39 protein-coding genes and 1 pseudogene (1 of these 40 running past the window's edge) are annotated in these 57,671 nt (G+C 35.9%); 13 read left to right on the top strand and 27 right to left on the bottom strand.

Going from position 1 to position 57,671, the window contains the following annotated elements:
- The 14 genes from MWU65_RS12685 to MWU65_RS12620 all read right to left on the bottom strand — a co-directional run.
- Positions 1-1,392: the 5' portion of a sulfatase gene (locus MWU65_RS12685; RefSeq protein WP_247078440.1), read on the bottom strand. The gene continues 27 nt to the left of window position 1, outside the view; 1,392 of the gene's 1,419 nt are visible here — the first part of the coding sequence; it begins with the start codon at positions 1,390-1,392; the stop codon falls past the left edge of the window.
- A gap of 12 nt (positions 1,393-1,404) precedes the next feature.
- Positions 1,405-2,715 carry a DUF3472 domain-containing protein gene (locus MWU65_RS12680; protein WP_247078439.1) on the bottom strand — a complete coding sequence of 437 codons (1,311 nt, stop codon included), beginning with the start codon at positions 2,713-2,715 and terminating at the stop codon, positions 1,405-1,407.
- A gap of 281 nt (positions 2,716-2,996) precedes the next feature.
- A complete protein-coding gene (locus MWU65_RS12675) occupies positions 2,997-4,313 on the bottom strand; it encodes a hypothetical protein (protein ID WP_247078438.1) in 1,317 nt (438 codons plus the stop codon).
- Positions 4,314-5,009: 696 nt separating this feature from the next.
- Entirely contained in the window at positions 5,010-6,095 is a 1,086-nt protein-coding gene (locus MWU65_RS12670; protein WP_247078437.1) for a DUF5007 domain-containing protein, read from the bottom strand.
- Positions 6,096-6,147: 52 nt separating this feature from the next.
- Complete coding sequence (locus MWU65_RS12665) at positions 6,148-6,807, bottom strand: fasciclin domain-containing protein (RefSeq protein WP_247078436.1); 660 nt, start codon at positions 6,805-6,807, stop codon at positions 6,148-6,150.
- Between the two features lie 34 nt (positions 6,808-6,841).
- The gene (locus tag MWU65_RS12660) at positions 6,842-8,383 is read right to left on the bottom strand and encodes a RagB/SusD family nutrient uptake outer membrane protein (RefSeq protein ID WP_247078435.1); all 1,542 of its coding nucleotides are present in this window, start codon (positions 8,381-8,383) and stop codon (positions 6,842-6,844) included.
- A gap of 27 nt (positions 8,384-8,410) precedes the next feature.
- On the bottom strand, positions 8,411-11,593 hold the full coding sequence (locus MWU65_RS12655) for a SusC/RagA family TonB-linked outer membrane protein (RefSeq protein WP_247078434.1): 3,183 nt from the start codon (positions 11,591-11,593) through the stop codon (positions 8,411-8,413).
- A 40-nt stretch (positions 11,594-11,633) separates the two neighbouring features.
- Complete coding sequence (locus MWU65_RS12650; RefSeq protein WP_247078433.1) at positions 11,634-12,998, bottom strand: Gfo/Idh/MocA family oxidoreductase; 1,365 nt, start codon at positions 12,996-12,998, stop codon at positions 11,634-11,636.
- A 557-nt stretch (positions 12,999-13,555) separates the two neighbouring features.
- Entirely contained in the window at positions 13,556-14,257 is a 702-nt protein-coding gene (locus tag MWU65_RS12645) for a hypothetical protein (protein WP_247078432.1), read from the bottom strand.
- Positions 14,254-18,282 (bottom strand): discoidin domain-containing protein, encoded by a 4,029-nt coding sequence (locus tag MWU65_RS12640; RefSeq protein ID WP_247078430.1) that lies wholly within the window; start codon positions 18,280-18,282, stop codon positions 14,254-14,256. Before MWU65_RS12640 ends, MWU65_RS12645 begins: the two co-directional genes overlap by 4 nt.
- 82 nt (positions 18,283-18,364) lie before the next feature.
- Complete coding sequence (locus tag MWU65_RS12635; RefSeq protein ID WP_247078428.1) at positions 18,365-20,221, bottom strand: DUF4998 domain-containing protein; 1,857 nt, start codon at positions 20,219-20,221, stop codon at positions 18,365-18,367.
- 21 nt (positions 20,222-20,242) lie between these two features.
- The gene (locus tag MWU65_RS12630) at positions 20,243-21,439 is read right to left on the bottom strand and encodes a DUF5000 domain-containing lipoprotein (RefSeq protein WP_247078426.1); all 1,197 of its coding nucleotides are present in this window, start codon (positions 21,437-21,439) and stop codon (positions 20,243-20,245) included.
- 28 nt (positions 21,440-21,467) lie between these two features.
- Positions 21,468-23,354, bottom strand: a complete 1,887-nt coding sequence (locus tag MWU65_RS12625; RefSeq protein WP_247078424.1) for a RagB/SusD family nutrient uptake outer membrane protein — start codon at positions 23,352-23,354, stop codon at positions 21,468-21,470.
- Between the two features lie 11 nt (positions 23,355-23,365).
- The gene (locus MWU65_RS12620) at positions 23,366-26,572 is read right to left on the bottom strand and encodes a TonB-dependent receptor (RefSeq protein ID WP_247078422.1); all 3,207 of its coding nucleotides are present in this window, start codon (positions 26,570-26,572) and stop codon (positions 23,366-23,368) included.
- A 631-nt stretch (positions 26,573-27,203) separates the two neighbouring features.
- On the opposite strand from MWU65_RS12620, the gene MWU65_RS12615 reads away from it, so the two are divergent.
- The gene (locus tag MWU65_RS12615) at positions 27,204-31,292 is read left to right on the top strand and encodes an ATP-binding protein (protein ID WP_247078420.1); all 4,089 of its coding nucleotides are present in this window, start codon (positions 27,204-27,206) and stop codon (positions 31,290-31,292) included.
- Positions 31,293-31,392: 100 nt separating this feature from the next.
- Here the strand turns inward: MWU65_RS12615 and MWU65_RS12610 are convergent, their stop codons facing one another.
- Together MWU65_RS12610 and MWU65_RS12605 are read right to left on the bottom strand one after the other, a co-directional pair.
- Positions 31,393-32,808 (bottom strand): alkaline phosphatase D family protein, encoded by a 1,416-nt coding sequence (locus tag MWU65_RS12610; RefSeq protein ID WP_247078419.1) that lies wholly within the window; start codon positions 32,806-32,808, stop codon positions 31,393-31,395.
- A 17-nt stretch (positions 32,809-32,825) separates the two neighbouring features.
- Entirely contained in the window at positions 32,826-33,638 is an 813-nt protein-coding gene (locus MWU65_RS12605; RefSeq protein WP_247078417.1) for an alpha/beta hydrolase family protein, read from the bottom strand.
- Between the two features lie 220 nt (positions 33,639-33,858).
- On the opposite strand from MWU65_RS12605, the gene MWU65_RS12600 reads away from it, so the two are divergent.
- From MWU65_RS12600 to lpxD, 6 genes are all read left to right on the top strand, one after another.
- The gene (locus MWU65_RS12600) at positions 33,859-34,458 is read left to right on the top strand and encodes a DUF1080 domain-containing protein (RefSeq protein WP_247078415.1); all 600 of its coding nucleotides are present in this window, start codon (positions 33,859-33,861) and stop codon (positions 34,456-34,458) included.
- A gap of 1 nt (position 34,459) precedes the next feature.
- Complete coding sequence (locus tag MWU65_RS12595; RefSeq protein ID WP_247078413.1) at positions 34,460-35,554, top strand: PmoA family protein; 1,095 nt, start codon at positions 34,460-34,462, stop codon at positions 35,552-35,554.
- A gap of 34 nt (positions 35,555-35,588) precedes the next feature.
- Complete coding sequence (locus MWU65_RS12590; protein WP_247078411.1) at positions 35,589-36,965, top strand: Gfo/Idh/MocA family oxidoreductase; 1,377 nt, start codon at positions 35,589-35,591, stop codon at positions 36,963-36,965.
- Between the two features lie 11 nt (positions 36,966-36,976).
- Positions 36,977-37,828 carry an amidohydrolase family protein gene (locus tag MWU65_RS12585; protein WP_247078409.1) on the top strand — a complete coding sequence of 284 codons (852 nt, stop codon included), beginning with the start codon at positions 36,977-36,979 and terminating at the stop codon, positions 37,826-37,828.
- A gap of 66 nt (positions 37,829-37,894) precedes the next feature.
- A complete protein-coding gene (locus tag MWU65_RS12580; protein ID WP_247078407.1) occupies positions 37,895-38,350 on the top strand; it encodes a tRNA (cytidine(34)-2'-O)-methyltransferase in 456 nt (151 codons plus the stop codon).
- Between the two features lie 109 nt (positions 38,351-38,459).
- A complete protein-coding gene (gene lpxD / locus MWU65_RS12575; protein ID WP_247078406.1) occupies positions 38,460-39,452 on the top strand; it encodes a UDP-3-O-(3-hydroxymyristoyl)glucosamine N-acyltransferase in 993 nt (330 codons plus the stop codon).
- Positions 39,453-39,562: 110 nt separating this feature from the next.
- Here lpxD and MWU65_RS12570 read toward each other — a convergent pair whose 3' ends face one another.
- Positions 39,563-40,459, bottom strand: coding sequence for a DMT family transporter (locus MWU65_RS12570; RefSeq protein WP_247078405.1), 897 nt, complete (start codon positions 40,457-40,459; stop codon positions 39,563-39,565).
- A gap of 198 nt (positions 40,460-40,657) precedes the next feature.
- Here MWU65_RS12570 and MWU65_RS12565 point away from each other — a divergent pair, with 198 nt between their 5' ends.
- Positions 40,658-41,791 carry a Gfo/Idh/MocA family oxidoreductase gene (locus MWU65_RS12565; RefSeq protein ID WP_247078404.1) on the top strand — a complete coding sequence of 378 codons (1,134 nt, stop codon included), beginning with the start codon at positions 40,658-40,660 and terminating at the stop codon, positions 41,789-41,791.
- A 208-nt stretch (positions 41,792-41,999) separates the two neighbouring features.
- Entirely contained in the window at positions 42,000-42,632 is a 633-nt protein-coding gene (locus MWU65_RS12560; protein WP_247078403.1) for a hypothetical protein, read from the top strand.
- A 1-nt stretch (position 42,633) separates the two neighbouring features.
- Here MWU65_RS12560 and MWU65_RS12555 read toward each other — a convergent pair whose 3' ends face one another.
- Entirely contained in the window at positions 42,634-44,319 is a 1,686-nt protein-coding gene (locus MWU65_RS12555) for an AAA family ATPase (protein ID WP_247078402.1), read from the bottom strand.
- A gap of 258 nt (positions 44,320-44,577) precedes the next feature.
- On the opposite strand from MWU65_RS12555, the gene MWU65_RS12550 reads away from it, so the two are divergent.
- A complete protein-coding gene (locus tag MWU65_RS12550) occupies positions 44,578-46,317 on the top strand; it encodes an ABC transporter ATP-binding protein (protein WP_247078401.1) in 1,740 nt (579 codons plus the stop codon).
- Positions 46,318-46,393: 76 nt separating this feature from the next.
- Here the strand turns inward: MWU65_RS12550 and MWU65_RS12545 are convergent, their stop codons facing one another.
- The 7 genes from MWU65_RS12545 to trmB all read right to left on the bottom strand — a co-directional run bounded on the left by MWU65_RS12545 (position 46,394) and on the right by trmB (position 51,056).
- Entirely contained in the window at positions 46,394-46,723 is a 330-nt protein-coding gene (locus MWU65_RS12545) for a 2Fe-2S iron-sulfur cluster-binding protein (protein ID WP_247078400.1), read from the bottom strand.
- Positions 46,723-47,781 carry an NAD(P)/FAD-dependent oxidoreductase gene (locus tag MWU65_RS12540; RefSeq protein ID WP_247078398.1) on the bottom strand — a complete coding sequence of 353 codons (1,059 nt, stop codon included), beginning with the start codon at positions 47,779-47,781 and terminating at the stop codon, positions 46,723-46,725. The genes MWU65_RS12545 and MWU65_RS12540 overlap by 1 nt, the downstream gene beginning before the upstream one ends.
- Before the next feature lie 73 nt (positions 47,782-47,854).
- The gene (locus tag MWU65_RS12535) at positions 47,855-48,094 is read right to left on the bottom strand and encodes a NifU family protein (RefSeq protein ID WP_247078396.1); all 240 of its coding nucleotides are present in this window, start codon (positions 48,092-48,094) and stop codon (positions 47,855-47,857) included.
- Between the two features lie 3 nt (positions 48,095-48,097).
- Positions 48,098-49,240 (bottom strand): Mrp/NBP35 family ATP-binding protein, encoded by a 1,143-nt coding sequence (locus MWU65_RS12530; protein WP_247078394.1) that lies wholly within the window; start codon positions 49,238-49,240, stop codon positions 48,098-48,100.
- A gap of 159 nt (positions 49,241-49,399) precedes the next feature.
- Entirely contained in the window at positions 49,400-49,747 is a 348-nt protein-coding gene (locus tag MWU65_RS12525) for an MGMT family protein (protein ID WP_247078392.1), read from the bottom strand.
- 1 nt (position 49,748) lies between these two features.
- A complete protein-coding gene (locus tag MWU65_RS12520; RefSeq protein WP_247078390.1) occupies positions 49,749-50,381 on the bottom strand; it encodes a LysE family transporter in 633 nt (210 codons plus the stop codon).
- A 3-nt stretch (positions 50,382-50,384) separates the two neighbouring features.
- Positions 50,385-51,056 (bottom strand): tRNA (guanosine(46)-N7)-methyltransferase TrmB, encoded by a 672-nt coding sequence (gene trmB, locus MWU65_RS12515; RefSeq protein ID WP_247078389.1) that lies wholly within the window; start codon positions 51,054-51,056, stop codon positions 50,385-50,387.
- Between the two features lie 70 nt (positions 51,057-51,126).
- Here trmB and MWU65_RS12510 point away from each other — a divergent pair, with 70 nt between their 5' ends.
- Entirely contained in the window at positions 51,127-52,230 is a 1,104-nt protein-coding gene (locus MWU65_RS12510) for a glycosyltransferase (protein ID WP_247078388.1), read from the top strand.
- Here MWU65_RS12510 and MWU65_RS12505 read toward each other — a convergent pair.
- Positions 52,155-53,210: an ATP-binding protein gene (locus MWU65_RS12505; RefSeq protein WP_247078387.1), complete on the bottom strand. Its 1,056-nt coding sequence runs from the start codon at positions 53,208-53,210 to the stop codon at positions 52,155-52,157. The two genes, MWU65_RS12510 and MWU65_RS12505, sit on opposite strands and share 76 nt — an antisense overlap.
- The gene (locus MWU65_RS12500) at positions 53,210-53,899 is read right to left on the bottom strand and encodes a response regulator transcription factor (RefSeq protein ID WP_247078386.1); all 690 of its coding nucleotides are present in this window, start codon (positions 53,897-53,899) and stop codon (positions 53,210-53,212) included. The genes MWU65_RS12505 and MWU65_RS12500 overlap by 1 nt, the downstream gene beginning before the upstream one ends.
- A gap of 179 nt (positions 53,900-54,078) precedes the next feature.
- Between MWU65_RS12500 and MWU65_RS12495 the strand changes: the two genes are divergently transcribed.
- Both MWU65_RS12495 and MWU65_RS12490 read left to right on the top strand, forming a co-directional pair.
- Entirely contained in the window at positions 54,079-56,907 is a 2,829-nt protein-coding gene (locus tag MWU65_RS12495; protein ID WP_247078385.1) for a TonB-dependent receptor, read from the top strand.
- Between the two features lie 96 nt (positions 56,908-57,003).
- Positions 57,004-57,671: pseudogene (locus MWU65_RS12490) on the top strand (hypothetical protein); the annotation flags it as partial.

Here is a 57,671-nt window from a genome sequence, read left to right as displayed (position 1 = left end):
CAAAGTTGTAGGAACTGGGGCATTGGTAATTTTTCGCCAATTATTTAGCATTTTAAATAGTATTTCTGCTTGCTCTGGATTGGTAGTTGCCAAATTATTTTCTTCCCCGATATCCGAATCTAAATCGTACAACTCCAATACATCCTCCTCAAAGTAATGATGCAATTTCCATTTGCCATACCGAACAACAGAGCCTGGTCTTGTTCTAAATTTAGCATCTCTATTTTCATTATCCTTGGCATTATACGCCTGAAGATAAATAGGAAAATGCCAATAAAGCGGTCTATCTAAACTTGTTATCTCACTTTTTAAAATTGGCACTAAGTTTTCACCATCTAAGATTTCCTCTTTTGGCAACTTTATATTTGCCACTTTTAAAATTGTTGGAAACAAATCTATATTTGAGATGGATTCATTTGATGTAGTTTGCTCCTTAATTTCACCTTTCCACACAAAAAAGAAGGGCACTCTAATACCGCCTTCATAATAACTTCCTTTACCTGCACGCAAGGGTTTTTGCTTTGTAATTCCATACAGACCTCCATTATCTGAGGTGAAAACAATAAAAGTATTTTCTAGTTTCCCCGCCTCTTTTAATGCGAGCATTAACCGACCTACATTAGCGTCCATATTCTCTACCATAGAGGCATATTCCGCATTGTTCTGACCAATTTTAGACGATTTACCCTCATATTTTCCAACCAACTCTTTTACCGGCTGTATTGGGGTGTGAACCGCATAAGGGGAGTAATTTAAGAAAAATGGTGCTTTGGTATTGGTGACAAATTCAATCGCTTTATCCATTACCAAATCTGTAAGTCTTTTGCCATCTTCAGCTTCTAAATCCACGTTTTTATAAGGTGGATAATAACTACGTGGGTGACCTGCATGACTACCGCCTATATTAACATCAAAACCCTTTTTAAGGGGATTATCGGTTAAGTGCCATTTTCCAGCATGACAGGTTTTATATCCATTTTTTTGAAGAAGTTGTGGTATAACCGTAAACTCGTCTGCTAAGGTAATTGTATTTTTAATCGGAATTAATTTTCTGTCTTTTGATTTTCCTCTATCTGAATTTAAGACGGTATAAATGCCGTGTCGTTGTGCCCATTTCCCGGTCATTAAAACAGCCCTACTTGGTGCACAATTGGCAGCCCCTGCATAGCCGTTAGTAAAAACCATTCCTTTTTGCGAAAGTGCATCCAAATTTGGCGTCTCATAATAATCACTTCCTTGAAAACCGAGATCTTTCCAACCCAAATCGTCAATATTAATAAGAATAATATTGGGAGAACTATCACTGCTTTTATTTACTTGTGACGCTTTTTCTTTACAAGAATGAAAAACAAGACAGATTAAAAACAAGGAGCAAACTATATTAATTTTCATAAATTGATTTAATTATTTTTTAGGCAGTTTAGAGAACTCTATTTGTGGTGCAATTCCATTTGCTTTCCGCTCAAAAGTAGCATCTATAGTGGTGGTTTCACTAAAAAAACCACAGTTTTCCATAAAAAAATTATTTCCTTCTACGCCACCTGCATAATCTAAACGAGATCCTTTTCTAGCTGTAGCATCTGCCGTAAATTTCGCCTTTGTAAGTTCATGCCAAACACCTTTGGTATCATGCACCCATTGGTTAGAATAAAGACCTTTTCGAGACTTAAAACCTGTTGAAGTCACAAAATTTTCCAAAAACGAATGTTGTCTTTTTAGGTAGGTACTTGTATGCGGTCTTCTAAAACTGGCAATCAGTTTCCATTCATTTTCTTCTGGCGCAAAAAAGTAAGCGGTATAATCCGTAGAGTTATTAACGGATGGCTCTCCCTTTAATAAAAACTTATAGGTATTGCCTGCCTTCCAGTTAAACACTTTATAACTTTGTCCTCCAGACCCTTCATTGCCAAATTCCCCCGTGGTGACTCCAGCTCCTTTTCCTAATAATATAATCTTGTAATCCTCAGGAATATCATTGGGGTTTTGTGTTTCATACGGACTCCATACAGAAAAAAGCACTCTGCGTTCGGTCTCCGAATTTACTTGCATTCCAAAATACCCTTCGCCAAAACCATTTGCCATATAATACGATCCAATAACATCTTCCTTTTCTGGAACTGTAATCTCATTATAAAACCATTGTATATCAATATCCTTAGGAGCTTGGTAACTTAAATGCACCGAAGGCCCTCTTCTTCCCCAGTAAAAGTCCTCTTTTACAAATGTCACCTCTTTATGGGTTGCAGGGCCACCGATTAAAACCTCCTTAATAGTAGCAATAGTAGCATCAGATTTTTCAATACCTTGAATTTCTATGAAATGATAGCCCGCAGTTTTCAATTTAAAAGTACCAACCTGTATTTTCTGTAAATCAGCACCTGTTAGTTTTACTTCTTTACTTGTATTCCCAACTGTTACTTTTATTTTAGATTTTCCTTCTGGCACGCTGGCCATTAGCCCTACATGTATTTCCCCAGCAGCATTGGTTTTAAAATAAGTCCGAATTACACTCTCTGTATTGGTCCAAGATTGAATTCCTTCTTTAGAGATAACTTTTCTATTTTCTTCTAAATTATTTACAATCCAGCTATTTCCACCGGGGGGCACCGCAATGCTAAGTTCTAATTCTTTTCCATTTTTATCAGTATTGGAGCCCGACTTACAAGCCGATATTAAAAGGATACTAAGGATGTAAATTATGTTTTGTATACGCATTGTTTAAAATTTTATGTTGATATTATCTACTTACATTGACGACTATTATTTTATTAAACCGTTGTGCCTGTAGCGGATGAGTTTCACTGAAAAAACTGTTCTCGAGACAATTTTCTATGATTTCGACTGCGCTTAATCAAATAGAAAATCACTCGAACTGACATTTAGATTCATAACTTAATAACCATATCAAAAACCTGTTCTCCAAACGTTATGTCATTCTTCAACTACACTAGAATTAACAATTGGATAAATTTATTAAAAATGAATAAGGAATCCGCTTATTTAAAAGGCATTTTTGCAATTACTGTTTCACCTTTTCCTTCTTGGTTTGCAATACTTTGGATGGTCCATAAATCCATTAAATTATCGCCATCTACTGTACTACCACTATAATCGCCCCATGCAACGCCGTTAGTTGCTCCAGTACCTTCACCTAAACTAATTACAGCTCTTGTTGTCCCTGGCTTGTCTTTCGCATAGCGAAACGTCATTCTTGGGCTAATAAACATATCCTTATTGGTTTCTTGAAATCCAATGATGACATCGTTTCTCTTATTAACACCTATTGTGGTTTGTATAAAATTAGAGTTTTCTTTCTTAATTAACCCCGTTTGTACAATTTTCCCATCCAATTTAATTTGATGCCATTGAACGGCCGAATTACCTTTGTAATCAACAGCTTGTGAAAACCAAATGCAACCACTTTGCAAAATTAAGTTTTTAGGGTTTCTATCCCCAGAAGAAGTAACCTGATCCGTTCCTTTTTGTGGTGATTTAGGTGGATAATTCATATATTCCAACCCGTGTTTTTTAGTGCTAACCACCTCACAAACTGGAGCTCCATTTTCATCTTCGGTTACCCTAGTAATTACAAAATTATCTTTTTCTATTTTAAAGAAATACAAATCATCTATAGCATCTTGTGTAAAAACTGGATGTCCTAAAGTACCTTCAAAATGATATACTGTAGCCGTTTTACCTGCCTTAGCCTGACTCATTTTTAACACAAATGTTCTATCATCTCCTCCTGGAAAGGAATACCCAATCCATTTTTTGCTATAGCCAATGCCGCCACCATCTCTTCCGCCTGGTGCTGGCACAGGGTAAATGTTCCATGCTCCTCTAGGATCGTTGGTTTCAGAAATTGCAATATTTACCGGTTTCTTTTTTTTATCATCCCAGGGATTCCACAAATCGAACCCAAAAACTTTATTGTGTACATCATAAAACAACTTAGGATCTATGCCTTTATTAAAGCAGTTTTGAGAAACACCATCTATATAATTGCCTTCTTTATCATAGATAGTTAACCCAAGGTTTGTTCCATGAAAAACATAACCACCTCCTACGGCTATTTGTGGATCTACCTGTCTGTTACCATCCATTGAACCATCAAACTGCAAATAGCCATTGACCATTCGTGGATTACCACCTTGCACTCTTTGCTTGCAAGCCTCTTCTCTAAATTGTTCCTTTTTTATAGGAATAATTACTTCAGTTCTTGACGGTTTAACATAAGAACTTGTTTCTTCTTTTTTCTGTGCATTACCAAAACTTACAACTAAAGCAAGTACTAGTGTTAAAAAGTATTTCATGAACTGTTGTTTATTGTTGTTTAAAAAAAAAGTTATACATCCGATATCGAAATCCCAAAAGCATTTTGGTTTATGGTTCTCGATACAATTTTCTCTGATTTTCACTCCGCTCAATCATTTCGAAAATCACTCGAACTGACATTAAGTTTCTTTTTTATATTATAATTTCGTTGTCAATTTGAATGAATTCTTTTGTAGCCATAGCGAATAAAGCATTTGTATAGAGAAACTATTAAAATGCATTCCAAAAAAATTGTTTTCTCGATACAATTTTCTCTGATTTTCACTCCGCTTAATCGTTTCGAAAATCACTCGAACTGACATTAAGTTTCTTTTTTAAATTATAATTTCGTTGTCACTTTGAATGAATTCTTTTGTAGCCATAGCGAATAAAGCATTTGTATAGAGAAACTTTTAAATTGCATTCCAAAAAAATTGTTTTCTCGATACAATTTTCTCTGATTTTCACTCCGCTCAATCGTTTCGAAAAATAACTGGAACTGACATTAAGTTTCTTTATAGATTTCTAATTTAAATTTTATTGGCACCCTGAGTGATAATCACTTGATTTGATACTGATCTCGCAATGATAATTGCCGTACACTTCAGAGTATCATTAAAAAAAAGTTTCCTAACACTACTAAAAAAGTAACATTAGGAAACATAAAAAACTAACTCAAAATTATTAATGTTTTACTATTTAACGTTGGTATAAGGAATTTTCATTTTAAGCTCCCAAGTACCTGTATCATTAATTTTTATTCCCCAACGGATATAAGCACTATTATTAATGTTGCCTGTATCTGGATCTGTATATGCAGACCAATCTTTAGGACCATGCTCAGCTTCCCAAGCTGCAGTATCTACTGTAAAGGCATCTGCAGTACTTAAATAATACATTAAATACGAATTATTACCTGAAGCATATGTTCTACCAAATTGTGGAAACGGCGGTGCTGGCAACGAAAATGTTGATGACGTAGCATCTGTTACGGTCTCTACAGAATTGTCATGGTAATTTTGCAAATAATTGGCACCAGAAGGGTAAAAAACAACTTTTGCAGGGTTCAATGGCACATCATGACTATCTGTAATGATCATTTTTGCTTTAAACCCTAAAGCTGGCTCATCACTAATTTTAGTTACCGTTATATACGGATGTGTACCATCTAAAACACTGGGCACCTCATCATCAAAACCATTGCTGATAACTGAGGTATATAAAATATCATTACCACCAGAATTTTTAGTCAAGTTTAATCTAGCTCTCATTTCTGTAGGAAATTCTACAGGAGCAAAAGGCTCTAATTTTGCAACAACGAAATCATCTAAATCACGCTCTCCTTTTACATTAGAAGCTTTTATATTAATATGAAAAATATCATTATCTACATACTTAGATGCTTGTGTAAAAGCGATCTCTCCACTAGATTCACTAAGAATCATGGTAGGCTGCTGTGATAATTCTAACTTTTGCTCTGCAAGGGCTAGGGTTGTATCCGTATCTCCATTAAAAGCTTCTTTCCAAATTAGAATTTCATGCTCGTCTGTTAATTCAGTAGTTACGTTTCCTGAAGGATCTGTAACACTTTTTAACTCCCAATGCATTGGGTAAGTTGATCCCTCTACTGTTGGTGCCGTAGATAACTGAAATACACCTCTAGGCACAAAAATAGTGTCTTGTAGTGCGTGAATGTTATCGCTAATATAACCAACCTCTGGCGGGGTACAAGAAGTAACCGCTATAGCTGCAATTAGCAAAGAATATAGTATCTTTTTCATTTGTTTATTTTTAGTTTATTATCTTAATTTATGTCCTTTTTTGAGAAAAAGATTAGTCCCTAGTATAACCAAACAGTGTGTGACCACTGCCCTGAAGCACATGAATTATACCGTTATTGGATTCAATATTAGAGGTTCTAATTTGAAATTTTCTGTCTTTTTCATCTTCATCTTGGATATTACTATCCCAGGCATCCCAATCTGTACCTACTTTATACGTAAAATACACATATTCTGGATACTCTTCCAATTGACTTGTATATGCCGCAACTGGCTCTAAAGACAAACGTCTATCTTCTCCATTTTTAGCGGTATATATTTGTCCTTCTTGGGTCATGTTTTCTCTTTTGATTTTTCCATCAAAAACATAACCTCCCATATATTTGGTTAGGGTATCCATAGGAATATCATTTAAGCCAAACTCAGCCAAAGGATCTGTTTCTCTCAATTCAGCTAAATTAGACAGGATATAATTCCTTATAGAAAGGTTGTTAGGTGCAAATACAGTATTGCTACCATTAAACAAATCTTCCATACCCGCATTTTCTATTAAAATAGCCAAGGTATCTAATTGATCATGCGACCTAAAAAAGTCTACGGTAGACATATCTACCTTGGCGACACTTAAGCCACCATCTTCCAAGTATGTATTATCACTATCACAAGATGATAAAAAGACAAGGGTTATTAGTATTAACAATGTGTTTTTCATACTATTATATTTTTTAAATGTTTTCATATCTTAATTATAATGCACCTCTCCAGTATTCTGGTTGTACAATAAGAGGGTTAATAGAAATAATATCTGGAGCTATTGGCCAAAAATAACCTTGTTTTTGATTTCTAACTTCATTCGCCCAAGGCACTCCTTCAAAATAATTCATACGAATACGATCAAAGGCTGATTGCCCTTCGGCAACAAACTCTATAGCACGCTCGTCAAAAATGGCTTTCATTACATTTTCTTCATCTAAAGTACCTGCGTAATCTAAAGAACCTGCCTTGCTTCTAATTTCATTAACATCGTCTATAGCCAATCCAAACAACCCTTTTCTTGCATTTGCTTCTGCACGTAATAAATACATATCTGCCAAACGGAAAATTAAGATATTCGATTCTGAGAACTGCGCATAGGCATCTTCTGAATTCGAATCTGGCGACTGGTGAGAGTACTTTAACGGGAATGAATTTTCTGTACTTTCATAGTCGTAAAAGAACAAGTCTTTACGTACATCATTATCTCTAGTGACATCAGAATCCATAAACTGTTTCCCATAAAAATCTGGATCTATAATAGGGCTCTTGTTTGTGTTCTCATTTTTCCAGATTGGATAATTTAAGGTTAAACCAGTATAAGAACCATCTCCTTCATTCATTCTAAAAGATTCTCCCATAGCCTGGCTATTGTTAATTTCAAAAAGACCAGTCTTGGATTGTCCAATACACATCGCATCAAAACCTGCAACACCCTCTGCAACGTAGTCTATAAGTTCCGCATTACTATTGTTAATGACAGAAGTTGTAGCTTCAATAGCTTGCGCTATCATATCCGCATTGTTATTATCCCTACTCGCATACCATAGCGTAATGTGCGCTTTTAATGCCTCTGCACTAGCCTTGTTGGCCGTAATAGCCCAAGCTGGTGCTCCAGGATTTGAATACTGCAATAAACTTATTGCCTTATTAGCCGCTTCTAATGCATGCTCTAAAACCAATAACTCATCAGATTGCGGTACACTTACCACAAAACCATCTTCAGTAATTAACTGGTCAGATGATTCTATAGATTCTGTAATAATAGGAACATCTCCCCACAAACGAGCCATGTAAAAATAAGATAACGCTCTCACAAAAGCAGCTTCACCTATAATTCTGTTTTTCTCTGCCGGTGTATCAAATAAATCTACATCCATACCATCTACGTAGCCTTCAATAGTGTTGGCCCAGTTGGCAGCTCTATAAAACCCTTTCCAGTCTCTAGATCTGTCTCTATATGCCAAAACGTAGTTTCCACTTCCTTCTATATAATCGGAAATCCAGTTACGACTATTCATAAACGTCATCCCAGGCAACTCACCCCAATAAATAAAATTTGCTTGGTAGGTTATTGTTTCTTTAAACAAGGCATAAGAACCTGCCAATGCCTGTTCTGCATTACTTTGATTTACCCAAAACACATTTGGATGGGTTATGCTTACCGGCTCCTGATCTAGTAGATCTGAACAACTTACCGTCCCTAAAAAGACCAGTAATGATGCAGCCATTATTTTTATATTTATAGTTTTCATATAACTTTAATTTTTAATGTTAATTTATTAAAATCTAGCATCAAATCCTAGTGTAATAGTCTTAGATTGTGGGTACCCATTACCATAAGTATACCCTTTAGCATCTACCATAGAAGCATCTGGAACCGCTTTCGATTTTTGCCATTGGTATGGATTTAAAACTGATGCATACACACGTAAACGAGATAAACCAGTCCCTCTTAACTGTTTTTGCTGATCAAATGTATAACCAACAGATGCATTGGTAACTTTCCAGTAATCACCACTTTCTATCCATAAGGTTTGAGCACCTCTAAATCCGTAAAACGGACCACCAATACTACCCGTAGTTGGGTATAAAGCAGGGTAACGCGCACCAGCAGCACCATCTCCTGGTTGCTCCCAGAAACTAAAGTTGCTTAAATCTACCAAACCTCTAGTTGCCCAAGAATCACCTGTTCTATCATACGAATCTAAGTAACTATTGGTTGTTGTATCCATAATATCAGCACCAAATGAGAACTGACTGTAGGCTTGAAAATACCAACCTTTATACTTAAGGTTAATATTAAATGAACCTGTAATATCTGGAACCGGTGAATACTCACGTACCAAATTTAAGTCTGGGTTTTCATTTAATTCATAATCTGAATTTAAATCTTTCCAGATTGGAAATCCTGGACGAATAGCAGCCCATGCACTCTTACCTGTTAATGCTTGCCCTGTATAAGGGTTCACAGGTAATTGAGATAGATCATCTATAATATAATCGTTGATAAATAATTTATATAAGTTTATGGGTCTACCTACAACATAACCATAGTTACTACCAATATAATCTTGATTACCATTAGGTAACTTATCAATATAGTTCTCGTTTTTACTTAAACCAAAACCTAGTTCTAAACGCAAATCGTTTTCTCTAGGAAAAACATGGTAGGTTACAAACGTTTCCCAACCGTAATTAAGAATACCTGCAACATTTGCTTTTGCTGAGTTATATCCTGAATAAGCAGGGAAGTTTACATCAAAAAACAATTTATCTGTAAGCTTATTGTAAGCATCAAACGTAACATTAAATCTTCTATTAAATAAATCCAAATCTACCCCTAAGTTCCATTGTTCAGAATTTTCCCATGACAATTCATCATTACCAATGGCGTTGTAATTTGGTACAATACCCGTAACACCAGCATAAGTAGATACATTCAATTGGTTAGCCCAATAAGCATTACCACCAAATCCTAAATCATAGGCATTGTATCTTAGGTAATTTTCCGTAAACTGCTTTCCGTTAATACCCCAAGAGGCTCTAAACTTACCATAATCTAAAAAGCTAGATAAAGATTCTAAAAATGGCTCTTTAGAAAATTCCCAACCAAAGTTAGCTGATGAAAATTCTGCCCAACGCACATTGGCACCAAATCTAGAAGAACCATCTCTACTATAGGTACCACCTATAATATAACGGTCTTTGTATTTGTAACTGGCACGTCCAAAATAAGAAACCAATGCATTGGCACTGATATCTGTAAAGCCATAAATTTGATCTTGTGTATAACGACTATTAATTACTTTAATAGCATCACTACCAAAACCAGCAGCTGACATATACATAGTTTCATATTGGTTGTAGTCTATTTTATTACCTAATACAGCAGTTACCTCATGGTCATCGCCAAAATTCTTAAAGTAGTTTAAATACAAATCAGATGACAAGTTATTTCTGTTGTACAGTGAATAGCTGGCATAACCGTTACCCGCAGAACGTGTAATTGAAGGCTCGTAAAAATTCTTTTTGTTACTAGAATAGGAATAGGTTAACTGCGAATTAAGCGCAAGACCACCAAACAAATCTAAGGTTGCAAAGTTTGTAAATGTAGTTGCTATCGCTCTATCTGTATTTAACTTTTCTTCCAATTCTCCTTTTAGACCATCAATTCTTGCTGGGCTAATATAAAACAATGAAGAGTTCATATTCGCTGGATTCACTGGCAAAGCAGAGTTTAAATTATACGAATATCCACCCGGGTTTCCTTGTCCTGTTTTATTGTCTGTAAACGTTAAGTTAATTCGTAAATCATTTCTAAATTTAGAACCTACTTTAGAATTAATATTTGTGTTTAAAGTATACCTGTCAAAACCAGTGTTTTGTATAACTCCATCATTTTTAGAGTACCCTAAAGATATTCTATAGTTAGTCTCATCTGAACCACCACGAACACTTAAGTTGTACTGTTGAGAAATACCTGTTTTGTAAAACAAACCTTGGTAATCTACATTGTTATTAAAGGCTGGGTTTAAACTATCAGATAATACCATTGGCGTTTGAGAACCTTGTCTTTCATAAGGGGCCCACCATGTATTTAACATGTTCCATTTTGCGTTTCTTTCTGCAGCACCGGCATACATACCTGTTAATTCTGGCTGCACCATAACACCCAAGCTAGAAGAAAACGTAAATTCTGGCTTATCTAGCGCCTTACCTCCTTTGGTTTTAATGATAATAACACCATTAGCACCACGAGAACCGTAAATTGCCGCAGCAGAAGCATCCTTTAAAATATCGATACTCTCTATATCATTAGGACTTAATGACGCTAAGAAATCTACGTTAGACACGTTGTAACCTGCTAAATCTTCCAAAGATGTTTGTACACCATCTACTACATATAAAGGATTACTAAATGCGGTGTTGGCATCAATATCTCCACCTATAGACGTATTACCACGTATTACCAAACCACCTCTAGCTCCTGCCGCACCACTTAGGGTAGACACTTGCAAACCTGTAGCCTGTGTCGCCAATAAAGCAGAAACACTAACCACTGGCACACCTTCTATGGCTTCACTGCTAATACTAGATACCGCACCAGTTACATCACTTCTTTTAACAGCTTGGTATCCAATAAGTACCACATCATCTAATTGAGTTACATCGGGTTGTAAGGTAACTTTAATTTCTTTTTGAGAACCTACAGTAACCTCTGAAGGCACATACCCTACATAAGTAACTACCAAAACAGAAGTTGAACCCGCCACATTTAAGGTAAAATTACCATCAAAGTCGGTTTGTGTTCCGTTCTTAGTTCCTTTTTCCATCACTGAAGCGCCCAACAAAGGACCTCCATTTTCATCGTAAACTGTTCCTGTAACAATTTCGCTTTGCGCATGCACAAACTGCATGATGCTTAGCATCATAGTTATCAAACAAATAAATTGTTTTTTCATAAATTTAATTTAAGTTAGTTATTAATTGAGTTGTATTTAGTTAATAGGTATTCTTCATCCAGTTGTATGGTTTTCTTTTAATCCAGTTGCCTCTTGTGAAATCCGGAAAATCTTGTGGCTCTCCATTATTCTCTATAGACACCTCAGACAATGGTGTTACAGCACTCCAGGCTGCAGCATCATAAGCATCCATTGGTGGGGCAACATTCTCCTTAGCCGATTCTATAAATGCATTCATAACAAAAAAGTCGATGCCTCCATGACCAGCTTCTGTAGCTCCTTCACCAAACTTTTTCCATAAAGGGTGATCGTATTTCTCAAACCAAGCATCCATATCTTCCCAACCATGTCCTTTGGTTGTACCCTCTACATGAATTCGTTGGGTGTGGTAATCAAAATCCGTTAGGCCTTGTACTCCTTGTACTTTAAATCCTAAGGAATAAGGGTGAGGCGTATTTACATTATGGGTCACAATAATTGTTTCTCCATTAGAGGTCTCTATCGTAGAGGTAATGATATCTCCTTGTTTCCACTTTAATTTTGCATTGGGGTGATTCTCTCCCCCATTGTCTACAATATATTTGTTTAAACCTATTGCTTTGGTTGCATGCGAGGTTAAAGACACAAAACGATTGCCTCTATTTACATCGGCCATAACTGCTACAGGTCCTAAACCATGCGTAGGATACACATCGGCATTACGCAACAAAGAATGTTGTGTTCTCCATGCAGATTCAGAGATGCCTTTGTCTCCAAATTCTACTCCTTTACCATAGGCGGTTTTGCCGTCGTTAAACTTTACTCCTCTTAAATCATGTTGGTAACCACAGGTAAAATGCAACAACTCTCCAAAAACGTTTTGTTTCACCATATTTAATACAGCCAAAACATCTCTACGATAGTTTACATTCTCTAAAATCATTAAATGAGAGCCTGTCTCTTCATGCGTATTCACCAAATCCCAACATTCTTCTAATGTATTAGCAGCTGAAACTTCTAATCCTGTATACTTTCCAGCACGCATAGAATCTACTGCCATTCTTGTGTGCCACAACCATGGTGTAGAAATCACAACTGCATCTACATCGACTAACTCAAGTAGGTTTAAATAATCTTTATCATTCTTTCCAAAAACTTTGGGTTTCTTTTTACCTGCCTTAGCTATTGCTTCTAGCGCTAAGTCAATTCTATTGGAATCTACATCACATATAGCGGTAACAACAACATCATCCCTTCTCAATAGGTTATTTAAGTGGTTTGTACCTCTTAAACCAACACCAATTATACCAACCCGCACCAAATCAGATTTTTTGGAGGTATTCATTCCAAAGGTTACACTAGGTACTACGGCAATCCCCGCACCTGCAATGGCTGTTTTTTTAAGAAAATTTCGTCTTTCGTTCATATTTGTATTTTTCTTATTCAGATCCAAAACGTATTAAATTATTTGGCAACTGAATAGTAGTGACTATTCTGGATTACCAAATTTGAGGAAATAGAGAAATATAGAACGTGGATTTTTTAAGCTATTATAGCTTGCATTTTATTCAAATTTGAAAAAAAGATGATTTTACACCCGTTTATTGACGAGTATATCTCTTAAAGTTTCTTAAAGATTGATAATTATTACCTTAAGTAACCATAAAAAAAAGCATATCCATAGCTTCTTTTGAGAAGATATAAGATAGAAGACTTGTGGTTATTTTTATAAAAAATAAGAAGTAATCTATACCATTCAAAACTAATAGAAAAAGTAAGTTTTCCCGTAACCTAATAGTTAAATTTAAGTTATCTATTTCCCTTGACATTTAGAAGCAATAGCACCACTAAAACAGGTGAAAAATCTAAATTTTCAGCAATAAGATGAGGGTTTTATTGGCAATTTAGTACTTCATTATGCTGTATAACACCAAGGTAGCTTCTGTAAACTACAGAAGCTACCTTGGTGCTTCATTTTTTGCCTTAATTCACTTTAAACTGGAATACGTCTGAATACGAAACATTACCCCGTTTATCTTTGGTTTTTATTTTCCAGTAGTACTTTGTATCCTGATTAATGATTACATTTTCAAGGCTACTGGCAGTTAAATTTTCTTGATAGAGTTCTGGATTAGAAGTTTCTCCGAAATAAATATCGTAACCTTCAATATCGTTATCAACATCATTTCCAGTCCATTCTAAGGTAATTCCAGCAGCTAGGTGCGCTATTTGCGCCCCTGATAAGGGAGAAACACCATCCGCTGGAAAAGGCGCATAAGCCGTAACACCTTCCCCTGCATTGTAAAATTTCCACACTCCACTTTCTACCTTTTCCCCAGATCCATTATTCACGGAAACAACATACCAAGAATAAGCAGCACCTCTATCTAGCGTAATTGAAATCTCTGCCTTAGATGATAAATGACCCGTTGTAATTTTGGTTTGTAAATTCTTTAGCTTTAGCTCGTATCCATCGGCATTATTTGCCGTATTCCACTCAAAAGTAACCTTACTTTTAGCCGAGCTGATTATTGCACCATCCACACATTCTGAATTGTTTAATGGAAACATCAAAGAAGCTACCTCTGGTTTTACTACGGATTTTTCTTCCTCTGGTGCATCACTATTCTTACTACAAGAAAGCATACCAATACACAAACATACTGTCCAAATTAAATTTTTCATTTCTTAATGATTTTAAATGATTTTGTAGATTTTTCAGAAATTAATTTAACCCAATAAACACCTTTATTTACAAAGGAAGCATCCAACTTAACGGTGGCATTATTTACGGGTAATGTGCGAGATAAAACCAACTTACCTTCAACGGAATACATGTTTAACAATACCGATTTAGAAGTGTCATTCCCAATATTGACAAACAAATAATCTACCACGGGATTTGGATACACCAATACCGTATCACTGAGGTTTATCGTCTTCATAAACTGGCCTTGGCAATCTTTTTCTGTAGTTACTACAATGTCATTTGCGCCTTTATCTAAACCTATAGTAATTCTACTATTGTTGGTTTCTATTTCTTTACCGTTTACAAGAACCTTATAACTCTTGCCATTGTACATTTGCAACGATAAGGTTTTGTTTTCAGCATCGTAATACGATTGTACCGCGATATCCTGAGGCTCGCTAATTGAAATATCGTAACAACGTTCAAAACCAGATTGACCATCAACCGTAATACAAACGGTATAGACACCCGATTTTAAATCACCAACCTCCAATACATCACTAAAGGAATAATTCGCTATAAGCTGATAATTAGACGTTAGTTCTACCTTATAATTTAAAGACTCTTGCGCTGTGATATGGATCTCTCCATTATCACTATCCCTACAGGTCTCTGAAAAAGTTTGTATCCCAAAATTATCACTAGGCAAGGTAAAAGCAGCACAGCCGTTGGCATTTACAACACTGTTTAAATCTGAATTAGGACAATCGTCGTCCACATCAAGGACGCCATCGTTATCATCATCATCATCACATAGATCACCAATACCATCCAAATCAAAATCTGCCTGATCTGGATTGTCTATGTCCGGACAATTATCTGACAAACATCCGGTTAGTGTAATCTCGGCAATAGACGTAAAGGCTTGGCCACTAACCTCTGAAAGTGCCACAATACGCATATAACGCGCCTTAACTGGCTCAGAAAATTTAATAATTTGTGGCGCAGCAGAGTTTTCAAAAGTACCCGTAAAATCTACCTCGCCCCAATTGGTTTTATCATAACTAAAATAAATCTCATATTCGTTAATCCTTCCATTAGATCCAGAACTTCTAGGCAGGTACTCAAATTCACTTATGCTGTAAGAATTACCTAAATCTATCTGTATTTCATGCGGGTAAGGATCTGTACCTGTACTCCATCTGGTGTGCCAAATTGTATTTGGATCATCATCAAAAGCCATTACAGCTAAGCCCGGGTAATTCACCTCTTCACTATCGGCATAGAGCAAGCTCCATTCATTTTTTGGAAGTTGGCCAGGGTTACTACAATCTGTAATTGAAGGACAGGTAGTGGTTTCTACCATATTTTCTATGGTTTTAGAGAAGACTTTCCCGTTTTGAGTTACCGTCATTGTAACCGTATAAGAACCTGGGTTTCCTAGGACCACTTTAGGGTTTCTACTAGTGGCATCACTTATATAACTAGGCGCAGGTGTGATGTCCCAATTCCAAGTAGCTCCATCGTGCTTAAGCATGGAATGATCATCAAAATTAAGTGTATCCAGCATGCACTTATTCACTCTTTTATCTACCCAAGGATTTAATACGGGTTCAAAATTTACATCCTGCATAGGGCTTTCCCATACTCCAGCTCCTCCTGCTACCCGTAACTTTGCATCCCTATAAAAAGGGAGAGCCGTATTGATGTCAAAATTTTCAGGAAAGGTATTCGAAAACAATTCCCAATTGGTCATGGAGGCAGTCCTATAATACACATAGGCCGAAACACCATCACCCCTTTTTCCAAAAAGATAAACTAAATCTTCATTATTAGAGGTAGGCTGTATCACCAAACACTTCGTATTTATATCTATACCAGCAGTGATATCTTCCCAAGAATCTCCTCCGTTTACAGACTTGAACACTTTTCCTTTATTAGAAGTCCAAGTTCCGTTGGCATAGGTGGCATACACCACATTTTCATCATAAGGAGATACTACCATACTAATTCTTCCATTAATACTACTCCCTGCATTAGCACTATTACTTAAAGATGGCTTAGCGACCCAAGTTGTACCACCATCTTCACTTTTATATAAGCCACTTCCCCGGACATCTAAATACATAACATCGGGGTTTGTTACACTAACTTCTATTTTCATTACTAAGTCTGAAAAAGTATGGAGAGAGCTAAAGGTTTTCCCCATATCCTCACTCCTCCAAAAATCATTACCCTCACCAAGGTAGATAACACCATGGTAGTTGGGATGATGCACCAAGCTTCCTCTATTTCCTCCGTATTCTAACATGTTAGGGTATTTAGAAAAAACAAATCTACCTTCAGGGGCAGCTTCTGCTGTTTTTGGTAAAATCCACCCGTTTCCGAGGTCATTAAAGGCAACATGTCTCTTTTTACCTTGTAAAACCCATCCCGTTGCAGATTCGGCCCCACCCATTCGCAGCGCCTTATCACCGTACAAATCGGACATGGCGGTATTGCCATTGTGGTATCTACCTCCTACAACAATATCTTCATTCCAACCTTGATCAAAGCCCCACATATCAGAGCCTATTAGACCGTTTATTAAAGGTTGAAAATCTGTTTCAAAAGCATCGGTAGAAAAACTGATACCACCATCCGTAGCAACATAAACCGACCCATTGGGCATCCAAACAATATCTTGAATATCTGGATGAATAGAAAACCTTCCAAAATAACCTCCAATAGCATCAAAAGAGCTGCCACCATTGGTTGTTTTAAACAAAGTGGTGGTACCAACCATAAAGATATCTGCATTAGTAGGAGAGACTTCTAGCACCAGATCATAATACCCTTGACCGTTATTGTACGGAAAGTTGTCCGTATTACAATCAATCACCTTAGTCCATGTCCAAGCACCACTATTTAATACCCCTTTGTACAACAAAGGCGTATTGTCTAGACTCAACATGGTGACATACAGAAGATTTGAATTGGCATTAGACATAGCCAACAACCCTCCTGAAGCCTCTTGCAAATTGGTTGGAAAGCTTGTTATTGAAGAAAACGTAATGCCTGCATTTGTAGAAATTATGACTTCAAAATTATTGGAAGCATTTTTTGTCAATGCATATATTGTATTGGTATTGGCTGGCGACACTTGAAGGTCATAAGCTACATTTGAAGTACGCTGTACCCAAGTAGTTCCCGCATCTAAACTACTGTAGATGCCCTTATTGGTAGAAGCAATAACCGTATTGGTATTCATTGCATCTATACTGATATGATTTACATCTAATTCTAAATTTAGTAAAGGAAACCATGTATCTCCTCCATTTAATGTTTTATGAATTTGCCTGGAAGAGGCAGCAAATACTATATTGGGATTGGTAGGATGAATGGCAATGCTAGTTACCCCAGACCCAAACAAATAATCGGGCGCTAACAAATTCCATGTAAGACCTTTATCTATTGATTTGTTCATATATCCAGTTTCTGTACCTGCATAGATAATATCGGTATTGGACTTAGCTACATCCATTGCATACACATTTACTTGCCAGGGTGCCAAGTTTGGTATTTCTGGAGCGTTGGCTTCGTTTAACCAATAGGTGCTTTTTGGCCCTAAAAAGGTCCAATTAGAATTGGAGGCATCCGTTCCTCTTGATGCACGTCCTGATTGTTTGGTAGCTTTTGTTCTATTTTTTTGTTCTGGTAGTACAATAGTACCATCAGAAAGCACATAATCTGCCACCACACGTCTCCATATTTTGTAATACCGCTCTATTGGGGTTTTACCTGGATCATTGGCCTTATAGGCAGCATATCCTTTTTCTATTTCTTTGTAATTTACAGGGTATTCATATAATTTTTTTGCCCAATCAGAAAACGATTCTTGGTAGGTAGGCTTATAGGTACTGATGATTCCTGGCAACTCATCATAAGGAGTTGTATGTATCTGGGAATGGATTTGCTCCCCACATACAATTAGTAAAAAAAATGGTACTATAAATTTAAGGTGATATAATTTTTTTTTCATGGCTTAGGTTGGGTTTCAAGGGTTTTTGGCTATAAAAAAAGAGGGTTGTCTCCAACCCTCCTTTTAAAACTAATTCAAAAAACTATTCTATTGTTCCAAATACTTTTAATTCACCTAAAAAAGTGTAATTATACGGTCCTTCTATTGCAACATACTTTACATACCTTGCTGTAGTTACAGCATCTGCATAATCTGAATATCCATTATTGGTAGTCATAGCAGCATCCAATGTTGATACCTGTGTAAAGGTAACATTATCACTACTCACCCAAAATTCATGCTTAATAGCGCCTTGTCCATTATTCATTCTTCTAAATATTTCAAAACCAGCAATACCTTTCTCTTCTCCCAAATCTATAGTAAGATGATGTGGATAATCTGGTGACCCAGTTGACCAAGTGGTATGCCAAAACGTTGCTAAATCTCCGTCTATTGCAGCAGTAGCGTATCCATTTACTGGACCTTCTCCACCAGCTTCTTCTGATGAAAAGTCGACTATTGACCAATCTGTATTATCTAATGATTCAATAACATTTAATTCACCTAAAAAAGTAAATGAACTTGGACCAGCTGTTGCAACATACTTTACGTATCTCGCCGTAGTAACCACATCAGCAGGAGCTAAAAATCCATCATTAGAGTCTAAGGCCGCGTCCAATGTAGCAATCTTGGTAAAGGTTACATTATCACTACTCACCCAAAATTCATGCATCGTGGCACCGCTACCGTTTCCATTTCTTCTGAATATTTCAAAACCAGCAATATCTTTTTCTTCACCCATATCAATAGTTAGGTGATGCGGATAAGAAGATCCTGAACCTGTCCATTTTGAATGCCAAAACGTGCTTGTATCTCCATCAATGGCTGCTGTGGCATAACCATTAACAGGACCTTCACCACCGGCCTCTTCAGTTGAAAAGTCAACAATAGTCCAGTTCCCTTTTCCAGCTGCTGCTAAAGGAGTTACGGTATAAGACATTGATTGTGAATTTCCATAGATATCTGAAATCATAATTTCAACCTCTTGTTCTTCCGATTTCATTGGTGTAAATGTAAACGTACCTGCAGACTCAGATGATGTAACAGTAGTTACTACCTCTTGATCTTGTTTATCTACATTTTTAAATTCGAATGTCAACATATCATTTGCTGTATTCTCCCAATTTGCCATTACTCCTCCTGAAATTGGCTCTAACGTCATGCTTGTAAAAATTGACGAAAATACACCAGGAAATTCATAGGTAGACCAATCAGAATCAAACTCATCAATAGCCGCTTCTTCTCCATCTTCACTAGCAGCAACTGGCACATAATAGGTTCTGTAGGTAATAGGAAGCATTGTATTTACTTGTTCTAAAGTACCTTCAGACTCATCTGCCATAACTATTACAACAATCTCTTCTCCACTTAAATTAGTATACTTAATTTCTGTAGATCGTGTTAATTCACTACTTGGCTTTAAAGTCACGCTAACACTTTCATCGCTATTGAACGTAAATGAATTAAATTCTCTAGCTTCTAAATTGCCTCTATAGGTTTCTCCATAGACCGTTCCAAAAACAGTTACTTTTATCGATTTATTACCTTCTTTATCCTTTGAATACACATCAAATTCATACGATTTTTCCTCTAAACCTGTTACAATTAAAGCCAAAGGATCGGTTTCATTTTGCGATTTAGCATACGCAAAGGTTTGACTATTTTCGCCATTATCCCAAAATACGGTTATTTCGTTAATAGTAAATCCTTTGGTTAAATATCCAGCTATTTCAATTCTACCGTCACCTGGTAGGGTTCGTAAAGAATCTACCTTAGACGCATAAATTATTTCACCATCCTTAACATACTCCTCATGAAACTCATACGTATCATTACACGAAAAGAATGCAAAAAGAAGTAATATACTTAATGGTAAAATATATATTTTAATTTTTTTCATAATTATATTTCTTAAATTTTATTATTCTACTATATTTCCCCAAAAAGTCATTTCTGAAAAATCTATATATCCTGCTCCATCCCATGTAGAATACACAGCAAAACGGAAATATCTAATTTCTACAGCTTCATCAAAAGTATATTCATCTCCTGCTTCAAAATGATCTACATCTTCATCGGTATTTGTTCCAATAGGAGAACCTGAAGGCTTAATAGACTCGCATTCTTTTAATAAAATCCAATCGTCTAAATTACCATCTTGACCAGGCAATTCTTTAGCACCATATACATTATAGGTTTTAGGGTTTCCGTGCGTATATGCAAAACCAACTCCAGCGGTTTGTCTTTGCAGTACATTAAACCTACTTAAAGTAACATTTGCTCCTAAATCTACCGTCAAAATACTAGGTCTAGGTTTATCTCCTTGTGTATGTACAATAGACATGATATCATCATCAAACAAGTTCCAATAATCACCTTCCCAAGCATCCCAGTTGTCATCATTGTCTAAAACTACTTTTTCGAACTTTGATTTATCTAAACGTTGTTCAAATAAAGGTGTTAATAATTTATCTGGCGTTGGCGCATAAATGGTATCAGAAAAATTATCGTAACGATCTCTAATTACAGCGGCAAAAAGTCTAGGCACTGATTCATACCCTCTTATAGAAGACCTTGTAGCCGATTGCTCAGTATACACCGTTTCAACAGTTTCCAATCTTCCTGTTACTGGGTTTGTTGTCATTAACTCAATGGTTATGGGCGTATTTAATTCATTTTCCCATGTAAATCTAGCTCCTCCAAAATCTGAAGTAATTGCCATTGTTTCCTGAACCATAAACACCGGTGGTGTTAATGGAGATCCCGAAACTGTAACTGGTTCTGAATTATTTCTAGAGCGATCTACAGAATACAATTTTACTGTTCTTTCCGAAGTATCTGAAAACCCTAAGATTTCAATCTTATTGTTGAAGGCAGATGTTTTTACTTCTGCTTCTACTCCTTTAGAATTTGTATATATCGCTTTTACATACAGCAAGTCACTGTCTGATGGTAAATCATAATCAATACTAAGTCCGCCATTTATCGGTGTAATGGATACATTCTCAATAATTGAAGGAATAGAACTATCTGTAGCAAGAGGTCCATGTTGATATTCCTCGCAAGCGAATAACACCAATACTACTGGTACTATTATTAATTTAATTAAATGTTTCATATCTTTTTTTTTAAAGTTAGTAGATAAATTACCATCCTGGATTTTGGATTAAACTTGGGTCTTTAATTGTTTCTGTTTCTGGTATTGGCCATAAATAATCTTTTTCAGAATATGTTGGATTATACAATGTACGAATTGTATAATAATCATCTGCATCATTTTCAAGAACATTCCAACCCTTAATTGGCTTGTTCATATAATCTTTTGCTAATTTCCAACGTCTTAAATCCCAGAATCGGGCTCCTTCAAAAGACATTTCAATCATTCTTTCTTGTTGAATAATTTCTCTCATTCCGTTTTTAGTAGTTGGTTTACTTGGATTGCTTGAAAACGCAGACCAACTATCTACCACAGAACTTAATCCTGCTCTTTCACGAACTAAATCAATGTATTCGTACACTTGAGCATCTGGAGCTGTTTTACTTTCATTCAAAGCCTCTGCATAGTATAAATACAAATCGGCCAATCTAATTATTGGAAAGGCATAACGTGTTGTACTTAAACTTTGACCTGTGTTCACCTGCGTAGGAATAGCTACCAGTTTTTTAGGCCAATATCCCGTAACAGAATATTGAGAAATTTCAAAAACAGATGCAAACTCACCACCTCTAGCGTGAACAAACCACGGATTAGCTTCATCGTTGGCACCATTGCCATACCAAACACCTCTATCAAATGATAAATCTGCATAGAAACGTGTTTCTCTATCAAAATTTAAAATAACAGTACTTTGCCCTTCTTCTACCTGATACTTATCAGCCTCAAGAGAACTTCTCAATTTATATCTATTGGCATAATCGTAGGTAACATCCTCTTCTATTGGCACCCCATTTTTAGAGTAATACATTTCTGCAATACGTAAAGGCGGACAGTGTCTTGAAGCCACAGGATTATTTATGTAGTTATACAAACGAGGCATTGCTTCATATTCTAAGTTATTCGTAGAAGCAGTATGTCCCCAAACAAGTTCAAAATTCCATTTCTCGGTCATTCTACTTCTCAGACCTGCTTTTAACAAGGTAATGTCTGAAGTAATGGCGTTTCCTGATCTATTAATATAATCTTCCTTTTGAAACAATCTTATTCCTGCGTCATGGCAGATATCTATTGCTTCTTTAGTTGCAACAGCAGCATTCTCCCATTTTTCAGGCGAATAAGTAGCAGGAAAAAAGGGCTCCCCTTCAGCATTAACAAAACCACTGTACACAGAATTGCCATTAAATAAAGGACTAGCATAGGTCATTAAAACTCTAGCTTTCATAGCCGCAGCAATTGGTTTGGTAACTCTTCCTAATTCATCACCTGGATTTTGCAACTCCAATGGAAGCTCTAAAATAGCATCATCTAACAAATCTATGATATAAGTAAATGTTTCTTCTACGGAACTTCTGTTTGAATTTATATCTCCTGTAGCTGCTGAAACCGGTATTAATTCATCATTAATAACAATAGGCCCATACATCCGTAACAAATAAAAATGAAAATAAGCTTTCAAAAAATTAACTTCCGCTGTCCATATCGTTTTCTCATAAGATTGGATGCCTTGGACATCGTCAATTCTACTTAAGAAAATATTACAGTTTCTTATTCCTTCATACAAACCATCATTCCATAAATTGTAACTAGGCTGGGTAGCACTTTGAAAACCTTGTGCAATTCTCACCCCTGCTCTATTACGCTCTGATTCTGGATACCATATTTCGTCACCTCCATTTAATGCAGGGTTATTAACAGTACCCGGATCTGGTATTGAACCGTAAATAGTGTATAAGAATTTTTGCGTATTAAACCTGTTTGAAAAGGCATTATCAATGGTTGCAACATTATCTGGCACAACATTCAAATAATCTTTTTCACAAGAAGAAAGTATTCCTGCTATAAAAATTATTGCTATATATATTTTATTTTTTTTCATTATTTAATTGTTTAGAATGAAAGATTTACACCGAAGTTAAATACTCTTTGGTTTGGATAACCTAATCCATCCCCTGATAATTCTGGATCCCATAATTTAAATTTACTCATTACAAATAAATTTGTGCCACTTAAATATAATCTTATTTTCTCCATTTTAAGTTTAGAAACCAAATCATTTGGCATTTTGTATCCTATCTCAACTTGCTTTAATCTTAAAAAAGCGCCGTCTTGCATAAACCACGTATTCGTTTGGTTATTATTATTGACATAGTTGTTCGATAATCTTGGCCATGTGGCATATTCATTTCTGTTCGTTTCTGACCAATAATCATCTGCCCAAGCCTTTAACAATTGTCGTTCTCCAACAAATGGTGCCGTTGCATAAGGATTAACCCAAAAAGATGAATTAGCCGATCCTTGGAAAAAACAAGATATATCTAAATTTTTATATCCTGCAGAAAGTCCCATCCCGTAGGTTATCTCAGGAACTGTTGGGTTACCTATAGGCACACGATCTAATGCTGAAATTTTACCATCCCCATTAATATCAGTATACTTAATATCACCACCAGAATACTCGCCAAAAGTTTGTACTGGAGAGTTGTTTACTTCTGCCTGATCTATAAACAAACGTTCTGCAACATACCCCCAAGTTTGATTTATGGGTTGCCCTATTCTAGATAACCACGGTGTAGCAGAATAATCTGGTTCCTCTATTTTGGTTATTCTGTTTTTAGCATAGGTAAAGTTACCTCTAACTTGCATCCATCCGTCTCCATCTGCAAAATCATCTGAATACACTACCGTTCCATCAATACCTTCACTCCTAGCTTCACCAATATTGGCTCTTACTCCTGCTTGCAAACCTAGACTAGATGGCAAGATTCTATCTGCTAAGATATTCTCTCTATCTTCTCTAAAAAAGTCTACTTCTAAATCTAATTTTTTAAATAAACCTAATTCAAATCCAATATTCATTTTCTTCCCTGTCTCCCAAGTAATTTGATCATTTGCATACCTTTGAATACTAACACCCGACTGGAAATTATTAAAATTTTCACCAGTTACATATCCTCCACTATTTAAATTAACTTGTGATAAATAAAAGAATCTATCATCTGCACTACCAATTTGGTCGTTTCCTACCAAACCATAAGAACCTTTAAATTTTAATTTGGTTACCACATCGTCAATAGACTCCATAAATTTTTCATCAGAAGCCATCCATCCTAAAGCCAAGGCAGGAAAGAATCCCCAACGCTCTGCTTTTGCAAATCTTTCTGAGCCATTATAACCAAAACTAGCTTCCACAAAATATTTTTGGTCTCTAGCATAGGTAAAACGCCCAGACATTCCCATATTTCTATATGCTAATGATTTTTGTAGTGCATCTGAAGTGAATACCTCACCATCTGTAAGCGTGGTTAGTCTATCATTTAAGGTAAACACCAACAGCCCGCCAACCTCATTTCTATCATCAAGTTCTTTCTGATAATTCAAATTTGATTCTACATAAGTAGAGGATGAAATAAATCTTTCTCTCTGAGAAAAACTTAATGTCTCTGTACCACTTTCTTCGTTTAAAGCTGTCAAAGAAGTTACTCCTGTCAAGGAATTTTTACGAGGCGAATAATAATAAGGATTATAACCCCTAACAGCCTGGTATCTCGCATCCTTAGTACCGTTAAAAACAAGCTTAAAATTTAATCCCTCAGCTATCTTTTTTAAATCTTGATTAAATTCTAATTGTGCAATAATCTTACTACTAATGTTCTCTTGGTACCCACGCACCATTTGCGCATAGGGATTTAAATAATCTCCATTTCCAAAATTTCCAAACAAAATATGATTCGTAAATTCATTGGCAGCATCTTTCTCATAAAAAGGTTTAAACAAAACAGGATTTGCTCTCATTACTTGAGCATAAACATCTGACCCTCCATTAATTGGACCTGTATAATTTTCAAAATTAACATTAAAGCTTAATTTTAACTTAGATGTCTCAGTTAGACTAATATTTGTACTAGAACGTAAGTTCTGTTGCTTAAATTTAACATTAGAATTAAAGTTACTTACCTTAGGAACAGTTAGTATCCCATTATCCGTGTTGCTTGCAACAGAAACGTAGTAACGCGCTGTTTTACCCCCACCGTTCAAACTAAAATTCACCCGATTGCTTACCGCAAAATCTTGAAATAGTTCTTCATACCAATCTGTAGTTGGGTATAATATGGGGTTTGTGCCCGCTATTGTATTTTCTATTTTCTCTAAAGAATACGGCAACAACCCTAATGGGTCACGCGTTTTAACAGCTTCGTTACCCATTCTCATGTATGTAATAGGATCTGCTAATTCAATATTTCTTGTAGGGCTAGAAAAAGAACTTTCCATTCTAACCGTAACTTTTACCGGGCCTTCTACCCCTTCTTTAGTGGTTACAAAAATTACACCATTTGCACCTCTAGCTCCATATAATGCAGTGGCCGAAGCATCTTTCATTATAGAGAATTCAGCGATATCATCTGGATGTAATCTACGTAAATCGTCAATGGTAAGCTCAACACCATCGATCAAAATCAACGGACTTGAAGCATACCCAAAAGTAGTAACACCTCTAATAAAAAATTCAGCATTGTCTCTCCCTGGTTCTCCACCTCTTTGGTATGAGATTAACCCTGGAACTCTACCCGCTAAGGCAGTAGTTAAGTTACTTGAACCTATTTTAAGCTCTCCAGGCTTTACTGTTGAAACAGATGCTATAACGCTCTTCTTTTTCTGTGCGCCAAAACTCACAAGAACCACTTCATCTAGTGCCTCTGCTCCTTCTTTTAAAACAACGTTTATTGTGGTATCATCACCAACGGTAACTTTTTTAGTTTCCATTCCTATATAAGAAAACTCTAAAATATCACCCTTACTTGCTTTAACTTCATACTCTCCGTCAAAGTTAGTTTGCATCCCTCTAACCGTACCAAGAACCAAAACATTTACACCTATAACAGGTTGTCCGCTCTCATCAGACACGACACCCTTTATCGTTTTTGTTTGTTCTTGAAATACAAAATTATCTTTTACCTCAGCGAATGTATTGTTCGCCCAAATAAATTGAAATACTAAAAAAAATAGCGCAAAAGATAGTATAAACTTATATCTATCTCTCTCTTTTGCCGAGACCAGATTTGGTTCCTCTTCATAATAAATTGATTTTTGCTTCATAAAAATTTAGTTTAAGTTGATTGTTAATTGAGTTGTATTTAGTTAATAGGTATTCTTCATCCAGTTGTATGGTTTTCTTTTAATTCAATTACCTCTTGGAAAATCTTGTGACTCTGTATTATTGGCCATAGACACCTCAGATAATAATGTTAAAGCACTCCAATCTGCAATATCATAAACATCTATAGGTGGGAAATATTCTCCTTAGCCGATTCTATAAATGAATTCATTTTTAGAAAATACGTTCCACTATTAGGAACTTATGATCTTATTTCATTCATTTTTTTTCGAAAAATTATCATATTTATTTTTTCAAGAAACAATTTTATTAACTGACAATTAAATTTGTTAAAAATATATGAAATTCAAAATTTCATAGCCAAAGATCAAAAATGAGAAATCTTATAAAATTGAAGGGCGACATTTTAAGCTAAAATACACTACATAATAGTACAATTTATAAAAATGACTAATATATCACCTACATTTGACGAATATATCTCTTAAAATATCTTAAAGTTTCTTAAAGTACGTTAATTAGAAGAGTAACTAAATCCAAGAATGAGTATCTTAACAGCTTCTTTCAAGAAGAGCTAACAAAGAAAACCTTGTTATTATTTTTATTAAAAAAATGCAGCGATTAATACCATTCAAAAGTATCCCAAACGACGGAATGCTATACAACTTAAACGTTAAATTTAGGTTATGTATATCTGTGCTTCTTTTATATACTAGTTTCGTAATTGCACAAAATGAATCTAACTTTTTGCATTTGGAAGAAACTTTTTATGGTAATTCTCAAATCATAGAAGATAGCTTGGGGTATATATGGATTTCCAACTCAGACGGACTGTATAAATATGATGGATACGATTTTTCTTTTGTTCCCTATCAAAATATATTTAAAGGAAAATATTCGAGCAACCAAAAGTTTCTTTTACAAAAAGACAATAACGAAAATATCTGGATCGCTGTATACGGTGGAAAATTAACAAAGCTCAATTCACAATATACAGAGGAGTCTCTTTTAATAGAACTGAACAATGCTCCAAAACACACCACAGCCATAACGCCTCATGAAAAAGACGTTTGGTTTGGTTCTAAAGAAGGTTCCATCTATAGGTATGACGAAAAAAACACGACCATAAGGAGCCTATTTACTCTTCCAAAAAACAATGGTTTCGCCCAAACTATTTTAAGCATTGCTTTTACCAGCACGTATGAGATGTGGATAAGCACCGATCATGGTAAAGTGTACCAACACATCATAAACACAGACATTCTTAAAGAATTAAAAAGTCCGTTGACACATAAAAAACAAGATATAAAACTCACTAGTGATTTAAGTGGTAAATTATGGATTGCAACGGAACTAGAAGGTCTCTACAGTTATTACCCCAACTTTGGTGAATTTACCCAATTTAATCCTCCTGAAAAAAATGGAAGCCATGATTTGTTTCTCTACGTTTATGCAGGTAAAAACAATAATATTTGGGCAGGAACTGATGGTAACGGTTTGTATAAGATAAATTCAGAAACTAATGCCGTGACCATTTTTAAACATGAAGAAATCAATAAATTTTCAATAAGTAATAATACGGTTACCTTTATTAATGAAGATTCTTATGGCAATATCTGGACTGTTGCAAAAAAAGGGCAAATTAATATATTGCCTAACAATGCAAATAAAATAAAATATTACAACGGATTAGAAAACAACACCCCAACAAGTGTTTTGTCTATTTTAAAATCTGAAGATGGCTCCACATGGATAGGAACCGATGGTAAGGGATTAAACAGGGTATTTACTAACGGTACAAAAATTCAATACGATTCGAGTAAAAAAGGGAACAATTTTTTTAAAGGCAGATACATTCAAGGCCTTATTGAAGATAAGGATAAGAATATTTGGATCGCCACTTACTTAAATGGATTGTGGAAATTTGATACAAGTACGAAGAGGTTTACTGAAATAAAAACCCAAAGTACTACTGGCATATACTCACCGGATGTAAGGCACTTATTTAAAGATACCAAGGACCGAATATGGGTGTCAACCGCTGCCGGGGTACATGTGTTTTCTAGTCCAACAGAATTATTAGCTACCTTTGATTATAATACCAATGGGTTTTTAGGCACTGTTTCCCAAGCCATCAATGAAGATGAAAATGGCACCGTATGGCTAGGTGTTAACAACGGGGGCTTGTTTGAATTTGTGGAAAACCAATCGAACTTTGCTATGTCGAGCTTTAAAAGCCACAGTTACTATTCCAAAGAAGAAATAAAACACAACAATTACGACATTGCGGTTATTAAACCCGATTACAATGGCAATCTTTGGTTGTTAAGTGATTCTGGTTTTTTAATAAGATACACCATTTCTTCAAAAACCGCAGAATCATTTTTAACGAATCAGAACCTTGAAAATATCGATATTTCTGCAATCCTAATCATGGATCCCAACAACCTATGGATTAGTAGTAAAAATGGAATTCATAATTACATTCTAGACACTGGTGATTTAAAATCTTTTTACACCACCGATGGTCTACAAGGCAACACTTTTTTAAAAAGAAGTGCCTATAAAGATCGTACGGGTAAATTGTATTTTGGAGGAGAAGATGGCATGAATACTTTTTACACGGAAGACATGCACACCAAAGAACCCAACGCAAAAATATACATCAATGCCATAGAGGTTTTAAATAAACCGGTGCAACAAATATTGCAAAATAAAATAACCCTACCCATAGAAAATCTTACAAAGCTTGACTTGGCTTCAAAACACTCTTCGTTTTCCTTCCAGTTTTCAGCGATTGACAATGTATTAAACTCTAATTACCATTATGCATACCGATTAAAAGGTTTTGACAAAAACTGGATTACAACTAAAAAGAACAGAATTGCTACCTATACCAACATTCCTTCTGGCTCCTATGTTTTTGAAGTTAAAGCCGGATCAAAACGCGGTGAATGGAATATTGAAGCTACCCAAATAAAGGTGAACATAAAACCCACATTTTGGGGCAGTATTTGGGCTTATATTTTGTATATAATACTAAGTTGCCTAATAATAATTGGCATAAGTTATTGGCTTAGCCTAAAAAAAGAAATCCGAAAAAAAGCATGGCAAAACGAAAAAGACAAAGAGCTTTATGCACTAAAAATGAATTTCTTTGCCAAAATGTCGCATGAAATTCAAACGCCATTAACCTTGATCCTAGGCCCTATTGACGATATGTTGCATAGAGCCGTAACCAACAACAATGAGCTTTTAAAACAACGCCTTTTTATTTTAAAAAATAATGCAAAAAGACTTTCAAGGATTGCTACAGAATTAATGACCATTAGAAATAAGGAATTAGGAACCTTAAAGGTATTGGCTTCTAGAAATAACCTCACTGAACATTTAAAAGAAATTGCGCTATCTTTTTCTGAGCAGGCCCGGTTTAAAAACATACATTTTATAAAAGAATATTCAACCAAAGAAGACTTATTTATCTGGTATGATTCGGATAAAATAGAACATGTACTCTACAACTTACTTTCAAATGCATTTAAGTTCACTCCCCGGAATGGGACCATCACCTTAAAGACCCATTTGGTTAAAGATACCCTCGAAATATCAGTTGAAGATTCTGGGCCTGGCATTCCTAAAAATGAACTCGAAGATATTTTTAAACTTTTTTATCAATCGGAACTTGGAAAGCATCAAAAGGGCCTAGGCATAGGCTTGGCATTAACAAAGGAGCTTATATCTTTACACCATGGAGAAATAAAAGTGACCTCATCTGCAGAAAAGGGCACTTGTTTTACCGTAGCGATTTCTGCCGCTGATAATGTATTTTCAGAAGACGAAAAAATCTCACCTGAAGCTATTTTTGAGAGTACTTCTAAACTATATACTGATATTGAGAATTATGAAGTAGATTTATTACCTGCAATGCCTGAATCTAAAGAAAAAACACATACGCTCCTCATCGTTGAAGACAATGTGGAAATGCAAATATTTCTAAAGGACGTATTTAAAAACCGCTACCACCTTTTACTGGCTGAAAACGGAAAAGAAGGTCTTAAACTAGCCGAAAGAAACAAGCCAGATTTAATAATTAGTGATTTAATGATGCCTATTATGGATGGTATAGACATGTGTAAATCCCTACAGAAAAACAAGGCCACCCAACATATACCCGTGATTTTATTAACCGCTAAAAACTCCTTCAAATCTAAATTATCTGGGTTAGAATCTGGAGCAGTAGCTTATATTGAAAAACCTTTTAATTTTCATGAATTAATTTTAAAGGTGAACAATATAATTTCAACCAGAGAAAAAACAATTTCGAAATACAAAACTGACCTTATTAGTTCCCCAAAAAAAATAGATGCAAAATCCAAAGATGAACTTTTTATGGAGGAGTTGGTTACCGAACTTAATAACCAATTAGAAAACACAGATTTTAAACTAGAAGATCTACCCAACACTCTAAATATGAGTTATTCTGCCATTTACAGAAGATGCCATGATTTAACAGGGAAAACGCTAGTAGAATTTTTCCGTTCGCTGCGTTTAAACAAGGCTGCTATCCTCATTAAAGAACAAGGGTATAATATCTCTGAGGCTGGGTATATGGTAGGATACAAAGACACCAAATACTTTGCTAAATGTTTTAAAGAAGAATTTGGAGAATCTCCTGGAAAGCTTAAAAGGAACGCCAAATAACAACTATTTAAATACAATATAAACGGAACTTTTTAAAAGTACAATGCTAGTTTTTTTAAAAGGAAAATAAACAGTATGGAAGAGATCAACGATTACCTCCTTATTGCTTCTTTATGGTTTCCTTATTTACAATATTTCCATCAACATCATAGTGTATAAATTCTACTATAGGTGTGTCACCTTCCCGGAATACGTTCACGGCTAAAAAACCACCTTTAACCCTTAGAAACCGATGTTCGGGTCGTTTATCATTTTTATTCCAACCTTGGGCGTGTGAATCACTAGATGGACCTTGACTAAATTCCATTAGCCCAGTATCCGGATCAACCGATACATATTGCCAATGCCTATCACCATTAATAACGAACATCCCGTGATCGGCAAGGTACTTACGCAACCATTCGCCTTCCGTCTTAAAGGAATCATTAGAATGATTGTCTGTTTTTCCTTTCGCTCTATCTGGTCCAACCACAGGTGTTGGCGAGCTTAAAATTTTAAAAGTAGCATCTGATGCTTCAACAGTTTTTTTAAACCATTCTAACTGCTCTTTGCCCCAAATACTCTTGTCTGCACCATCGGGAGAGGAATTATCACTTCTAAAATCCCTGCCTTCTACTACCCAAATTTGCAAATCTTTTCCCCAACGAAATGTTCTATACGATTTATCCATTATGGGAGCTTGCTCATTCCATATCCATAGTCCGTCTTCAAATCCTAGTTCACCAAATGCAGAAGATGTAGGCATGGCATCATCTTTAAGGACATCATGATCATCCTTTTGCAGGTACAAGGGGGTGTTGTTGTAAAAATTCACCAAAGAAGGCCAAGCATTAATTGCATGCCATTTATGTCGCGCCAACTCCAAATTATACGCCATAGGTCCGGGCTTATCATAATACACATAATCGCCCGTCTGACAGTGAAACATAGGCTCTAACTTAAGCATACTATCATACATCTTAAAGCCGCGTTCCGCATCATCATAAGACCAAAAGTACTGACAGGTTGAAGAAGTAAACAAAACAGGAGCTATTTCATTGGGCAAGGGAGCCGTAGTAAACTCACCCTTTACCTCTGAAACTGGCGTTTTTGGCCCTTTCCTACCTGTTATAATTATTTGGTACTTTGTATTTGACCGTAAGCCCTTAATTTTACGTTTAATGGTATAATCTTGATAGGCCGAAACATACTCCCATTGGGTCTGTATTAGAGTATCCTTAGACTGAACTTTAATACGAACCTGCCCAAAAGCCCCAGGTACTGCCCCGTCCATTTCTTGTACCGGCATGTTATTATCAAAATCAATGGGACTCCTAAATGGTGCTCCCTTTTGTTGATGCCTAATAGGCACCGCTTTTTCAGCGGCACATAGTCTGGTCCAGACTATCGCAGACGAATTAGTTAATTCCCCTACTTTAAAGCCATTAGTAAAGAATACTGCTTCAGTTTTTTGTGCTTGTATTGAAGATAGTAAGCCAATAAATACACTTAAAATTGTAAAAACATTTTTTCTCATCTGTTACTTTCAGTGGGTTAGTTTCTAAATATTTTATCAAAAAACAACAATTGATACTGAATGGAATTTTTCCAATACGCCCAATTATGACTCCCTGGGCGTTCTATATAATCATGGGGAATATTACGCTCCAATAATTTAGTGTGCAAGGCTTGGTTTTGTCTGAAGAAAAAATCACTTGTCCCACAATCAAAAATCAGTTTAGGTGCATTTTTATCTAACAAATAAACCATATTAAGGACCGTATTTTTCTCCCAACTTTCTTTATTCTCAGCAAAAGAACCTAGGCGTTTGTTAATATCCCAACTATTAGGAAAGGGTCTAATATCTACACCACCACTCATACTACCTGCTGCTCCCCATACATCTTGATGTTTAAATGCCAAATAGAATGCCCCATGGCCCCCCATACTAAGTCCTGTAATTGCGTGTTTCGATTTGTCCTTTAAAATTCTGTAAGAATTACTCATATAGGATACTAATTCATAGGCAACATAGGTTTCGTACTGCATTGTTTTATCAATGGGACTATTAAAATACCAACTTGTAACACCTCCGTCGGGACAAACAATAATCATTTGATACTGGTCTACTAGTTCTTTTAATTCTGGCACTGATTTAATCCATTGGGCGTAGTTGCCTCCTGCACCGTGTAATAGGTACAACACCGGATAATCACGGCTAGACTTTTCATAACTATCTGGAAAAATAACAACGTTCTTTATGTCTTTCATCATCACAACACTATGAACAGATACGGTATCTACTACCCCTGCATACACTGCAATTCCAGAAATAAAAAATAAACTTAAGGCTAAAAGACTTCTCATTGAACAGGGTTTTAAGTTCACAATAATACAAAAAAGAAGCACAAAATGTTGGGGTACAGACTTCCATCCCCTGAATTTAAATGCTAGCTTCCTCTTTTTTGATATATTTTGATACTTTTTATGCAAAAACCATCCAAAAACTTTCATTTTATAGTATAAAATTGGTTGGTTTCTATTTTTTAGATAGCTTTAAACAGATATATTCTTTGTCAAACAGATTATGAAAAATAACTTGATTCCCGTTTTGCTTGTTTTCGTTTGCTTTCATTTAAGTGTTCAGGCACAAACTCCCAAATTAAAAAAAGCTTTCAACGGAAAAAACCTCAACGCTTGGGTAGTACCATCAAATAACAGTTGGTGGACGGTAAAAAATGGAATCTTGAATGCCAAAAGTGGGGTAAACAAAGAAGGATCCATTCTTTGGACAAAAAAAGAATACACAGACTTTGTTATTCAAACAGATTTTAGGTTTGGCCAAGGCACGGTAGATTCAGGAATATTTATTAGAAATGACAAACAGCAAATTCAGCTTGGAATTTCTGGTTCTATGCAACGCGATATGACAGCTTCCCCCTATATTCCCGGAAAAGGATACCCGGTAGAGGCAGAAAATATTAAAAAGCTCCTAAAACCACAAGCATGGAATACCATAAAAGTAATGGCCGTTGCGGGTTTGTACAAGGTATGGCTCAATGACACCTTGGTAATGACTTATAACAGCGATAATTACATTCCTAAAGGTCCTATAGGGCTTCAGTTACATCCCGATAGAGATATGGAAATCGATTTTAAGGATATTAAAATAGGAGAAATAAAGTAATATGAAGAACAGATTGGTAGTATTTCAGAATATTGGCATATCTATACTGATGCTTTTTCTTGTTTTTGGCTGTAAAGAGAAGGCTAAGCAAGCGCAAGCTCTATATATGGATAGTGCAACTCCCACAAAGAAAATAGAATTGATCAGGGACGACGCCAACAAAAAGGTAGATGTTTTAATAAATGGCAAGTTGTTCACTTCCTATATTTATCCCAACACTATTAAAAAACCAGTACTCTATCCTATTGTAACTCCAAAGGGCACTAGAATTACTCGTAAATTCCCACTTGAACCTTCAGTGGGAGAACGTGTAGATCATCCGCATCACGTTGGACTTTGGTTTAATTATGGCAATGTTAACGGATATGATTTCTGGAACAATTCAGATTCCATCAAAATAGTAGATCGCCATAGGTATGGTACTATAAAGCACCGAAAAATAACAGCCCTACGCAGCGGCAACAAAGAAGGTGTATTAGAAGTGACTATGGATTGGCTAGATCCCAATCAAAAAAAACTACTTGAAGAAAGAACAATATTTGTCTTCCGAGTTACCAATGACACCTATGCTATTGATAGGATTACCACTTTAATTGCCCAGGAAGATGTGGTATCTTTTAAAGACAACAAAGAAGGTATGCTAGGCATACGAGTAACGCGGGCCTTAGAACACCCATCGACCAAACCAGATAGTTTTACCGATGTCAATGGCACAATTACCCAAGTAACAGAATTAAATAACGAAGGGGTAAACGGCAAGTATGTCAATAGTGAAAATATACAGGGATTAGATTGCTGGGGGAAACGTGCCAATTGGTTGAATCTCACATCTTCTATTGACAAAGAAAATATTTCCTTAGCCATAATAGACCACTCGTCTAATGTAGGGTACCCTACATACTGGCATGCTAGGGGTTATGGTTTGTTTGCAGCTAACCCACTAGGGCAAAAGGTTTTTAGCAACGGAAAAGACAGCCTAAATTTTAAGTTAGACAAGGGAAGTCAGGTAACCTTTAAGCACCGAATTCTTGTGGCAAGTAATCACTTATCAAAAGAGACCTTAGACAATGCCTTTATGAATTTTTCAAAAAACTAACCAATTATAAATAAAAACCAAAATAGTATCCATCATGGGAAACAGAAGAAGTTTTATTAAAAAAACAACCTTAGCAAGTACAGGTATTGCCGTTGGGGCATCAGCGTTCTCGGCAAAATCTTATGGCAATATCATTGGATCTAACGACCGGGTTGTCTTAGGGTCTATAGGGGTACGCGGCCGGGGAAACCAATTATTAGATAGTTTCTCCAAAATGTATGATGATGGGGTACGTATAAAAACGGTTTGCGACGTAGATACAGAATTCCTAGAGAAGAATGTATCGCTCTCGGCAAAGAACCAAAAAGGAAATAAACCCGGCACAGAGACCGACATGCGCCGTGTATTTGAAGACAAGGATATTGATGCCGTAATTGTAGCTGTGCCTAACCACTGGCATGCACTATCTACCATTTGGGCCTGCCAAGCAGGGAAGCACGTTTATGTTGAAAAACCGAGTTCTCATAACGTTTGGGAAGGAAGAAAAATGATAGAGGCGGCAAGAAAATACAATAGAGTTGTACAAGTAGGATTTCATAATAGGTCTATAAGCAATGTTATGCAGGCTATGAATTTTTTACATAATGGTGGTATTGGTGAAGTCTTTATGGCGCGTGGCACCTGCTTTAAACCCAGGGATTCTTTTGGAATTTCTAAAGACAGTACACCCCCGTCCTCGCTCAATTACGACATGTGGCTAGGTCCTGCAAACTATCGGCCTTACAATGAAAAAAAAGGACATTACAATTGGCATTGGCATTGGGATACGGGCAATGGAGATACGGGCAATCAAGGACCGCATCAATTTGATGTTGCACGTTGGGGACTCAACAAATTAGTGCACCCAGTAAAAGTGCAGTCTATGGGTAATATTTTTGGGGTGTCGCCTCAAGAATGTTCCCAGGAAACGCCAAATACACAAACCTCTGTTTTTGAATATGAAGACGGAAAACTTCTGGAGTTTGAGACCCGTGGCCGTTATACTGGTGGAGAAGCAAATATGGGTATTAAAATTGGAAATACATTTTTTGGAACAGAAGGATGGATGGAAATCAACGGCTCTACTTGGAAAGCGTACAAAGGCCGGGAAAACGAACCTTTTGCTGGCTCAGGAATGGCTGAAGGTGCGTCTGTTGGTGGAGATTCATCGTTTAGAACCGCTCCAGATAGCAAAGGACATTTTGCCAATTTCATTGATGGTGTTAAGGCCGAAAATAAAAACATCCTTAATTGTGATATTGAAGTAGGACATATGTCTACCGTATTACCTTTAATTGCTAATATTGCCCATCGTACAGGCGAAAGCCTAAAGTTTAACGGTGAGTTCGAGAATTTTATTGATAACGAACAGGCAGATTTAATGTTAAGCCGTAGATACAGATATCCTTATATTGTACCAAATAAAGTATAAAAAAAATAAATATGCCAAATTTTCCTATCATTGATACCCACGTACATCTGTGGGATCCTAATACTATTAATTACCCATGGCTTGCCAATGTTCCCCATTTAAATAAGCCTTTCGAATTGGAGGAGTTTAAGGGCGCAACGGCTACTATTGCCGTTGAAAAAATGGTTTTTATCCAATGTGAATGTGATCCAGGACAGGCTGAAGACGAAGCTGCATGGGTTACACAATTGGCCCAAAAAGACGCTAGAATTCAAGGTATTGTAGCTCAGGCCCCCTTAGAATTAGGAGAAGGCGCACGCCCAGTCCTAAATCGGTATGCAAAAAACAAACTAATAAAAGGAGTGCGTAGATTGATACAATCAGAAGATGATATTAACTTCTGCATACAACCCGATTTCGTTAAAGGGGTGCAGCTTTTATCTGATTATGATTTTAGTTTTGACATCTGTATTCTCCATACCCAATTGGAAAGCACCATAAAATTAGTCGCTCAATGTCCGAACACTCAATTTATATTAGATCATATTGGAAAACCAGATATTAAATCACAACTTTTTGAACCTTGGAAAGAAAATATTACCAAATTAGCCCAATTTCCAAATGTATACTGCAAGATATCGGGCTTGGTTACAGAGGCAGCTGTAGACAGCTGGACGAAAGAAGACCTTAAACCGTATATTGATCATGTAGTGAACAGTTTTGGAAAAGATAGGATTGTTTTTGGTGGCGATTGGCCTGTAATTATTGAAGCTGCAACCTATACCCAATGGATAGAAACCTTAGACTGGGCTCTAAACACCTTTAGCGAGAGTGATTTACAAAAAATATACCGTAAAAACGCCATTGCCTTTTATAAATTATAAGCACTAAAAAAAGGTAGGATAAGACGGTATCATTGCCTTCCTTTGCCCCTTAATTAACACCTCAAGATGGCATTTAATATTGTTTTAATAGAACCTGAAATCCCAACCAATACCGGAAATATAGGTCGCTTAAGTTTGGCTTCTGGCGCTACGCTACACCTGGTAAAACCATTTGGTTTTGAATTGAGCGACAAACGTGTAAAAAGAGCGGGCTTGGATTATTGGCAACATTTAGACCTAAAAATCTATGAAAATATCGATGAGTTTTTAAGTATGCATGGCGATAAAAAATTAGTCTTTTTATCATCCCATGGAACCAAAGAGTATTGGAATATACCCTACAGTGAATCTATGTATTTTGTTTTTGGCAAAGAATCTGTTGGTTTACCAAAAAACCTAATAGAAACGCAACAGGACAATTTGTATAAAATTCCACTGTATAGCGAGCATATTAGGAGCTTAAACCTGGCAAATGCCGTAAGTATTGTTATTTATGACGCTATAAGAGCCAGTGCTAACTAGACATTCTAAATATAGAAATACGACAAGGCTATGCTTTTACTTCTCTATTTATCCTTATTTTTAGACATTGAGCCTAAAAAATTACAACCTTTAAATTTATTTTAAGAACATGAAATCATTTACTATACAAGAAATATGCAGTCTCTTAGGAGGAGAATTAGTAGGCAACACAACACATAAAATACAGGGTGCGGAACAATTAGAAAGAGCCACTGAAAACCAAATTACATTTGTTGGTAGTGTAAAATATGTACGTCTCTGGAAAAATTCCAATGCCTGTGCTGCTATTGTAAATGATAATTTAAAAATAGAGCCCGGAGAAAATAAGGCGTTGATTAGAGTAAAGAATGCCGATATTTCCTTGGCAAAATTATTGGAAGCTTTTGATCCAGGACCTCCAGCTTTTGATGAAGACATACACCCCAATGCAACGATACACAAAACGGCTATCATTGGTAAAAACTGTAAAATTGGCGCCCATACTTATGTTGGTAAAAATGTAGTTCTTGGTGATGGCGTAATACTTTACCCCAATGTTACTATTCTAGACGATACCGTTGTGGGTGCAGCCACCATTATGTGGCCCGGAACTGTTGTACGAGAGCGTAGTGAAATTGGTAGTTTTTGCATTTTTCACAACAATGTGAGCATTGGAGCCGATGGTTTTGGGTATAGACCTAGTGAAGATGGCCGTGGTTTGGTTAAAATTCCGCAAATTGGGAATGTAGTTATTGGCAATGCTGTAGAAATTGGAGCGAATTCTTGTGTAGACCGCGGAAAATTTAGCTCTACCATTGTAGGTGACGGTTGTAAAATAGATAACTTGGTGCAAATTGCACACAACTGTGTTATGGGTAGATCATGTATTATGGCGGGACACAGTGGATTAGCCGGCTCTGTCACCTTAGGCGATGGTGTAATTATTGGCGGTAGCGCTTCTATTAAAGACCACACAACCATTGGCGCAGGTGCTATTGTAGGTGCGGGATCGGGAGTAATGAATAATATTGAAGCCGGAAAAACAGTACTTGGATACCCCGCTCAAGATTCTAGAGATATGTTAAAACAATGGGTGGCCATGCGAAGATTAACCCAATCTTAAAAATATTTAAAAGACTAAAATCTAAAACGCCTTCTTGTGTAGCGTAACCATCTTGTTCTTGTACAATGACGGCAGTTAGACCAACTTATCAATAACCGTACAGTAGAAGATTAAAGTCGAGATAACTTGCTATTAGAAACGCTTCTTTTAGCAAATACATCCTTTTGGTAAAACGTAATTCGGATTCCAAAAAGGAGAACTAACCCGCCAATTACCATTTGTATAGAAACAGTCTCTTCTAAAAATAACCACGCCAAAAAAGAGGCTAAAATAGCCTGACCCAACAAGCTAACAGACACTCTAGTGGCACGCATATGCTTTGTAGCATAACTTATGAGCAACCATGCCAGCAGCTGACAAACCACCCCTTGAACAACCAACACCAACCAACCGGCAGAAGAAAACCCTGTAAAGGGTTCATTAATGCTATAACTCAATATTCCTAAGGATACAGCCGAAGACACAACACTAATAGTCATAAAAGTCAGTACATTAATCTTGTCTAAAACATTTTTACTTAGCAACATATAAACAGCATATAATATCCCTGAAAGTACCGCAAAACAAAAAGCAAGATTAAAATCTAACTGAATAAAGGTTTTAAAACCAACCAGCATCATCATTCCAAAAATTGCAATAACGGTTCCTATCCAAAAGTTTTTTGTCGGTTTATCTTTTAAAAAGAAAAACGCACCAATTCCCACCCAAACCGGTGACAAATTAGTTAAAAGTGTTGCTTGTGTTGCTGTAGATTCCTGTATGGCTATATTCCAAACCGAAACATCCAACCCAAAGACAACACCACAGAGCACCGCGTAAAAAAACGTTTTTTTTGATCTAATTTTAAACTGTTTGGTAAACAGAACATATGGCAAAATACAGGCTGCTGCCACTGCCATTCTATAAAATGCAGATATTACACCTGGTGTTAAGTTTAACTTTACCAAAATAGGAAATATAGAAATACATAAAATACCCACAGCCAACGCAATTCTTTCCTTTTTCATAGCCTTAAAAAAATGATCGGCAAAAATAGTTTTATTTCCGATTCTAAAACACACCTATACGTGTAATTAATTGTTAAATATTCATCCTATATTAAAATTAAATTACCTGCTAGCTATCTATAATTTAATGGAACAACCACGACCTATTGCTTTGTATGCTATTTGTTATCTTTACCTTATAAATACTATATTAATCTCATGCGGTTTGCAATCCTAATCTTTTTTCTAGTTATTACCCAACCCACTGTTGCGCAAAACACTAAACCAATTATTCCATTAAAAACTGAAGCAAAAAAAGAAGCACCCTTAAAAGTAGGTATCATTGGACTCTCTCATTCCCATGTGCACTTACTGTTGGGACGTTCTTCTAGCCATACGGATATTGAAATAGTAGGTATTGTAGAGCCTAATATTGATATGGCACAACGATATGCTAAACAATACGGATATGCAATGGAAAAGGTATACCCAACAATGGAAGCAATGACCAATGCCGTTAAACTAGAAGCTGTAACCGCCTTTGGAAGTATTTATGAACATTTAGCTGTTGTTGAACATTTTGCGCCATTAGGAGTCCATATTATGGTTGAAAAACCACTAGCAGTTAGCGTTAAACACGCTAAAAAGATGCAGAAATTAGCAACAAAGCACAACATACACCTTTTAACAAATTATGAAACTACCTGGTATGCAACCAATCATAAAGCCTATGAAATGATCTACAACGGGGCTATTGGCGATATGCGTAGAATTGTGGTACAAGATGGACATAAAGGACCAAAGGAGATTGGTGTTAATCAAGAATTTTTAGAATGGCTAACAGATCCAATAAGCAATGGTGGTGGGGCCATTATAGATTTTGGTTGTTATGGAGCTAATTTAGTTACTTGGCTCAAGAAAGGGGAAAAACCACTAACTATTACAGCGGTGACCCAAACCAACAAACCATCCATTTACCCTAAGGTAGACGATGAGGCTACCATCATTTTACAATACCCCAAAATGCAGGCGGTACTTCAGCCCTCTTGGAACTGGCCTTTTTCAAGAAAAGACATTGAAATTTATGGAGAAACTGGTTATATTATTAATGAAAATTCTAAAGAAATCAGATATAAGCTCAATGCGCATAAACCAGAAGAAAAGTCATATCCAAAACCTAGGCCAGCGCCCTACAATGATCCCTTTAGTTTTTTTAAAGCCATAGTACGAGGAGAAATAAAGGAAAGCCCCTACAGTCTGTCTTCCTTAGAAAATAACATGATAGTTGTTGAAATTCTTGAACTAGCGAAAAAAAGTGCCAAATCAGGGAAAACACTAAAATTTTCAAAATAGCGATCACCCCTCCTCATTCTACTTAACCAATATAGTTGCTTTTTAGCACGGATTGGTATGGCTTGCCTATTAAAAAGAACCGTATTCATTTTTATTTTCTTTCTTGAGCAGACTGGTCTAAAAAGCTAGAAATCGTATTTTAACAACTGTTTAATATTGCGTGGCAAGGTATTTGTTATCTTTACCCTTTAAATAACAAAGTGATTTAATGCGATTTACAGTACTTTCCTTACTGCTTATGTTAGCTTTTGCCCTACCAACCGTTGCGCAAGAAACGACTCCCGTTATTCCTTTAAAAATTGAAGCAAAAAAAGAAGCCCCAAAGGGATTGCCTTTTCCTGTTCTAATTCCTGAAGCTAAAAAGCAACCGAATATCAATTTTTTAGATTCCATGATGAAGCCTAGAATTGATATGCGTCCAGATGACCGCCTCGTAAAGCCGGGTAGAGATGTTAAATTAAACCCACGCCTAGGTCTTGAAGAAAAAAAAGATTCCAAAACCTTTTATGGAGACCAATATTTAGGGGATGTAAAAAGTAATGGAACATTTGTAGGTATTGTTTGTCGTGATCACGAATATGTAGATGGCGATCGTGTTAAGATTTATGCCAATGGAGAAGTAGTAGAGTACAATATGATGTTAGATGCTTCATTTAAGGGTGTCAACCTTACGCTAAAAAAAGGATTTAACCAGATCGATTTTGAAGCCTTAAACCAAGGCACCTCTGGTCCAAATACTGCCCAAGTAAATGTATATGATGAAGATGGAAAACTATTAACTTCTAAAAAATGGCTACTTTCTACAGGTTCTAAAGCTTCAATAATTGTAGTTAAAGAATAAATTATACCCTACCAATAAACGCAAGAGCCAACTTAATATCGTTATACGATACTTTCTTGTTTAATGTTTCGTAAATTGCTTTTAAACTTAATGGCTCTCCTTTTATTTGGTTACTTTTTGCCTTTCGAACATCTTTTACAATTTGCGCTGTTGGCTCATAAAAACTAAAATCCTCCTCGGGATAGTCCAAACACAATTTTATTAAATGCCCCGCTATTGTCCCCGAAGACATGCCTCTTTGGATTGCGATTTCTTCGATTGTTAATTTTTTTCTAAAATAGTCCAAAGTAACATCGTAGGTAGAGTCTTTTTTTAGTTTTTTATCCAGGGTTTTCCTGCGGTGTTTATCTATTTCCTTTACGTTAGTTAAGCCCCCTGAATCTATTACAAACTTGGATGCAGCCTTTGTTAATTCTTCAATGTTGGTTCCAGAATCTGCTTCAGAAGATAGTTCTAAAAAACGCTGATCTGCCTTATGTGCCAAGCCATCTACTTGCAAAGCCATTTCATTAAAACCTAAAAGCTTTAGATTTTCAATATTTTTTAACCTTGACAGCGCAACATATCCCTGTCCTTTTTCAAAGGTCTTAGACAAATCTATAAGCGCTCCGTCTAGTGTCATTCCCTGACACTTATGCACAGTAATGGCCCAAGCTAAACGCAAAGGAATCTGATCTAAACTGGCTAATGATTTCCCTGTATCATCCTGTATACTCCAGTTTTCTTGCTTTACTGTAATTCGTTTTCCCTGTGCCGTTTTTACCACAGGAAAACCATCATCATTAAAACTAACAATAGTTCCTAAGGTACCATTGACATACCCTTGTTCTGGATTATTCCTCACAAACATCACCTTAGTCTGTAATTTTAATTCTAATTCTTCTTTCGCTAAAACGGATTTTTTTAAAGTTTCTACTAATTTTTTATTGCCTTTGGTTGATGCTTTAAACTTTTTAGCCTTTCCCTTTATTTCACTTAAATGGACCTGGTTAATTTGATCCACATCATAATTGTGCGTAAACAATTTTGTAGGTTCATCTTCCTCTTTAAAGGTGTTTTTTTCTGCACTTTTTAACTGATGTATACTGCTATTGGAAATTTCACCAGCCCTAATTTCATTTAAAATAGTAGTTAGTACATCTGCATGCTCTTGCCGGTATTGTTCTGTTAAATAACAGACATTAAATTTGGCATTCACCCAGGCTGCTGCCATAAATGCGAACTTATCCTTACTCTTTTCTCCTTGATTTCCTATAGGAGGTAACTGAAAAAAATCACCACAGACCACAATTTGAATGCCTCCAAAAGCCGCATCACTTTGTTTAAAAAATTGCAACACAGCATCTACCATATCCAACTGCTTTTTGTGGAGCATGGATATTTCATCAATTATTAAAACCTTCGAATTTTCTAGGTGTTCCCGTAAGTACTTTTTATCCTTCATCGCCATTAAATTGGCTCTGGTAAGCTGTTCCTTAATCCCAAACCCAGCCCAAGAATGTATGGTCATCCCGTTCATATGTGTTGCAGCAATACCGGTAGAGGCCGTCACAGCTACAGGGATTTTTCTAGCCTTTAAATAGGATATGTATTGGTTTAAAATATATGTTTTTCCTGTACCAGCAGAACCTGTTAGAAATACATTTTTACCTGATTTTAATAGTGCTAGTGCTTTGTCTTGTTGCAATGTTTTTAAATTTAGTTAACCCCTCCAGATTGGAAAATTTCTGTAGTTCCATAATACAGAATTTTTACTAAAAACCATAACTAAAAAGAGATTAGGTTTCTTTTTTACGATTGTAAAAATCGGTGGTGTGAAAATACTAGACTTCTGTTTTAAAAACTAATTTTAATGATTTTTAAACTTGCTACAACTATTTATAAAGGCATCATTAAAATTTGGCACAGAATTAAATTACCTTGCATCAAAATCGAAAACCCCAAGATGGCAGAAAAAAAAGTAAGTATTTTAACCGCATTTAAAACGATTATTTGGCCTAGACGTAAACTTGTTTTTATTGGGCTATTCCTAATTGTAATCAGTAAGGCGGCAAGTTTTGTTGCACCAATATCACTTAAATATTTAATGGATGATATTGTACCTAATAAAGATTTAGTTTTTTTAAGAAACTTGGTAATCCTTGTAATCTTAGCATTTTTAGTACAGGCAATTACTTCCTTTCTACTCACAAAAGTACTGAGCATACAGGCCCAATATTTAATTTCTGAACTCCGGGCTCAAGTACAAAAAAAGGTATTATCATTACCAATCAGTTTTTTTGACAATAACAAATCTGGTGGTTTGGTCTCTAGAATAATGAGCGATGTAGAAGGCGTACGAAACCTTATAGGCACAGGTTTAGCACAACTGGTTGGGGGGACCATTACAGCCGTAGTCTCTGTAGTACTATTGATGAAAATAAGCATAACCATGACCGTTATGGCTTTTATACCCTTGCTATTATTTGCTTTTATTTCTTTAAAAGCGTTTAAAATTATTCGTCCTGTTTTTAGAGAACGAGGAAAAATAAATGCAGAAGTAAAAGGGAGATTAACCGAAACCCTAAGTGGCGTTCGTGTCATTAAAGGGTTTAATGCCGAGGAACAAGAAAATAAAATTTTTGAAGACGGCGTTGCTCAGCTGTATGAAAATGTAAAAAAGAGTCTAACCGCAACGGCTGTAATGACAAGCTCCTCAACCTTTTTATTGGGTCTTGCCACTACGGGAATTATGATGGGCTACGGGGGTTACCTATTAATTACAGGCGATTTAACTACTGGAGAATATTTTCAGTTTACGTTTTTATTAGCTCTTATGGTAGCACCTATAGTGCAGATGAGTAATATTGGGAGTCAGCTAACTGAAGCACTTGCAGGTTTAGACCGTACTGAAGAGCTAATGAATATGACTTCTGAAGCCGATGAAAAAAATCGTACCATTGTTTTAGATACCATGAAAGGGGATGTCTCTTTTAACAATGTTTCTTTTGCCTATGAAGAAGACAAGGAAGTATTAACCAACGTAAATTTTACCGTTAATTCTGGCCAAGTGGTTGCCCTTGTAGGCAGTTCGGGATCTGGGAAATCTACCATTGCTGGTTTGGCAGCCAGTTTTTTAAATCCTGCGGAAGGAACTGTAGCTATAGATGGCAAAGATTTATCACAGATAGATCTTAACAGTTTTAGACAATACTTGGGTGTTGTTTTACAAGACGATTTTTTGTTTGAAGGAACCATAAGAAATAACATCCTTTTTCCTAGGCCTAACGCAACGGAAGAAGAACTGTTAAAGGCTGTTGACGCGGCCTATGTCAACGAATTTACCGATCGCTTTGATGATGGCTTGGAAACGCTAATTGGAGAACGTGGGGTAAAACTATCAGGCGGACAACGCCAACGGATCGCTATTGCCCGAGCTATTTTAGCGAATCCTAAAATATTAATTTTGGATGAAGCTACTTCCAACTTAGATACGGAGAGTGAAGCGCTTATACAGAAAAGTTTAGCGACTTTAACTGAGGGAAGAACAACCTTTGTTATAGCACACAGACTGAGTACAATACGTAAAGCTGATAAGATTTTGGTTATTGAAAATGGAGAAATTGCAGAGCGCGGTACCCATGACGAGCTTATTGCAAAAGAAGGCCGATATTTTAACTTGTTTACGTATCAAGCACGGATATAATTTATAAAAATGGTAAAAGCTCAAACCCTTAGCTATTCTAAGGGTTTGAGCTTTTATTTATAGCTAGTAAGTTTGTTTAGCTTTCTGGTGCCAACTCAACTTCTAATCCGTCTAAATCTGGAGTCATGTGTATTTGGCAACCCAATCTACTGTTGTCTTCTACGTTAAAGGCCTCTGCTAACATAGCATCTTCATCCTCAGACATTTCTGGTAAATTATGATCAGATTTCACATAGCACTGACAAGAAGCACACATAGCCATCCCACCACAAATACCAATAGTTCCTTCAGGAGCTAGCTCATACGATCGCACAATTTCCATTAAATTCATATTCATATCTGTAGGCGCATCTACTTCATGTAAAACCCCTTCTCGGTCTGTTATTTTTATTTTAATATCACTCATTAATCTATTGCTTTAACTACTACTTTTGGAGCTTCTTTTTTGGTTCCATCAAATCCAGTAACACCACCTACGGTTGTATATTTCATTACATATCTTTTCTCAGGATAAATTTTCTGGTAGGCACTTTGACACATTAAAGTGGCCTCGTGAAAACCACAAAGAATAAGTTTTAATTTCCCCGGATAGGTATTTACATCACCAATGGCATATATACCAGGAATATTAGTTTGGTAATCTAGTGCATTGTTTACTTTAATCGCATTTTTTTCTATTTCTAAACCCCAATTTGCAATGGGACCTAATTTTGGAGATAAACCAAATAGAGCGATAAAATTATCAACTTCTAATGTGATAATGTCTTCTTCTCCTGTTTTTTTAATTGCAACGGCCGTAAGGGTATCCTCGCCAATAAGTCCAACAATTTCTGCTGGTGTAACAAGGTTAATCTTACCTGCATTTTTAAGTAACTGCACTTTTTCAACCGAGTCTAAAGCCCCTCTAAATTCATTTCTTCGATGCACTAAAGTAACCTCAGAGGCTATATCTGCCAAAAAAATACTCCAATCAAGGGCTGAGTCGCCCCCACCAGCAATAACTACTTTTTTATTGCGGTAAACTTCTGGGTCTTTTATCATGTAAGCAACGCCATTATCCTCAAACTTAGTTAAGTTTTGTAGTAATGGTTTTCGTGGCTCAAAACTCCCCAAACCACCTGCTATTGCAACAATTGGTGCGTGGTGCTTTGTTCCCTTGTTGGTGGTAACAACAAATGAGCCATCTTCCTGTTTTTCTATAGTTTCTGCACGTTCACCCAATGTAAATCCTGGTTGAAATGCTTTTGTCTGCTCCATTAAATTAGCTACTAAATCTCCTGCTAATACTTCAGGAAAGCCCGGAATATCGTAGATTGGTTTTTTAGGATAAATCTCTGAACATTGTCCGCCTGCTTGTGGCAAAGCGTCTATTAAATGACATTTTAATTGTAATAATCCTGCTTCAAAAACTGCAAAAAGTCCTGTTGGACCAGCACCTATAATTAGTATATCTGTCTTAATCATGTAAAAGTATCCTTAAAATAAATGTAAAATTACAGAAGTAATTATGGTCTAAATATGATAAATATCACAATAATTAACCCACATTAATCACCTCTTCAATTTGTGGCACATATTTTTTAATGGTCATTTCAACGCCGCTTTTCAGTGTCATTTGATTCACACTACAGCCTACACAAGCTCCTTCTAACTTTACTTTTACAGAAGTATCATTATCAATTGAAATTAGCGAGATATCCCCTCCATCACTCTGCAAAAAAGGACGAATTTCTTCCAATGCTATTTCCACCTTAGCTCTTATTTCTTCTGTTGTCATCTTTTACTTCTTGTTAACCGGCGAGCAACCCGCCATAGTTGTTATTTTAATAGCTTCAGTAGGAGGCATAGCTGTATTTCTTTTTACGACTTCTTGCACTATGCTTTTTGTTAATTTCTCAAAAGCAGCTTCTATTGGTGAGGCTGTTTGCAATGCTGCTGGTCTACCAACATCTCCGGCTTCTCTAATACTTTGTACTAGTGGAATCTCCCCTAAAAAAGGAATTTTTAAATCTTCCGCCAAATGCTTTGCACCTTCTTTTCCAAAAATATAATACTTATTATCTGGCAGTTCTTCTGGTGTAAAATACGCCATATTTTCTACTATTCCCAATACCGGAACATTTATAGAATCTTGTTGAAACATTGCCACTCCTTTGCGTGCATCTGCCAAAGCAATTTCTTGTGGTGTACTTACCACAACAGCTCCTGTTACAGGCATGGCTTGCATAATACTTAGATGTATATCGCCAGTTCCTGGTGGTAAATCTATCAGCATAAAATCAATTTCTCCCCAATGGGCATCAAAAATCATTTGATTTAATGCTTTTGAAGCCATTGGTCCCCTCCAAATTACAGCTTGATTTGGTTGTGTAAAAAATCCAATGGATAGTAATTTAACACCATAGCTTTCAACGGGCTTCATTTTAGACTTGCCATCTATGTTTACTGCTAGTGGTTTTTCCTGGGCAACGTCAAACATAATGGGCATAGACGGACCGTAGATATCTGCATCCAATAACCCCACTTTAAATCCCATTTTAGCCAATGTTACTGCTAAATTGGCTGTAACTGTAGATTTGCCTACACCGCCTTTACCCGAAGCAATGGCGATAATATTTTTTATCCCAGGAAGTGGTTTCCCTTTTATCTCATTTGTTTTTGGCTTCGCTGCAGCAGCACCTACCTTAACATTAATTTTAATCTTAGCTTTTTCATAAACTTCTGTATGAATAGTCTTTAAGATTTCAACTTCTGTTTTTTTACGAGCTTGTAAACTAGGGTTGTTAATCGTTACATCTACAACAACCTCATCTCCAAAAATCATAATATTGGTAACAGCTCCGCTTTCTACCATATTCTTTCCTTCTCCAGGAACCGTAATTTTCTCTAACGCCTTTAAGACATCACTCTTACTTATCTTCATCTATATCACTTTCTTTTTCAGCTTTTTACTTAAACTGATTCTAAATTGCAAAGATAGTGTATAGGGCTGAGAATAAGAAGCCATAGAATTGAAATATAACATACTTTTATCAGTTAACTTTATATTACATGCTCTCCTTTTTAGACTAAAATTTAGAAGTTATAGCGCTTTATATTCCAATTCTTGAAACGGATCCCAAAAGTACTTGTCTAAATCTTGTATTTGGTTATCTACTACAACTACACCTTCATTTTCGAGTAGTTGTTGCATTAAATTAGTCCCATCAAAATGATGTTTCCCAGTGAGCAACCCTTTACGATTAACCACTCTATGTGCAGGTATTTCTTCTTTTAAATGAGAAGCATTCATAGCCCATCCCACCATTCTGGCACTTCGGGCTGCTCCCAAATATTTGGCAATGGCCCCATAAGAGGTAACCCTTCCATACGGTATTTGCTCTGCTACAGCATATACTTTTTGAAAGAAATTTTCGTTTTTTAATTCCATTTTATTGATGGTAGACTCTAACTGAAGTTATGATAAAGAGGATCAGCATTAAGGCGCTAATAATATAATTCGAATTTTTTGAAAAGCCTTTGGACTTCTTTTCAAGCTTATTAAAGTATACCGTATACAAATACAATACAGCAAAAGTGCCAAAGCCAGCGGCAAAAATAAAGGTAAGAATATCCCAAACTTCAAATTTAATCCAACCCGATGCCTTCCACATGGCATTCATACCACTATAGTACGGAATAGTTAACAAATTAATTGCTGCTAAAAAAACGCCTTTATAAAAACTATTGCGCTTGCTAATTTTGGGTTTTACTTTCTTTTTAGGTTTGATCCATTCCTTCGCCATAGCGAAAAAATAAACTCCTAAAACTGCAAAAACAACTAAGGCCACCTTTAACAACACGCTAACCACCTCAGGGTTTTTGTGCAGAAATTTAGAAATTACAACGGCAATATAGGCTTGAATGATCACCGTAATGGACACACCAATACTAAAAATAATACCATTTAACTTGCCCTTTTCTACACTAGTTTTTGCCGCATTCATATTCAGGAGGCCCGGTGGCACCGTTGCCATAAAGGCTGCCGAAAAAGTGGCAAAAAAAAGTGTAACTAAATGCGTCATTGGTTAATTGACCTTAAATTGAATATAGGTTATTGGTTTTCCTTTCTCAAGATACTGATTTTCATAGAAAGTTTGTATATCCAACACTTCTTTAGGACTTCCTTCGTTCTTATACACATCATGATTGGCATAAACAACCTCTAATCCTTTACCGTGTAACAGCCCTAAAGTATACCCATGCATAAATTCGCTATCTGTTTTAAGATTCACCAATCCGTCAGGTTTTAATACCTGTCTATACTTTGCTAAGAAAGCGTCATTGGTTAGTCTGTGCTTGGTACGCTTATATTTTATCTGTGGATCTGGAAAGGTAATCCATATTTCAGCTACTTCCCCAACGGCAAAAATCTTATCTATCAGCTCTATTTGTGTTCTTAAAAAAGCGGCATTTTCGATATTTTCTTCGATAGCCGTTTTAGCCCCTCGCCAAAAACGAGCCCCTTTAATATCAATCCCTATAAAGTTTTTATTCGGATTTTGTTTTGCCAAACCAATGGTATATTCCCCTTTGCCACAACCCAACTCTAATACAATAGGATTATCATTTTTAAAGAAAGTTGCCCATTTTCCTTGTAACGGAAAAACCACGTCTGTTATATCTTCTCGGGTAGGCTGAAACACGTTTGCAAACGTTTCATTCTCTTTAAACCTCTTTAATTTATTTTTACTTCCCACAACATACATTTAATGATTTGGCAAAGCTAAGGAAATCTATTTATGTTTTTATAGTTGTTTTTTTGTCTTTATGAATAAATCTAAACGCATACTAGTAGCTCCGTTAAATTGGGGTTTAGGACACGCCACAAGATGTGTTCCCATAATAACTTCTTTGATAGAACACGGTTACACCCCTATACTTGGTTCGGATGGTGATGCTTTACACCTATTGAAGAAAGAGTTTCCAGAACTAGAGGCTTATAATCTCCCCTCTTACAAAATAAAATATGCTAAAAAAGGCAAGCATTTTAAAATGAAAATGCTCTGGGATTCTCCTAAAATGCTAAAAGCCATCCATAAAGAAAAAAAAGAGACTAAAAAACTAGTGAAAGAACTACAAATAGACGCTATTATTTCTGATAACAGGCTTGGTGTATATTACAAAAAGATACCTTGTATTTTTATTACCCATCAATTAAATGTACTCACCGGAAGTACAACATGGATGACCACCAAACTACACCAAAACATTATTAAAAAGTTTGATGAGTGCTGGGTACCTGACGTAGAAGAACAACCCAACCTTTCTGGTAAATTAGGACATTTAAAAAATTCTAAACTAAACCTTAAATACATAGGTCCTTTGAGTAGACTTAAAAAAAGTGATTCCCCTAAAAAATACCATTTAATGGTTTTATTATCTGGCCCTGAACCTCAACGATCAATGCTGGAAGAAAAAATATACGATGAATTAATTGGGTACAATTACGATGTATTACTCGTAAAAGGCAAAGTTGAAGATGAGCAAAAAATAACCTCATTACGAGGAAATATTATTATATATAACTATATGAATTCCAAAGCCCTGGAAAGAGCCATAGGTGAAAGCGGCATTATTCTTTGTAGGTCCGGTTATACTACGATAATGGATTTAGCAAAATTAGAAAAGAAGGCCTTCTTTATACCCACTCCTGGGCAATTTGAACAAGAATATCTGGCACACCGACTACATAAAAAAGGCATTGCACCATCTTGCTCACAAGATGAATTCACAATTGACAAACTGTGTAAAATAAAAGTGTTCAAAGGCCTGAAGCATTTTACAAAGGAAGTAGATTACAAGGCTTTATTTGAGGTTTTCTCTAAGGTAAAAGAAAACTCTGACCCAACACCAACAACGCTTTCCACATAAATTTTTTCGTTATGCGCTTCTAAAATATGTTTTACTATTGCCAATCCTAATCCTGACCCTCCAACCTCTCTGCTTCCACTTTTATCAACTCTGTAAAAGCGTTCAAAAAGTCTAGGAATTAACTCTTTAGGAATTCCTTCTCCGTTATCGGTTACCCGAACAATCACTTTGTTTTTTATTAAGTTTTCTACACTAACCTCAGTGGTTCCATTATTATAACCGTACTTAATAGAATTCACCAGCAGGTTAGCCAGTACTTGCTGAGTGCGTTCTTTATCTGCCTTAACCATGATAGGTTTGTCATAATTAATATCAAAAGTAAGTGCAATCTTCTTTTTAGCAGCGCGCATCTCTAAGGAATCAAATACATTCTGAATAAGCTCTACGATATCAAAATCTTCAAGATCTAACACAAGTCCACCAACCTCTAATTTGGTAATCATATCTAAATCCTTGACAATATAAATTAGCCTTTCGACTCCTTTATTAGCTCTTTCCAAATATTTTTTATGAACTTTTTTATCGTCCATAGCGCCATCCAACAAGGTTAAAATATATCCTTGCACCGTAAACAAAGGAGTTTTTAATTCATGTGAGATGTTTCCTAAAAAATCTTTTCGGTATTCCTCTCTAATCTTTAATGTATCAATCTCTGTTTTTTTTCCTTGCGCAAATTTTTCAATTTCTTCGGTTAAGGTTTTTATATCTGTAGTAATTGGAGCCGATGAAAAAGAGGTAGATTCTAGCAGTGAGACATCATCATATATTTTTTTTATCCGTTTATAGATAAATTTCTCTACACGGTATTGAATAATCATAAAGGCAATTGCAAAACTTAGGAGTGAGAAAGCCACAAGAAATAGCCACTCCTTAGTACCGGAATAATACATACTCATACCCAATATGCCTGTAAGTATTACAACAATAAATAGGGATGAGCGGAATGCAAATTTATAGGACTTTTTTAGTCTTTTAGCCATTATAAAACAAACTTATATCCAACACCTTTTACAGTTTTAAAGTGGTCGTCTCCTATTTTTTCTCTTAATTTTCTTATATGCACATCTATTGTTCTTCCTCCAACCACAACTTCATTACCCCAAACCTTATCTAAAATCACTTCCCTTTTATATACCTTGTTGGGTTTCGATGTCAATAATGCCAATAACTCGAATTCCTTTCTTGGCAACACGATCTCTTTTCCGTTGTTAACAACCTTATATTCTTCTCTATTGATAATAATATTGCCCACTTTAACAATATCTTCTTGATCTTCCACAGTATTCTCTTTTAACCTTCTAAGCAGTGCCTTTACTTTACTTATCAGCACTTTGGGTTTAATTGGTTTCGTAATATAATCATCGGCTCCGGCATCAAAACCCGCAACTTGAGAATAATCCTCACCCCTTGCGGTTAAAAAGGTTATAATAGTTTGCTCCAATTCTGGTGTATTTCTAATGATTTCACAAGCTTCAATACCATCCATTTCTGGCATCATAACATCCAATATCACTAGATGTGGTAGTTTTTTCTTTGCTTTGGCAACTGCCTCAATGCCATTCTTTGCTGTAAACACATCGTATCCTTCAGATGAAAGATTATAGCCCACAATTTCTAAAATATCTGGTTCATCATCTACTAAAAGTATTCTAATATCTTTCTTTTTCATCTGTACATCGTATTGATTATAGCGCCAAAAGTAAAGATAATACTTAAACCACAAAGATGCTTAACATTCATTTAATATCTAAACCTTAATATAACAATTTGGACTTGTATTCTTAACATATGAGTAACATCACTTTTACAGCTGCTGACGTTCTTTGCGGCAACTTATAAACGAAATTAATGAGACTTTTTTTATTGACATTTTGCCTTTTAACTTGCTTATTTTCAAAGGCACAAGAAACAGGAAGCATTGTTGGAAAATTAACCGACAAGGAGATGAATAACGATCCGTTGGCATTTGCCAATGTATTGATTAAAGGAACAACAAAAGGAACAACATCAGATTTTGATGGCTTATACGAGATTGCAAATTTAGTGCCTGGCAATTACACAGTTCAATATAGTTATGTTGGTTATGAGACTATAGAGATTCCTAACGTTGAAATAATTTCTGGAAAAGTAACTACAATTAATGTTCCAATGGCTGCCAATGAAGGGATGCAATTGGATGAAATTGTAATAACTACAGTATCCAGAAAAGATTCAGAAACAGCCTTATTATTAGATCAAAAGAAAGCTGTTGAAATGAAAACTTCAATTGGCGCGCAAGAACTTGCTCGAAAAGGAGTTAGTGATGTTGCCACTGCAGTTACCAAAACCACAGGAATTTCTAAACAAGAAGGTTCTGGTAATGTTTTTGTTAGAGGTTTGGGAGACAGGTATAATGTAACTACAATGAACGGCTTACCGTTACCATCTAATAACCCGTCTAATAAAAATATAGATTTAGAAATATTTTCCACTGATATTGTGGAATACATTGGTATAGACAAAACGTATAGTACAAAAAATTATGGTGATTTTGCCGGAGCTAACATAGACATCGCTTCAAAAAACTATACTGGTAGTGGTTTTATTGAACTTGGTGTAGGCGTAGGAGGAAATTCGGAAGCAATAGGCGTAAGTACGTTCTATTTAAATGACGGCCCTAATTTTAGCGGCTTTTATTCTAAAGATTATCCAGCTTTTCCTTTAAACAACTATAATTTTTCAACGAGTTGGGACAGAGAAGTTGGCCCAACACCTATAAATTCGAGTATTTCTCTTAAAGGAGGAGACTCTTTTAACTTAGGTGAAGATAGTAGACTTAGCTTTTTTGCAGTAGGTTCTTTTGATAACGATTACAGTTATAAGGAAGGAATAGTAAGGGGAGGCGTAAACGTAAGCGGTGTACCAGATAATGATTTTGATTCTTTTGACTACAGCTATAATACCAACTCTACTCTTATGAGTAATATTGCTTACAGATTAGGAAAACACACTTTCAAATACAATGTGCTATACCTTAATTCATCCTCTCAAAAACAGCAAGAATATTATGGAATAATAGACAAGGATGATGATGCAGCTCAGGGAGGTGGGTTTATACAACGCGCTGCTTTTGAAAGAACAACATTGTTGGTAAATCAATTCTTAGGAGACATAAAGTTAAAGGATAATTTAGATTTAAACTGGGGTGTTTCATACAACAGTTTAGATAATGTTGTTCCTAACAGACGCCAAGCAACAATTCTACCGGTTAATTCTAATGATCCTGACGGACCAAAATCCATGCAACTAATTTCATCATCCTCAGACAACCACAGGTTTTACCACACCTTAAATGAAGATGAATTTGCTGCAAACATCGCTACCACATTTAAATTTAACAAAAATGAAGATGATGAGTTCTTAAGCAACCTAACCTTGGGATATAGCGGAAGAATGAAACAAATAAACTTTGAAGCAACTCAATTCAACTTCAGAATACTCCAAAGAGACAATAACAATAATGTTCAACAACAACCTATTATTCAAGATATCTATAATTTAGACGCCTACTTTAATCAACAAAATATTAATGAAGGTTACTTTAGGATAGAAACTTTTAGGGGAACTGCAACTACTCCAAATGTAGCTGTTTTAGCCCCACAAACTTACGGTGGCGATCAAAATATCCATGCTGGTTTTATCTCTGGAACACATAAGTTTTCGCCTAAATTTACAGCTGTGGTGGGCTTAAGAGGGGAAAAGATAAACCAATCCATTGAATGGAATACTTCTTTGAATTCTGGTGGGCCAAGCGAATTAGATTCATTTGAGTTATTACCAATGACTTCACTTAAATATGAGTTAACAGAGAAACAAAATTTAAAATTTGCCGCAAGTAAAACATATACCCTTCCACAATATAAAGAGAGAGCTCCATTTCTATTCCAAGATATAGGTGGCGATACGTATGGTAATAACGGACTATATGCTTCTACCGATTATAACGTTGATTTAAAATGGGAGTTGTTTCCAAAGCTAACCGATATTATTTCATTTGGAGTTTTTGGAAAACTAATTCAAGATCCTATTAATACAGTAACTGTTAACTCGGCCGCAAATGATATTAGCTACGTTAATTCAGGTGATGAAGCAACTGCCTTTGGAGCAGAATTTGAAATTAGAAAAAATTTATTTGAAAGCGAAACTGAAAATGAGACAGATTACTTAAAAACAAATATGTCTGTTGGTTTTAACCTTTCATATATGAATACCAACCAAAATCTGAGTGATGGCAAAGTCATAGAAGAAACTACCGCAGCTGGTTTTCCTTTAAGTGTAACTTTTACCAATTCTGAAGATCGTCTTTCTGGCGCATCAGATTTGTTATTGAATGCAGACATTAGCTACAGCAAGGAATTTTCAAAAGACAAAGACATATCGGCTACTTTGGCTTATAATTATTTTTCTGACAGGATTTATGCATTAGGGGTTCAAGGCAAAGGAAATTTGGTAGATCAAGCAGTAAATACATTAGATTTTATTGTAAAATCAACACTTAATAAAAACATCAGTTTAGGACTATCTGCAAAGAATTTATTAAACCCTTCTATTGAAAGAATTCAAGACACTCAAAACGTTATTGTAAGATCGTATAAAGGAGGTGTAGACCTAAAACTTTCTTTATCATATAGGTTTTAACCTTTAGTTAATACAAGCATTACATTTTCATAATTCACAGGTAAACATCACTTAATAAGGTTGCTGTTTATTTGCATAAATATAAAAACTATTAAAATGAAAAAAACAATTTTAAAATTAATACTAACGATTACTGTAACAGTATTCGTATCATCTTGTAAAGATGACGATTCTTCGGGATCAACTTGTTCTGATGGAATTCAAAACGGAGATGAAACAGGAATAGATTGTGGTGGTTCTTGTAACGACTGTCCTCAATTAGATGCACTCATAGGAGATGTAACTGAAGATTTAATTTTAGATGCTGCAATAGCCTACAAACTGAATGGAGCTTTTGTTGTAAAATCGGGTTCTTCATTAACAATTCCTGCTGGAACTACAATTAAGGCTACTGGTGGTACTGCGGCTTATATCGCAGTTGAACAAGGTGCACAAATTTTTATTAACGGTACATCTGCAAACCCGGTTGTTATGACATCTGGTGAAGTCAACCCTACTGCTGGTAACTGGGGAGGCCTGGTAATTGCTGGTAATGCTCCTACTAACAAAGGTACTTCTGTAACTTCTGAAGTAGCTGATTTAACATACGGAGGAAATGTACCTACTGACAACTCAGGTTCTATTAGATATTTACGCATTGAATATACCGGTGCTACGTATTCTAATGATAAAGAGTTTAACGGTGTTTCTTTGTTCGGTGTTGGTTCTGGTACTACTTTTGAATACGTACAGTCTTACAATGGTGGAGACGACGGTATTGAATT

The sequence above is a fragment of the Cellulophaga sp. F20128 genome, from assembly GCF_023015805.1.
Lineage (GTDB): Bacteria > Bacteroidota > Bacteroidia > Flavobacteriales > Flavobacteriaceae > Cellulophaga.
This window is presented reverse-complemented; position numbering and strand designations above follow the sequence as displayed.

Bases quoted from the DNA above. Each gene is read 5' to 3' on its own strand.
- MWU65_RS12680 (WP_247078439.1), bottom strand. From the start codon at position 2,715: ATGCGTATACAAAACATAATTTACATCCTTAGTATCCTTTTAATATCG.
- MWU65_RS12675 (WP_247078438.1), bottom strand. From the start codon at position 4,313: ATGAAATACTTTTTAACACTAGTACTTGCTTTAGTTGTAAGTTTTGGT.
- MWU65_RS12670 (WP_247078437.1), bottom strand. From the start codon at position 6,095: ATGAAAAAGATACTATATTCTTTGCTAATTGCAGCTATAGCGGTTACT.
- MWU65_RS12665 (WP_247078436.1), bottom strand. From the start codon at position 6,807: ATGAAAAACACATTGTTAATACTAATAACCCTTGTCTTTTTATCATCT.
- MWU65_RS12660 (WP_247078435.1), bottom strand. From the start codon at position 8,383: ATGAAAACTATAAATATAAAAATAATGGCTGCATCATTACTGGTCTTT.
- MWU65_RS12655 (WP_247078434.1), bottom strand. From the start codon at position 11,593: ATGAAAAAACAATTTATTTGTTTGATAACTATGATGCTAAGCATCATG.
- MWU65_RS12650 (WP_247078433.1), bottom strand. From the start codon at position 12,998: ATGAACGAAAGACGAAATTTTCTTAAAAAAACAGCCATTGCAGGTGCG.
- MWU65_RS12645 (WP_247078432.1), bottom strand. From the start codon at position 14,257: ATGAAAAATTTAATTTGGACAGTATGTTTGTGTATTGGTATGCTTTCT.
- MWU65_RS12640 (WP_247078430.1), bottom strand. From the start codon at position 18,282: ATGAAAAAAAAATTATATCACCTTAAATTTATAGTACCATTTTTTTTA.
- MWU65_RS12635 (WP_247078428.1), bottom strand. From the start codon at position 20,221: ATGAAAAAAATTAAAATATATATTTTACCATTAAGTATATTACTTCTT.
- MWU65_RS12630 (WP_247078426.1), bottom strand. From the start codon at position 21,439: ATGAAACATTTAATTAAATTAATAATAGTACCAGTAGTATTGGTGTTA.
- MWU65_RS12625 (WP_247078424.1), bottom strand. From the start codon at position 23,354: ATGAAAAAAAATAAAATATATATAGCAATAATTTTTATAGCAGGAATA.
- MWU65_RS12620 (WP_247078422.1), bottom strand. From the start codon at position 26,572: ATGAAGCAAAAATCAATTTATTATGAAGAGGAACCAAATCTGGTCTCG.
- MWU65_RS12615 (WP_247078420.1), top strand. From the start codon at position 27,204: ATGCAGCGATTAATACCATTCAAAAGTATCCCAAACGACGGAATGCTA.
- MWU65_RS12610 (WP_247078419.1), bottom strand. From the start codon at position 32,808: ATGAGAAAAAATGTTTTTACAATTTTAAGTGTATTTATTGGCTTACTA.
- MWU65_RS12605 (WP_247078417.1), bottom strand. From the start codon at position 33,638: ATGAGAAGTCTTTTAGCCTTAAGTTTATTTTTTATTTCTGGAATTGCA.
- MWU65_RS12600 (WP_247078415.1), top strand. From the start codon at position 33,859: ATGAAAAATAACTTGATTCCCGTTTTGCTTGTTTTCGTTTGCTTTCAT.
- MWU65_RS12595 (WP_247078413.1), top strand. From the start codon at position 34,460: ATGAAGAACAGATTGGTAGTATTTCAGAATATTGGCATATCTATACTG.
- MWU65_RS12590 (WP_247078411.1), top strand. From the start codon at position 35,589: ATGGGAAACAGAAGAAGTTTTATTAAAAAAACAACCTTAGCAAGTACA.
- MWU65_RS12585 (WP_247078409.1), top strand. From the start codon at position 36,977: ATGCCAAATTTTCCTATCATTGATACCCACGTACATCTGTGGGATCCT.
- MWU65_RS12580 (WP_247078407.1), top strand. From the start codon at position 37,895: ATGGCATTTAATATTGTTTTAATAGAACCTGAAATCCCAACCAATACC.
- lpxD (WP_247078406.1), top strand. From the start codon at position 38,460: ATGAAATCATTTACTATACAAGAAATATGCAGTCTCTTAGGAGGAGAA.
- MWU65_RS12570 (WP_247078405.1), bottom strand. From the start codon at position 40,459: ATGAAAAAGGAAAGAATTGCGTTGGCTGTGGGTATTTTATGTATTTCT.
- MWU65_RS12565 (WP_247078404.1), top strand. From the start codon at position 40,658: ATGCGGTTTGCAATCCTAATCTTTTTTCTAGTTATTACCCAACCCACT.
- MWU65_RS12560 (WP_247078403.1), top strand. From the start codon at position 42,000: ATGCGATTTACAGTACTTTCCTTACTGCTTATGTTAGCTTTTGCCCTA.
- MWU65_RS12550 (WP_247078401.1), top strand. From the start codon at position 44,578: ATGGCAGAAAAAAAAGTAAGTATTTTAACCGCATTTAAAACGATTATT.
- MWU65_RS12545 (WP_247078400.1), bottom strand. From the start codon at position 46,723: ATGAGTGATATTAAAATAAAAATAACAGACCGAGAAGGGGTTTTACAT.
- MWU65_RS12540 (WP_247078398.1), bottom strand. From the start codon at position 47,781: ATGATTAAGACAGATATACTAATTATAGGTGCTGGTCCAACAGGACTT.
- MWU65_RS12535 (WP_247078396.1), bottom strand. From the start codon at position 48,094: ATGACAACAGAAGAAATAAGAGCTAAGGTGGAAATAGCATTGGAAGAA.
- MWU65_RS12530 (WP_247078394.1), bottom strand. From the start codon at position 49,240: ATGAAGATAAGTAAGAGTGATGTCTTAAAGGCGTTAGAGAAAATTACG.
- MWU65_RS12525 (WP_247078392.1), bottom strand. From the start codon at position 49,747: ATGGAATTAAAAAACGAAAATTTCTTTCAAAAAGTATATGCTGTAGCA.
- MWU65_RS12520 (WP_247078390.1), bottom strand. From the start codon at position 50,381: ATGACGCATTTAGTTACACTTTTTTTTGCCACTTTTTCGGCAGCCTTT.
- MWU65_RS12510 (WP_247078388.1), top strand. From the start codon at position 51,127: ATGAATAAATCTAAACGCATACTAGTAGCTCCGTTAAATTGGGGTTTA.
- MWU65_RS12505 (WP_247078387.1), bottom strand. From the start codon at position 53,210: ATGGCTAAAAGACTAAAAAAGTCCTATAAATTTGCATTCCGCTCATCC.
- MWU65_RS12500 (WP_247078386.1), bottom strand. From the start codon at position 53,899: ATGAAAAAGAAAGATATTAGAATACTTTTAGTAGATGATGAACCAGAT.
- MWU65_RS12495 (WP_247078385.1), top strand. From the start codon at position 54,079: ATGAGACTTTTTTTATTGACATTTTGCCTTTTAACTTGCTTATTTTCA.